A 56,392-nucleotide genomic window follows, 5' to 3' on the forward strand; every position below is an offset into this window, starting at 1 on the left:
CGGCGTACCGTTCCACAGCGTCACCACGCAGTCTTCCTCGCCCTTGATCCACTTGGCGGCGTCGCCGACGCCGGCCTTGTCGGCCTGCACCTGCTCGAAGGTTTCCTGCTGCATGAAGTGCCAGTACTCGCCGTCGCTGTACAGGTACTGCATGTCGGTGTCGACCACGTCGGCCGCTTCCACGCTGTCGGTCGCCTTCATGGTCATTTCGACCACGCGCCCGGACTTGATGAAGCGGTACTTGACGCGGGTGAACGCCTGGCCCTTGCCGGGCTTGACGTATTCGGTATCGGTGATGATCGCAGGCTCGCTGTTGACCAGGATCTTCATCCCGTTCTTGACGTCGTTCATGCCGTAGCTGGCCATCTGAAACTCCTCGGGTAAGGCAAACCCGCCGCGTTCGGCGGCCGGCCGGATAGAATGGAAGCTCCGCCGCAACGGCGGGCGCTCGTGTGATGACCGCCTATGATAACCGCAGCCCCCCGCCCGATGCAGCCGTCCCCGCCCCTGCCCGCCGCCGCGCCGCCGCGCTGGCAGCAGGCCTGGCGCGATGCCGTGCGCGATCCGCGCGAGCTGCTGGCCTTGCTGGGCCTGGATCCGCAGGCGCTGGGCGTCTCCGAACAGGCTGCGACGCAATTCGCGCTGCGCGTGCCGCGCAGCTTCGTCGCGCGCATGCGCCCGGGCGACCCGCACGATCCGCTGCTGCGCCAGGTGCTGCCGATCGACGACGAGCAACGCCTGGTCGCCGGCTTCGCCCTGGATGCGGTCGGCGACACCGCGGCCAAGAAGGCCGACGGGGTGATCCACAAATACCGCGGCCGCGCCTTGCTGGTGGCCACCGGCAGTTGCGCCGTGCACTGCCGCTACTGCTTCCGCCGGCATTTCCCGTATGCCGACGAGACCGCCGCGCGCGATGGCTGGCGCACGGCGGTGGCGGCGATCGCGGCCGACCCCAGCATAGAGGAAGTGATCCTGTCCGGCGGCGATCCGCTGTCGCTGGCCACGCCGAAACTGGTCGAACTCACCGAGGCGCTTGCGGCGCTGCCGCAGCTCAAGCGCCTGCGCATCCACAGCCGCCTGCCGGTGGTGCTGCCCGAACGCGTCGACGCGCCGCTGCTGGCCTGGCTGCGCGCACTGCCGTGGCCGCTGGCGTTCGTGATCCACGCCAACCACGCCAACGAATTCGATGCCGGCGTCGATGCCGCGCTGGCGCGCCTGCGCGAGGCCGGCGCGCACCTGCTCAACCAGGCGGTGCTGCTGCGAGGGGTCAACGACAGCGTCGAGGCGCTGGCCGCGCTGAGCGAGCGCAGCTTCGCCGCCGGCGTGCTGCCCTACTACCTGCACCAGTTGGACCGGGTGCAGGGCGTGGCCCATTTCGAAGTGGACGATGCCACCGCGCTGGCGCTGCACCAGGCGCTGGCTGCGCGCCTGTCCGGTTACCTGGTGCCGAAGCTGGTGCGCGAGATCGCCGGCGATACCGGCAAGCGCCCGTTGATGCCCTGACCCGCGCGACGGCGACCACCACGCGAGCAGCTGCCGCAGGCCGCAGCGCCGCGGCAACCCTCAGGCATCGGCCGGTGGCGCATCCTCGCTGGCCAGCAACTGGCGGAATTCCTCGGCGCTGAGCGGGCGGCTGAGCCAGAAGCCCTGCCCCAGTTCGCAGCCGCGCTCGCGCAACAGTTCGAACTGCGCCTCCTGCTCGATGCCCTCGGCGACCACGGTGATGTCCAGCGAATGCGCCATGGCGATGATCGCGGTGGTCAGCGCCAGGTCGTCCGGATCGCGCTGCAGGTCGGCGACGAAGCTCTTGTCGATCTTGACCCCGTCCACCGGCACCTGGCGCAGGTGGCTCAGGCCGGAGAAGCCGGTGCCGAAGTCGTCCAGCCAGACCTTGACCCCGGTACGGTGCAGCCGCGCCAGCATGCTCGCCGCCTGCAGTTCGTCGCCGATCACCGCGGTCTCGGTCAGCTCCAGATGCAGCTGCGCCGCCGGCAGCCCGGACTCGCGCAGGCAGTCGGCCACCACTTCGGGCAGATCGCCGCTGCGCAACTGCCGCGGCGAGACGTTGACCGAGACGAACAGGTCGGCGCTGCCGTCGGCGCGCCGCCACTGGGTGGCCTCGCTGCAGGCCGCGCGCAGCACCTTCGGGCCGATGCTTTCGATCAAGCCGCTCTGTTCGGCCACGTCGATAAACACCGTCGGCGAGATCGTGCCCATCGCCGGGTGCTGCCAGCGCAGCAGCACTTCCACGCCGACCATGCGCCGGTCCTGGGTGCGGAAGATCGGCTGGTAGGCCAGCTTGAGTTCGTCGCGCTCCCAGGCGCCGCGCAGCTCGTGCTCCATGTGCACGCGCCGCTCCACTGCATAGTCCATCGCGCGGCTGTAGAAGCGGTGGCAGTTCTTGCCGGCCAGCTTGGCCTGGTACATGGCGATATCGCCGTTCTTCAGCAGTGCCGACGCATCCTCGGCATCGCCCGGATAGACGGTGATGCCGATCGAGGTGCCCATGAACACCTCGCGGCCCTGGATCCGCAGTGGCTCGCGCAGTTCCTGCACCAGCCGCTGCGCCAGCGCGGTGGCGACCTTGGCCGCCTGCGCGTCCTCCACCAGGATCACGAACTCGTCGCCACCGAAGCGCGCCAGCAGCGCGTCGTCGCCGCCCAGCTGTTCCACCGCCAGCTGGATGCGCCGCGCGAACTGCAGCAGGGCTTCGTCGCCGGCCTCGTGACCGAGCGTGTCGTTGATCCGCTTGAAATCGTCGATGTCGGCGAACAGCAGCGCCAGCCGGCGTTGCGAGGCGCGTGCCGACAGCATGCGATGGTCCAGCGCCTCGCGGAACGCGAGCCGGTTGGTCAGCCCGGTCAACGCATCGGTGTAGGCCATGTGGCGCACATCGCGGTCGTGGCGGGCGATCGCCTCGCTCATCCGCCCGAACGCGCGCAGCAATTCGCTGACCTCGTCGTGGCGGCCGCTGTCGCGGCGCTCCACCGCATAGTTGCCGGCCTCGATCTGGCGCGCGGCCGCCGCCATCCAGCGCAACGGTGCCACCAGGGTGCGCTGCACGTAGACCGTCACCATCGCCGCGGTCAGGCCCAGCGCGGCCAGCAACAGCAGCAACCAGCCGAGATGGCGCTTGCCCAATGCGCCCAGGCGCTGGTCGAGGTTCTGCCCGGCCTTGCGCTCGTATTCCTGCGCACGCGCCCAGGACATGCCCACCCGCACCCCGCCCACACGCTGATCGCCGATCATGATCGGCATCGACACGTCGAGGAACTCCGGCGACTCCTGGGCCAGCAGCCCCTTTGCGCGGATTGCGGCCTCGGCCATCGGCCCGCGCATGCGCTGTCCGTACCCCGCCAGGCTCTCGCTGCCGTCGTGGATCAACCGTCCATCGGCGTCGTAGACCAGCACATAGGCCACCGCGACATAGCCCAGCGCGCCGCGCACCTGCGTGCCGATCGCGTCCAGGTCGGAGTAGTACACCGGATTGGCGAGCGAATCGGCCAGCTGCCGCGCCAGCGACTCGCCGCGGGTGCGCATGCTGCTGTCGAACAGGCTGTGGATGGCGTTGCCGCTGAGCGTGCGCACCTCGCGCTGCATCGCCGCCTGGCGCTCCAGCAGCAGTGCCAGGATCGCCATCACCAGCAGGGCAGCCACGCCCATGGCCAACAGGAACCTGGCCTGCAACCCGAAACGCATGCTCTTCATTCCACTTCCAGCCTCACCCGCGCCACGCCGGCGCGCAGGCTGTCCAGGCGCTTCTGCGACGCCGGATCGATCGGATAGAACCCGGAGGTCCCGAAGAACTGGCGCAGCGCCGCGCGCCCCTGCGGGTCGTCGGCGGCGTGCAGCAGGACCTCGCGCAAGCGCGTCTCCACCTCGGTCGGCAGGTCGCTGCGCACCATCTCCACCGCGCGCGGATACGGCTCGCTGCGGTAGATCACCCGGAAATCGCGCAGGAACGCCGGCGGAATGCGGCGCTCGTCGTCCCAGTCGAGGTTGCTGAACGCCCCCGCATCCACCAGATGCTTGTGCACGAAGGCGGCGATGTTCAGCTCCGAGCGCGCGAACACATAGCCGACCGTGTCCGCCGAGGGCTGGTCCTTGGTCGAGAGCAGGATCTCCGGATGCAGATCGTGCTCGAACAGCGTCATCATCGGCACCAGGTAGGCGCTGGTGGACAGCGCGCTCTGCAGGGCCAGGGTATGTCCCTTCAGGTCCGACAGGTCATGCACGGGCCCGTCGCGGCGCACGAAGAACACGGTGTGGTACTGGCGCACGCCGTTGCGCTCGGTCAGCAGCAGCGGCTTGGCACCGCCGCGCTGTTCCAGCGCCATGGCGGTGGCGGCGGTCTCGGTGACCCAGTCGACCCGGCCACGTCGCAGGTAACTGCTCATCTGCTGGCTGTCGCGGGCCATCAGGATCTGCCCGGAGGTGATGCCGACCTCGCGCATGCGCGGCACCACGTAGTCCAGCAGCGGCTTGAGTTGCTCGTAATGGGCCTTGGGGTTGTCGCTGATGCGCCCCAGCACCAGGACCGAGGGCCGCGCGTGCACGGACGCGGACCAGCAGATCGCCAGCGCCAGCCACACCACGACCACCCGCCAACGCGAACTGGACAAACCACGATCCCCAAATAGACCTTGCAAAGCCTAGCCGAAAGCGCATGCCGGTGACAGCGTCACAGAATGGCGCCGGCCGCGCCCGCGTCCCTGGCCCGGCCAGTGCCTCGCGACAGGTGCCGCGCTCGTCGCCTTCGCGCCTTGACGGGCCTCAGTTTCCGGCCTGCCCGGCCAGCCGCGCCATGCGCTGCGCATCGGACAGCACGCCACGCAGCAGGCGCACCTCCTGTTCGGTCAGCTCGGTGCGCAGAAACAGGCGGCGCAGCTTGCGCATCGCCGAGTCCGGGGCGCGCCCCTTGTGGAAGTCGATGTCGTCCAGGGTCTCGGCCAACTGCCCGAACAGGCCTTCCACCTGCGCATGACTGGCCGGCGCCTCGCGGAAGCCCGGTGCCGGCGCAGGCGCCGGGGCGACGCCGCGCAGGTGCGCCAGGCGCAGCTCGTAGGCCAGCACCTGCACCGCCGCGGCCAGATTGAGCGAGCTGAACGCCGGATCGGAGGGAATGTGCACGGCCGCGTGGCACAGCTGCAGCTCCTCGTTGGTCAGGCCGGTGCGCTCGCGGCCGAACACCAGCGCCACTTCCGCCGGCTCGGCGCTGGTCGCGGTCAGGCGCTGCGCGGCATCGGCCGGCAGCAGTTCCTCCAGCGACACGCGGCGGCTGCGCGCGGTGCAGCCCAGCACCAGCCGGCAATCGGCCACCGCGTCGCTCAGCGCGGGCAACACCGGCGCCTGCTGCAGCAGGTCCTCGGCCCCGGCCGAACGCCGGTATGCCTCGGTATCCAGCTCGCATTCCGGCGCCACCAGCACCAGCCGCGACAGCCCCATGGTCTTCATCGCGCGCGCAGCCGCACCGATATTGCCGGGATGCTGGGTCCCGACCAGGACGAAGCGGATACGGGTGGAATCGGTCATGGCAGCACGGCAGGCGAAGCGAACGGGGGCGTAGATGGTAAACTGTGCGGCCGGCCTTGGCGCCGGACTGCTCTTTTCCTCCTCCAGACCCACCTCCGCCTTCTCGGGAGCGCTTGCCATGCAAAAACCCGCCGTCACCGTCATGGTCAAGGCCGCCCGCCTCGCCGGCAACGTCCTGTTGCGCCACATCAACCGCCTGGAAGCGCTGAACGTGGTGCAGAAGGACCGCATGGACTACGCCAGCGAAGTCGATGCCGATGCGGAAAAGGTGATCGTCAAGGAGCTGCGCCGCGCCTATCCCGACTACGGCGTGATGGGCGAGGAAAGCGGCGTGCAGGGCGGCGGCCGCTACATGTGGGTGATCGACCCGCTCGACGGCACCAGCAACTACCTGCGCGGCTTCCCGCACTACTGCGTGTCGATCGCCCTGGTCGAGAACGGCGAGCCGGTCGACGCGGTGATCTTCGATCCGCTGCGCAACGAACTGTTCACCGCCAGCCGCGGCAACGGCGCGGTGCTCAACGACCGCCGCATCCGCGTCAGCGAGCGCAAGGAACTCAACGGCGCCATGGTCCACACCGGCTTCGCCCCGCGCGAGCGCAAGCGTGCCAGCCCGCAGCTCAAGTGCGTGGATGCGCTGCTGGTGCAGGCCGAGGACATCCGCCGCACCGGCTCGGCGGCACTGGATCTGGCCTATGTCGCCTGCGGCCGCAGCGACGCCTACTTCGAAGCCGGGGTGAAGGCCTGGGACATCGCCGCCGGCGTGCTGCTGGTGCGCGAGGCCGGCGGCCGCGTCACCGATTTCAAGGGCGGCACCCTGGGCCGCATCGACGACCGCGGCCCACAGCAGTTCCAGGTGGTGGCCGGCAACCTGAAGGTCGGCGACGCGCTGCAGAAGCTGATCGTCAACACCGGCTTCGCCGGCGAGTTCGACGCGAAGTTCTGAGCGAGGCGACCGGCGCTGCGCCGGCACAGCGACATCGACACAGCAGAAAGCCGCGCACTTGCGCGGCTTTTTTTGTGCCCGGCATTCGCAGATCCCGCACTCGGGGATCCCGACGATCGCCGCGCGCGGTGCAGGCCGCGTCCTGCGAGAAAGACATCTCCGCCCGAGGCGGCACGCGGCGTGGCAGACGCGTCACGCCGTGCTCACGCACTGCACGCCGTGCGCTTCACCGCTGCTTGATTGGCGCTTGCGTAGAAGAACGCGTTACGACGTGCGCCATGCAGGCGCCGCGGCCTGGGGCGATGCGCACGCTGAGATCGGCGAAAAAAACCCCTAAAGATCCCGAAAACGCGGCCGATACAGATGCGGGCTTTTGCCCGAAATTCCCCCGCTGATCCGTGCCTGCGTTGCCGTCCCCGCGGCAATGGAGCCGGTGGCGCCGCTCTCTCGCATCTATCGGAGATCTCGCGTGTCCTTCCATCATCTCACCGTCACCAAGCGCCTGGCAATCGGCTTCTGCGGCGTGATCGCCATGTTGTTGCTGGTGGGCATCACCAGCCTGATCGGCTTCCGCAAATTCACCAGCGCCGCCGCGCTGGACGCGCATACCTACAAGGTCATCACCCTCGGCGACCGCATGCTGGTGAGCCTGCTCAACATCGAGAGCGGCGCGCGCGGCTTCGCCCTGACCCGCGATCCGTCCTACCTGGCGCCGCTCGAACTCGGCGAACGCGAGTTCAGCGCACAGTGGCAGGAGTCCAAGCAGTTGACCGCGGACAACCCGGCGCAGCAGGCGCGCCTGCAGACCCTGATGCAGGACTACACGCAGTTCATGGCGACCAAGCGCAAGGCGGTGGAGCACATGCGCGCCACCGCCGCCGACAGCGACGACGCCCAGCTGGATGCATTCCGGACCGTCGGCAAGCAGCAGATGGACGGGCTGCGCGCCACGATCGGCCAGTACGAGAACGCCGAACGCGCACTGCTGCAGGTGCGCAAGGCCGAGAGCGAGGCGCGCGCGCAGTCCGGCGAATGGACCAGCCTGGGCGGCATGCTGGTCGGCATCGTCGCCGCGATCCTGCTCGGCCTGCTGGTCCGCAACAGCCTGATGCGCCAGCTCGGCGGCGAGCCGGCCTACGCGGCCGACGTGGTCCGCCGCATCGCCAGCGGCGACCTGTCGCAGGAGGTGCGGCTGCGCTCGCAGGCGCCGTCGCTGCTCAACGACATGCGGCAGATGCAGGAGGAACTGCGCACGGTGATCCAGGCGCAGACCGAGATGGCCCGGCAGCATGCCGCCGGCCAGATCAGCTTCCGCATGGACGAGGCGCGCTTCCCGGGCGATTACGGGCGCATGGTGCGCGACACCAATGCGTTGGTGCAGAGCCATATTTCGGTCAAGCAGCGGCTGATCACGCTGATGGGCGAATACGCCGAAGGCGACCTCAGCCGCGACCTGGAACAGTTCCCGGGCGAGATGGCGATCCTGACCGAGACCATGGCCAAGGTGAAGCGCAACCTCGTCGCGATCAACCAGGAGATCGACCTGCTGGTGCGCGCCGCCGCGCAAGGCGACTTCTCGCGCCGCGGCGAAGCGCAGCGCTTCCGCCACGCCTTCCACGACATGGTGGCCAATCTCAACACGATGATGACCGGCACCGAGACCAACCTGGCGGCGCTGTCGCAGTTGCTGCGCGCCATCGCCGCCGGCGACCTGACCCAGACCATGCAGGGCGAGTTCCACGGCGTGTTCGCACGGATGCGCGACGATGCCAACACCACCGTCGCGCAGCTGACCGACATGGTCGGCCGCATCCAGCAGGCCGCGGCCAGCATCGACACCGCCGCCGGCGAGATCGCCAGCGGCAACGACGACCTGTCGCGCCGCACCGAGCAGCAGGCCGCCAGCCTGGAGGAAACCGCCGCCTCGATGGAGGAACTGACCGCCACGGTGAAGCAGAACGCGGAACACGCACGCCAGGCCAACCAACTCGCCGCCGGCGCCGCCGCGGTGGCCTCGCAGGGCGGCAGCGTGGTCGGCCAGGTGGTCACCACCATGAACGGCATCGAGGTCGCCTCGAAGAAGATCGCCGACATCATCGGGGTCATCGACGGCATCGCCTTCCAGACCAACATCCTGGCGCTCAACGCCGCGGTCGAAGCCGCCCGTGCCGGCGAACAGGGCCGCGGCTTCGCGGTGGTCGCCAGCGAGGTCCGCACCCTCGCCCAGCGCTCGGCCAGCGCGGCCAAGGAGATCAAGACGCTGATCGACGACTCGGTCCAGCGCGTGAGCGCGGGTTCGACCCTGGTCGCCCAGGCCGGCACGACGATGCAGGACATCGTGGCCTCGGTGCAGCGCGTCACCGACATCATGGGCGAGATCGCCGCCGCCTCGCAGGAGCAGTCGGCCGGCATCGAGCAGGTCAACCAGACCGTCACCCAGATGGACGAGACCACCCAGCAGAACGCCGCTCTGGTTGAGGAAGCCACCGCCGCCGCACGCGCGATGGAGCAGCAGGCAGGCGACCTGGTGGAGATCGTCGGCCAGTTCCAGGTACGCAGCGAGACCTACCCGATGGTGGCGCAACTGGTCGCCCGTGCGACCGCCAATGCGGCCTAGTCGGAACGCCCTACGCGGTACGGACGCTGTAGAGGGACTGGGCCGTCCTCGACGGCCCCGTCCCACGCGCTGAACCGGCAGACGTTGCTGTAGGAGCGGCTTCAGCCGCGACGCTTTACCGGCAAGGCGTCGCGGCTGAAGCCGCTCCTACGGCAGGGGAACCCCGGCATCCACACAAAGAAAAAGCCGCGCATCCGCGCGGCTTTTTCGTTCGCTGGAGGAAGTGTTTCAGGCCCAGGAAATCACGCTTTTACAAATCCCCAATCCCGAATCCCCACTCCCAGCCCCATCAGGGCCGACGCGCCAGCGCCTCCACATCCTTGGCCTTCGGCAGCAGGTCCTGCTTGGTGACCTGGAACGGCCCGATCGACAGCAGCGGCACCGCCACGATCACCGAGGAGACCACCACGATCACCGCGCCGATCATGTGGGTCAGCGCCAGGCCTTCCATCGACTCGCCGCCATACAGGTACAGCGCCAGCGCCGACAGGAAGAACATCACCGCGGTGATCACCGTACGCGACAGGGTCTGGTTGATCGAGCGGTTCAGCACCTCGATCGGGTCCACGCGCAGGCTGCGGAAGTTCTCGCGCACGCGGTCGAACACCACGATGATGTCGTTGATCGCAAAGCCCATCACCGACAGCAGGCCGGCCAGCACGGTGAGATCGAACTCGCGGCCGGTGACCGACATGTAGGCCACCGTCACCAGCAGATCGAACAGCGCGGTCAGGCTGGCCACCACCGCGAACTTCCACTCGAAGCGGAAGCCGATGTAGATCAGGAAGCCGACCAGCATGAACACCGTGGCGTAGACGCCGTTCAGCGCCAAGTCCTTGCCGACCTGCGGGCCGACGAACTCGCCCGGCTTGACCGTGGCCGGGTTCTGCGGCGTGCTCACCGCCTTGCGCACCTGCTCGGCGAGGTTCTTGGTGATGTCCTCGTTGTTGTGCTCGCCCTGCGGCTGCAGGCGGATCACCACCTCGTTGCCGCTGCCGACGTTCTGCACCTGCGCGTTCTCGAAGCCGGCCTTGGCCAGTTGCTCGCGCACCTGGTCCACGTCGACCGGCTTCTGGAAGCTGGTCTGCACCAGCGCGCCACCGGTGAACTCCAGCGCGTAGTTGAAGCCCTTGGCGAAGATCACCGCGAACGAGGCCAGCGCCAGCACCAGCATCAGCACCAGGGTCGGGTGCCGCCAGCGCATGAAGTCGATCTTGGTGTCGTTGGGGATCAGGTGAAGCGGGAAGATTTTCATTGGAGACCGCTCTGCGTTTTTTGGAGCCCGCGCCTGCCGGCGCGGGGTCGTGCGGAAGATGGCGTGCGCGGCTCAGATCGCCACGGACTTGAGCTTCTTGCGACGGCCGTAGATCAGCACCGCCAGCGCGCGCGACACGGTGATCGCGGTGAACATCGAGGCGAAGATGCCGATGATCATGGTCAGCGCGAAGCCCTTCAGCGGGCCGGTACCGAACGCGTACAGCGCCACGCCGACGATGATGCCGGTGAGGTTGGCGTCGAGGATGGTGCCGCCGGCCTTCTCGTAGCCGGCGGCGATCGCCGACTTGGGCGGCACGCCCAGGCGCAACTCTTCGCGGATACGTTCGTTGATCAGCACGTTGGCGTCCACCGACAGGCCCACCGACAACGCCAGGCCAGCGAAGCCCGGCAGGGTCATGGTGGCGCCGAACAGCGACATCACCGAGACCACGATCAGCAGGTTCATCAGCAGCGCGACCGAGGTGATCAGGCCGAACATGCGGTAGTACACGCTGAAGAACACCAGGGTGAACAGGAACGCATAGACCACCGCGGTGATGCCGCGCTCCACGTTCTCCGCGCCCAGGCTGGGGCCGATCACGTATTCCTCGACGAAGTCCATCGGCGCGGCCAGCGAACCGGCGCGCAGCAGCTTGGCCAGGTTCTCGGCCTCGGTCTTCTCCAGGCCGGTGGTCTGGAAGTTCTTGCCGAACACGCCGGCGATGCGGGTCGGCGCCAGCGCCTCCTCGTTGACGCGCACGCTGCGCACTTCCTTGCCGTCGACCATGGTCACGGTGGGGATGCGCTCGATGTAGACCACCGACATCAGCTTGCCGGTATTGGCGCTGGTGTAGTCGAACATGCGCTGGCCGGCGGCGTTGTTGAGCGTCACCGCCACGGCCGGCATGCCGTTCTGGTCGGTGCTGACGGTGGCGTTGACCATCTGGTCGCCGGACACCAGCACGCGCTTGCTCAGCAGCACCGGGGCGCCGCTGTCGCGCAGGCGGTAGACCTTGGCGTCGGGCGGGATGTTGCCGCTGCGCACCGCGTCCTCGGCATTGCCGTCGACCACGCCGCGAAACTCCAGGGTGGCGGTGGCGCCGATCATGCGCTTGGCCTCGGCAGTGTCCTGCACGCCCGGCAGCTCGACCACGATGCGGTCGTCGCCCTGGCGCTGGATGATCGGCTCGGCCACGCCCAACTGGTTGACGCGGTTACGCAGCGTGGTGAGGTTCTGCTCGATGGCGCCGGCGGCGATCTGCTTCAGCTCCGCCTCCGGCACGGTGACGGTGATGGTCTGCCCGGACACCGCGTAGCTCAGGGTCGGCTGCGCCTTGGCGATGGCGGCGCGCGCGGCGCTGGCGTCCACGCCCTCGCCCAGGCTGACCTGGATGCTGTTGTCCGGACGGCGCTCGACCGAACGGTAGGCCAGACGGCCGTCGCGCAAGGTGGTGCGGATGTCTTCGGCGAAGGCGTCCAGGCGCTTTTCCAGCGCCGCCTTCTGGTCCACCTGCAGCGCGAAGTGCACGCCGCCGACCAGGTCGAGGCCCAGCACCATCGGCTTGCCGCCCAGCCGCGACAGCCAGTCCGGCACGGTCGAGGCCAGGTTCAGCGCCACCGTGTAGTTCTCGCCCACCTGCTGGCGCAGCACGTCGTTGGCACGGGTCTGCGCCTGCAGGTTCGGCAGGCGCACCATCAGGCTGTCGCCTTCCTTGTCGACCCGCTTCGGGGTGATCCCGGCCGTCTTCAGGTCGGCGAGGACCCGCTCGCGCAGGGCGTCGTCGATCTTGCCGCCACGGCTGGCGGTGATCTGGACCGACGGATCCTTCTGGTACACGTTGGGCAGCGCGTACAACGCGCTCAACGCCAGCACGATCAGGATGAGGACATACTTCCAGCGCGGAAACTCGAGCATTGCGGGACCCCGCACGACGCCACGCCGGCGTCGCGCCTAGCATTAGGAGAAATGGATCAGGCGGACTTCAGCGTGCCCTTCGGCAGGACATTGCCGACGGCGCCCTTCTGCACGCGGATGCGCACGTTGTCGGCCACTTCGATGGTGATGAAGTTGTCGCCGATGTCGGTGACCACGCCGGCCACGCCGCCGGAGGTGATGACCTCGTCGCCACGGCCGAGCTTGTCCAGCATCGACTTGTGTTCCTTCTGGCGCTTCATCTGCGGCCGGATCATCACGAAATACATCACCGCGATCAGGATGATGGGCAGCAGGAACATCTGCAGGCCGCCACCGGCCGGGGCGGTGCCGCCGGCGGTCTGGGCCTGGGCGACGGGGATCAGGAAATCGAGCGGATTCATCGGGTGCGTCCTATGGTTTGGGCAGCCCGGCGCCCTGGGGGCACGGACCGCTGGTTTGCCTTGAGGCGGCAAGCAGCCGCCGATTATGCCACGATCTTCCTTCACCCTCCGGAACCGCCGCGACGCCCCTCCCTTCTCCCGTCGGGACCCACGGCCCCCTTCTCGGGGGAAGGTGCCGCGTAGCGGCGGATGAGGGTCCGGGCGAAGCCACGTGTCATCTCGACTGCACGAGGCTGCGCCCGGACCCTCGTGTCACTTGGACTGCACGAGGCTGCGCCCGGACCCTCACCCCAACCCCTCTCCCGGTGGGAGAGGGGCTTCAGCCCTGCTCCGACGGGAGTGGTGTGGCTTCGACCCCGCGCGCCGCATAGAAGGACCGCCGGAACTGGGCAAAGGTTCCCGCCGCGATCGCCGCGCGCATGTCGGCCATCAGCTTCTGGTAGTACCAGAGGTTGTGCAGGGTGCCGAGCATCGGCGCCAGCATCTCGTTGCAGCGGTCCAGGTGGCGCAGGTAGGCGCGGGTGTAACCGCTGCTGCAGGCGTGGCAGCCGCAGCCCGGCTCGATCGGGTCGAGGTCGCGCTCGTACTTGGCGTTGCGGATGCGCACCGTGCCGAACGAGGTGAAATAGTGGCCGTTGCGCGCGTTGCGGGTCGGCATCACGCAGTCGAACATGTCCACGCCGCGGGCCACGCCCTCGACCAGGTCCTCCGGCCGGCCCACGCCCATCAGGTAGCGCGGGCGGTCGCCGGGCAGGCGCGGATGCAGGTGCTCGAGCATGGCGTTGCGCTCGTGCTCCGGCTCGCCCACCGCTAGGCCGCCGATCGCATAGCCGTCGAAGCCGATCGCCTGCAGTCCCTCGATCGAGCGGCTGCGCAGGTCCGCATGCACGCCGCCCTGGACGATGCCGAACAGCGCCGCATCGTTGCCCAGCGCGTCGTGCGCGTCGCGCGAGCGCTGCGCCCAGCGCAGGCTCAGTTCCATCGAGCGCCGCGCCACGTCCTCGGTGGCCGGGTACGGAGTGCATTCGTCGAAGATCATCACGATGTCCGAATCGAGCACCCGCTGGATCTTCATGCTCTCCTCCGGCCCCAGGAACACCTTGGCGCCGTCGGTCGGCGAGGCGAAGGTGACACCCTGCTCGCTGATCTTGCGCCGGTGCGCCAGCGAGAACACCTGGAAACCGCCGGAATCGGTGAGGATCGGCCCGTCCCAGCGGGCAAAGCCGTGCAGGCCGCCGTGGTCGCCGATCACGTCCAGGCCCGGGCGCAGGTACAGGTGGAAGGTGTTGCCGAGGATGATCTGCGCGCCCAGCGCCTTGATCTGCTCGGGCAGCACGCCCTTGACCGAGCCGTAGGTGCCCACCGGCATGAACGCGGGGGTCTCGACCGTCCCGCGCGGGAAGGTCAGGCGGCCGCGACGGGCGGCGCCGTCGGTGGTGTGGAGCTGGAACTGCAATCGGGACATGGTCTGGCGAACGTCGGTAAGCCGGGCATTGTCGCATTGCCGGGCGGCGGGCGCCGCCCCTGGGCGAGGCACGGCGTCCCGCCGCCCGCCGGCAGCGCCGCCAGGCGTGCCCTGCCCCGCTGCGCCGCAGCCGCCTGGTGCGGCGCCGTTTTCAGTCCGCCGCGACGAAGCCGCCGGTCTGGCGCGCCCACAGCCGCGCGTACAGGCCGCCGCGGGCGACCAGCTCGGCGTGGGTGCCGGTCTCGACGATGGCGCCGCGGTCCATCACCACCAGCCGGTCCATCCGCGCGATGGTCGAGAGCCGGTGGGCGATCGCGATCACCGTCTTGCCCGCCATCAGCTCGTCCAGGCTGTCCTGGATCGCCGCCTCCACTTCCGAATCCAGCGCCGAGGTGGCCTCGTCCAGGATCAGGATCGGCGCGTCCTTGAGCAGCACGCGGGCGATGGCGATGCGCTGGCGCTGGCCGCCGGACAGCTTGACCCCGCGCTCGCCCACCTGGGCGTCGTAGCCGCGCTGGCCCTCGCCGTCCTGCAGTTGTTCGATGAACTCGTCGGCGCGCGCCTTGGCCACCGCCGCGCGCAGTTGCGCCTCGCTGGCGTCGGGACGGCCGTACAACAGGTTGTCGCGGATCGAGCGGTGCAGCAGCGAGGTGTCCTGGGTGACCAGGCCGATCTGCTGACGCAGGCTCTCCTGGGTGACGCCGGCGATGTCCTGGCCGTCGATCAGGATGCGGCCCTGCTCCAGGTCGTACAGCCGCAGCAGCACGTTGACCAGGGTCGACTTGCCGGCACCGGACGCCCCGACCAGGCCGATCTTCTCGCCCGCGCGCACCTGCAGGTCGAGCCCGGCGATGACCCCGCCGCGCTTGCCGTAGTGGAAGTGGATGTGCTCGAAGCGCACCTCGCCGCGCTCCACGCGCAGCGGCACCGCGTCGGCGCGGTCCTGCACCTGCGCCGGCTGCGCGATGGTCTCCATGCCGTCCTGCACCGCGCCGATGTCCTCGAAGATGCCGTTGACGGTCCACATGATCCAGCCGGACATGTTGTGGATGCGGATCACCAGGCCGGTGGCCAGGGTGATCGCGCCGACGCTGATCTGGCCACGGCTCCACAGCCACAGCGCCAGCCCGCAGGTCACCGCGATCAGGAAGCCGTTGACGATGGCGATGGCGCTGTCCATCGCCGTGGTCATGCGGGTCTGCCCACGGTGCTTGACCGCCAGCTCGTCGATCGCCTCGCGCACGTAGGCCTGCTCGCGCCCGGCATGCGAGAACAGCTTGAGCGTGGCGATGTTGGTGTAGCCGTCGACGATGCGGCCCATCGCCTTGGAGCGCGCGTCCGAGGCGATCCAGGCACGCTGCTTCATCCGCGGCACGAAGTAGACCATCAGCGCCACGTAGGCCAGCACCCACACCAGCAGCGGCGCCATCAGCCAGGGATCGGCCTGCGCGAACAGGTACAGCGCGCTGCCGGTATAGACCACGATGTACCAGAGCGCATCGACCATCTGCACCGCCGACTCGCGCAGCGAAGTGCCGGTCTGCATCACCCGATTGGCGATGCGCCCGGCGAAGTCGTTCTGGAAGAAGCCCAGGCTCTGCCGCACCACGTAGTTGTGCATCAGCCAGCGCGCGCGGTTGCTCAGGCCCGGCACGATGGCCTGGTTCACCAGCAGGTTGTGCAGGGCCACGAACAGCGGCCGCGCCACCAGCACGATGAAGGCCATCCACAGCAGTTCGCCCGCGTGGCGCTGGAAGAAGTCTGGCCCCGGCTGCTCGGCGACCATGTCGACGATGCGGCCGAGGAAGTCGAACATCGCCACTTCCACCAGCGCCAGCGCGAGACCGGCCAGCAGCGTGGCCAGCAGCAACGGCCACAGCGGGCGCAGATAGTGCAGATAGAAGCGCACCACCCCACGCGGCGGCATCTGCGTCTCGATCTTCGGAAAGACCTCGATCAGGGACTCGAACCAGCGGAACATCGCCACGTCACGCCTGAAAAGGGGCGTCAGGGTAGCGTATTCGGCGTCACGGACCGTGACGCCGGGATTGGGGATTCGGGATTGGGGATTCGCAAAAGCGGCTCCCTGCGCGCTTCATCCACCTGTAGGAGCGGCTTCAGCCGCGACCGGGCCTTCTCGGTAAAGCCCGGTCGCGGCTGAAGCCGCTCCTACGAATCCCGAATCCCCACTCCCCAATCCCGGCCTTCACTCCGGCGTCAGCACCAGATCCTGGAAATCGAAGCTGAAATCGGTCAGCGGCGAGATCGCCTGCATGCGTGCCTCGCGCACCTTGCCGTCGGGCGTGAGCGCGAAGTTGATGAAGGCGTCGGCGTTGAGCGAGCGGTCGCGCCAGCGCACGATGAAGGTGTCGTGCTGCCAGTGCTCCAGGCTGCCGACCAGTTGCGCGGTCTTGCTGAACTGCAGTTCCAGGCGCTTGCCCTGCTGGCGCACCACCACGTCGCCGTACCACGGGTCGCGGTAGGTGCCGGCGTAGCCGGACAGCGGCAGCGACGGGGTGGACTTGGCGTCACGCGCCGCGACGTGCTTGGCCCAGTCCTCGTCGGCATTGGCGTCGGCCTTGGCCACGGCCTTGGCGTAGGCGGCGGTCCAGTCGGTCGCCGGCGCGCCCAGGTAGGCGTCGAGCACGCGCAGGGTGATCGCGTTGAAGGCGGCGCCGACCTCCTGGTTGGTCAGCACGATCACGCCCAGCTTGCGCTCCGGCACCAGGGTCAGCCGCGAGACCATGCCCGGCCAGCCGCCGGTGTGCCAGACCAGCTTGGCGCCACGGTAGTCGCTCAGGCTCCAGCCCTCGCCGTAGCCGGCGAAGTTGGGCTTGGCCGGCAGCAGTTCCGGCACGCTCGGCTCGGAGATCGCGATCGGCGTGATCATCTGCCACATCTCCTGCTGGCGCTGCGCGCTGAACAGCTGCCGCGCCTGGCCGTCGGCCGACGGCAGGCGCCCGCCGTCGAGCTGCACCTGCATCCACTTGGCCATGTCGTGCACGTTGGCGTAGATGCCGCCGGCGCCGGAATTGTTGGACCAGGTCAGCGGCGCCACCGTGCGCAGCTCGCGGAAATCGAACTTCGCATGGCCGACCGCGGCTGCATCGCCCGGCTGCAGATGATCGCTGTTGATGCGCGCGCCGGTCATGCCCACCGGCACGAAGATGCGCTGGCGTACGAAGTCGGCGTAGCTCTGCCCGGACACCTGCTCGATCAGCTTCTGCGCCACCGCATACAGGATGTTGTCGTAGGCGTAGCGGTCGCGGAAACCGCCCTTCAGCGGCACGTGCGCCAGCCGCCGCACCACCTCTTCGTTGCTGTAGCTGGTGGCCGGCCAGAACAGCAGGTCGCCGGCGCCGAGGCTCAGGCCGCTGCGATGGCTGAGCAGGTCGCGCACGCGCATCTCGCGGGTGACGTAGGCATCGGACATCTGGAACCACGGCAGGTGGTCCACCACCCGGTCCTCCAGCTTGAGCTTGCCCTCGTCGGCCAGGATCGACAGCGCCGCGGCGGTGAAGGCCTTGGTGTTGGAGGCGATGGCGAACAGGGTCTGCGCGTCCACAGGTTCCGGCTTGCCGAGTTCGCGCACGCCATAGCCGCGCTCCAGCACCACCTGCCCATCCTTGACGATGGCGATGGCGATGCCCGGCACGTCGAACTGCTTGCGCACGCGCTCCACCTGCGCGTCCAGATCCTGCAGCCCCGGCGGCAATGCGGCCGGCGCCGGTGCGGGAACCGCGGTGGGGGCCGGCGCCTGCGCCTGCACGGTGGCGCTCATCGCCAGCAACAGGCCGCAGCCCATCGAGATGCTCTTCAACTGCGTCGCTCCTGAAGAAGGGAAACCGAAGCCGCACGCCACCGCGCGCGCACCTGGCGAGTGTAGAGCCTGCCAGGCCCTTTGCGGCAGGCCCTCAGCGGCGGCGAGCGCCATTGTGGCGACTGCCGCTCCGACCGGTACCTGCGCTGACGGCCCACGTCGACAAGCCAGGCAGCCCGACGCCACAACCACGTTCCATCTTTGTCCCCGCAAGTGCTCGCCGGCACGCCATACGACCTCGCGCACGCCCCCCCCCCCACGCAGGCCACGGCCGCCACCGCCACGACACGTCCAGCCCCTGCGTCCCGCGACGACACCCCGCAACGCCACGCTGCGGCACAATCGCACCCCGCCCGCAGCCGGACCCGCCCGCATGAACGACCTCTTCGACTCCGCCCCGGCCGCGCCGGACGGCATCCGCGTCGGCATCGGCGGCTGGACCTACGCACCATGGCGCGGCGGCATGTTCTATCCGCAGGGCCTGGTGCAGCGCCGCGAGCTGGAGTACGCCAGCCGCCACGTCACCAGCATCGAGATCAACGGCACCTACTACGGCGCGCAGAAGCCGGACACCTATGTGCGCTGGCGCGACGAGACGCCGCCGGGCTTCCTGTTCTCGGCCAAGGCGCCCAAGCGCATCACCACGCTGCGGAGGCTGGCCGGTGCCGGCACGCAGGTCGAGGACTTCGTCGGCGGCATCGCCAGCCTCGGCGACCGCCTCGGCCCGCTGCTGTGGCAGTTCGAGCACGGCCATCGCCTGGACCTGGACGACCTGGCCGCATTCCTGGAGCTGCTGCCGCGCAAGGTCGGCGGACACCGGCTGCGCCACGTGCTGGAAGTGCGCGATCCGGCCTGCGTCGGCCCGGAACTGCTGCACCTGACCCGCCGGCACGGCGTGGCCACGGTGTTCACCGATTCGCCCGAATTCCCCTCCTTCGCCGACCTGAGCACCGACTTCGTCTATGCGCGGCTGATGCGCAGCCGCGCCGACCTCGCCCATGGCTACCCGCCCAAGGAACTGCAGGCCTGGGCCGCGCACGCACAGGCCTGGCGCCGCGGCGAAGATCCGCAAACGCTGCCGCACGCGGACGCGACGGTGGCCAAGACCACGCCGCGCGAGGTGTTCGTCTACTTCATCAGCGCCGCCAAGGAACGCAATCCCGCCGCGGCGATGGCCTTGCTGAAGCTGCTGGGGTCCGCCGCACAGGCGTGACGCGTTCGGCCACGCACATGCGATGTGGCACACGGCGTAGGCGCGACCGGCGACGCCACGGCCGCAACACGACTGAACCGAGCCTCGCGCGCGCACACCCGGCGACACCCGCCGGTCGCCCCGCTGCGGTACAACACCGTCCGTCCGGCGCCGTCGCCGGGCCGCGGCCCCGCGCCGCGCCTCCACACGCGGAGCCCTCGATGCGGATCAAGCACACGCTCGAACGTCTTCCCGGCGGCATGATGCTGGCACCACTGCTGCTCGGCGCCCTCTGCCACACGCTGTGGCCGCAGGCCGGCGCCTGGTTCGGCTCGTTCACCCAGGGCCTGATCGGCGGGCTGGTGCCGATCCTGGCGGTGTGGTGCTTCTGCCTGGGCGCCTCGATCCGGCTGCGCAGCGGCGGCCGCGTGCTGCGCGCCTCCGGCGTGCTGGTGCTGACCAAGATCGCGGTGGCGTGGCTGACCGCGGTGATCGCCGCGCGCCTGTTGCCGCCAGGCGGCATCGTCGCCGGCCTGTGGAGTGGCATGTCGGTGCTGGCGCTGGTCGCGGCGATGGACATGACCAACGCCGGCCTGTTCGCCGCGCTCATGCAGCAGTACGGCCGCCGCGGCGAGGCCGGGGCGATGGCGCTGATGTCGCTGGAATCCGGTCCGCTGGTGACCATGCTGATCCTCGGCACTGCCGGCGTCGCCAGCTTCGAACCGCGGTTGCTACTGGGCGCGGTGCTGCCACTGCTGATCGGTTTCGCGCTCGGCAATCTAGACCCGGCGCTGCGGGCCTTGTTCGCGCGGGCGGTGCCGGCGCTGATCCCGTTCTTCGCCTTCGCCCTGGGCAACACCCTGGACCTGCGCATGGTCGCCCATGCCGGCTTGGCTGGGATCGCACTCGGCCTGCTGGTGATCGTGGCGACCGGGATCCCGCTGCTGCTGGCCGATCGCTGGCTGGCCGGCGGCAACGGCAGCGCCGGCCTCGCCGCCTCCAGTACCGCCGGCGCGGCGGTCGCCACGCCGGCGCTGGTGGCGGCCGTAGCGCCGCAGTTCCGGGCCACCGCGCCGGCCGCGACCGCGCTGGTGGCGACCTCGGTGGTGGTGACGGCGCTGCTGGTGCCGCCGCTCACCGCCGCCTATGCGCGCAGGATGGCGCGGGCCGGATCGCCGCCGGCGCCAGACGCCTGACCCGCGTGCCGATCTGCGACCGTCGCGGCGCGCTTTGCGCGACAATACGCGGATGCCGATGCACCCCACCACCAAAGCCCAGCTGCAAATCCATTTCTGCGTCCTGCTGTGGGGGATCACCGCGATTCTCGGCAAGCTGATCACCCTGCCCGCGCTGCCGCTGGTGTGGTGGCGCATGCTGATGGTGGTGGCGGCGCTGGCGCTGCTGCCGCGGGTGTGGCGCGGACTGGCGGCGCTGACGCCGAAACTGGCGCTGGGCTATGCCGTCGTCGGCGCCCTGGTCGGCCTGCACTGGCTCACGTTCTACGGCGCGATCAAGCTGGCCAATGCCTCGGTGGCGGCGACCTGCATCGCGCTGGCGCCGGTGTTCACCGCAGTGATCGAACCGTGGGTGGCGAAGCGGCCGTTCCGCCCCAGCGAACTGGCCTTCGGCCTGGCGGTGCTGCCCGGCGTGGCGCTGGTGGTCGGCGGGGTGCCGCACGGCATGCGCGCCGGCGTGGCGGTCGGCGCGGTGTCGGCGTTGCTGGTGGCGGCATTCGGCTCGCTCAACAAGCGCCTGGTCGACCATGCCGATCCGCTGACCGTGACCGCGCTGGAACTGGGCGCCGGCACCCTGACCCTGACCGCGCTGGCGCCGTTGCTGCCGTTGGTGCTGCCGGCGCTGAGCGGACCGTTGCTGGTGCTGCCCAGCCTGCACGACACCGCACTGCTGCTGGCGCTGGCGCTGCTGTGCACGCTGCTGCCGTTCGCCCTGGCCCTGGTCGCGCTGCGCCGGCTCAGCGCCTATGCGGTGCAACTGGTCACCAACCTGGAACCGGTCTACGCAATCGTGTTCGCGATCGTGCTGCTGGACGAGCAACGCCAGCTCACCGGGCTGTTCTACCTCGGCGTGGCGGTGATCCTGGGCGCGGTGTTCCTGCATCCGCTGTTGACCCGCGCGCGTCCGGTCCAGCACCCGGAACTGCTGGCGACCTGCGAGGCGAAGAACGTGGTGGAGTGAGCGCTGGGGCGTTCACTCCGGCATTGGGGATTGGGGAGTCGGGATTGGCCCCGTTCCGTGCAGTTGCGGCATCACCGCAGGCCAACGCGAAGGGTGCGGCATGCTGGGGAAGTAGCCCCTCTCCCCCTGGGAGAGGGGTTGGGGTGAGGGTACGGCGCGAAGGCGTCCGGCGCGATTTGAGTTCGCGAGGTGGCGTGCCTACGCCGCCAGCGACACGCAATCGCGGCCGGCACGCTTGGCCTGGAACAGGCCCTGGTCGGCACGCTTGAGCAGGTCCTCGGCGCTCTCGTGGTCCTGCAGCGTGGCCACGCCGATGCTCGCGGTCAGCGGGATGCCGAGTTGCAGCAGGCTGGTGTCCTGGCGCAGGCGCTCGCAGGTACGCATGGCCTGCACCGCATCCATGCCGGGCAGCAACAGCGCGAACTCGCCGCCGCCGTAACGGGCCACCACGCTGTCCGGCGGCAGGCGCGCGCGCAGCATGTCGGCCAGCGCCAACAGCGCCTCGTCGCCCTTGTCATGGCCGTGCAGGTCGTTGACGCTCTTGAAGTAGTCCAGATCCAGGATCGCCACGCTGAGCGGCGCCGAACCCGGCTGCGCCGCCTCGGCGTGGATCATCAACGCGGTGGCGAAGGCACGGCGATTGAGCAGGCCGGTCAGCGGATCGGTGCGGGCCTGCTCCAGCAACTCGGCGTTGAGCGATTCCAGCGACTCCTGGTACTGCAGCAACTGTTGCTCGTACCAGGCGCGTTCGCGCAGTTGCAGCGCCAGCGCATGGCTGCTGCGGCGCAGTTCGATCAGTTGCATCACCTGCCGCGACAGCGCCTGCAGCGCCGCCAGTTGTTCCGGCTCCAGGGTGCGCGGGCGATTGTCGAGCACGCACACCGTGCCGACCGGCAGGCCCTCGCGGGTCAGCAGCGGCGCGCCGGCATAGAACCGCACCCCGCCCTCGGTGACCAGCGGATTGTGCTGGAAGCGCGCATCGGCGGTGGCGTCGGCGACCACCATGACCTGCTCCGGGGTCAGGATGGTGTGCCCGCAGAACGACTCGTCGCGCGCATTGCTCAACAGGCACACGTTGCGCTGCGCCTTCAGCCATTGGCGTTCGGCGTCCACCAGCGAGATCAGCGCCGAGGGCGTGTCGCACAGCTTGGCGGCGATGTCGACCAGATCGTCGTAGGACGCTTCCGGTTCGGTATCGAGGATCTGCAACGCATGCAGCGCCTGCAGGCGTGCGGCTTCGTTGGCGGGCTTGCGAGGCTTGATCACGGAGTACCCGGTGGAAGCGACGGTTGGCGTTGCGCAGTATGGCCAAATCCGTGGCGGACGCCAGCCCCGGCACGGCCGGCGCCGGCGGCGGCCGGCCGCCGGCACTGAGACGCGGTTACCACTCCTGCCGCTGCGGCAGCAGGCCGCGCAGTTCCTGCTCGGTGAGATTGCGCCACTGGCCCGGCTTCAGCGCGCCGAGCTTGATGTTGTCGATGCGCACGCGGCGCAACTGGGTGACCCGGCAGTCGAAGGCCGCGGCCATCAGCCGGATCTGCCGGTTGAGCCCCTGTTCCAGCACGATGCGGAAGCCGAACTTGGCGATCCGCGCAGTGCGGCACGGCAGGGTCATCTGGTCGTGCACGCGCACCCCGCGCGCCATGCCGCGCAGGAATTCGTCGGTGACCGGCTTGTTCACCGCCACCAGGTATTCCTTCTGATGGCGGTTCTCGGCGCGCAGGATCTCGTTGACGATGTCGCCGTTGCTGGTCATCAGGATCAAGCCCTCGGACTCCTTGTCCAGGCGCCCGATCGGGAAGATGCGCTGCTCGTGGCCGACGAAGTCGACGATGTTGCCCTTGACCGCGCTCTCGGTGGTACAGGTCACCCCGACCGGCTTGTTCAGCGCGATATAGACGTGGCGGCGCCCGCTCTTGGCCTTGGCGCGTGCGCGCAGCGGCTGCCCGTCGACCTTGACCTCGTCGCCCTCGCCCACCACCGAACCGACCCCACCCGGCTGGCCATTGACGGTCACACGGCGCGCGGCGATCAGCCGATCGGCCTCGCGGCGCGAGCAAAACCCGGTCTCGGCGATGTGCTTGTTGAGGCGGACTGGCATGGGGCGGGGATTCGGGATTCGGGATTGGGGATTCGTCAAAGCACGTGATCGCGTGCGGCGACGATACGGGTAACCAGGCAATGAACAAGGTCGGGCGGCAGGCGGACGGCGGCCGGGGCGCGACTCGCATGCCCGAGTCACCGCACGGAAGCGACCTGCCCGACGGCACGGGAGACATCGGGATCAGGGAACGCGACAACCAATCCCCAATCCCGACTCCCCAATCCCCGCCTCTCAGCGCTTCGGCGGCCCCTTGCGCGGCGGGCGGTCGGCGGCGAAGCGGCCGGCCGGGCGCGGGCCGGCGGCGTTGGGCTTGCCGCCGGGCTTGCCGGTACGGGCGAACTTCGGCTTGAACGGCGCGCCGCCGGCATCGTCGCCGTCGAGCTTGCGCATCTGCAGTTGCTGGCCGGACACCCAGACTTTCTTCAGGTGCGTCAGCAACTCGCGCGGCATGTCCGCCGGCAGGTCCAGCACCGAATGGTCGTCGTGGATGTCGATGCGGCCGATGTACTTGCTCTCCAGCCCGGCCTCGTTGGCGATCGCGCCGACGATGTTGGCCGGCTTGACCCCATGCTGGTGGCCGACCTCGATGCGGTAGGTCTCCATGCCCACTTCCGGCGCGCCGCGCGGCGCTTTCGGCGCCTTGTCGCGGCGCGGCGCCTCGAAGCTGCCGACGTCGCGGTGGTAATCGAAATCCTCGCCGCGCGCGGCCGGGGCCGGACGCGCCGGACGCTCGCCGTCGTCGCGACGCGGCGCACGCGGCTCGCGCTCGAACTTCGGCTCGAAGCGGGGGCGCTCGGGGCGCTCGCCACGCTCAGGCCGCTCGCGCCGCTCGAAGCGCTCGCCCTGCGGCGGGCGCGGACGGTCCGGGGCCAGCAGCAGCGGCGTCTCGCCCTGCAGCAGGCGCGCCAGCGCCGCGGCCACTTCCACCATCGGCACGTTCTTCTCGGCCTCGAACTTCTGCAGCAGGTCGCGGTACATGTCGATGCCGCCAGCGGCGATGGTCTCGCTGATCTTCTCCATGAAGCGGCTCACCCGCTGGTCGTTGACCGCGTCGACGCTCGGCAGTTGCATTTCCTCGATCGGCTGGCGGGTGGCGCGCTCGATCGCGCGCAGCATGCCGCGCTCGCGCGGGCTGACGAACAGGATCGCCTCGCCGCTGCGCCCGGCCCGGCCGGTGCGGCCGATGCGGTGCACGTAGCTTTCGGTGTCGTAGGGGATGTCGTAGTTCAGCACATGGCTGATCCGCTCCACGTCCAGGCCGCGCGCGGCCACGTCGGTGGCGACCAGGATGTCGAGCTTGCCGTCCTTGAGCTGCTGGATCACCCGCTCGCGCTGCGCCTGCTGGATGTCGCCGTTGATCGCCGCCGCGGCCAGGCCGCGCGCCTGCAGCTTCTGCGCCAGCTCGTCGGTGCCGGCCTTGGTGCGGGCGAAGATGATCATCGCGTCGAACGGCTCGACCTCCAGGATCCGGGTCAGTGCGTCGAGCTTGTGCAGCCCGCTCACCGCCCAGTAACGCTGGCGGATGTTGGCCGAGGTGGTGGTCTTGGAGGCGATGATCACCTCGGCCGGATCGTTCAGATAGGTCTGCGCGATGCGCTTGATCGCCGGCGGCATGGTCGCCGAGAACAGCGCCACCTGGCGCGAGTCCGGCAGCTTTTTCAGCACCGCCTCGACGTCATCGATGAAGCCCATGCGCAGCATTTCGTCGGCTTCGTCGAGCACCAGCGTCTTCAGTTCGGACAGGTCCAGGGTGCCACGGTCCAGGTGATCGATCACCCGTCCCGGGGTCCCCACCACCACGTGCACGCCGCGCTTGAGCGCCGACAACTGCTGCACGTACGGCTGGCCGCCGTACACGGGCAGCACCTGGAAGCCGGGGATCGCGGCGGCATAGCGATGGAACGCCTCGGCCACCTGGATCGCCAGTTCGCGGGTGGGCGCCAGCACCAGCGCCTGCGGCTTGCGCTGGGCGAAATCCAGCCGCGACAGGATCGGCAGCGCGAACGCGGCGGTCTTGCCGGTGCCGGTCTGCGCCTGGCCGAGCAGGTCGCGGCCGGTCAGCAGCGCCGGGATGGTGGCGGCCTGGATCGGCGACGGCGACTCGTAGCCGACGTCGGCCACCGCCTTCATCACAGCAGGGGAGAGGCCGAGATCTGCGAACAGCAGCGGCGCGGGGGTATCTTGGGACATGGGAGACTCCGGGGGCGCCGCAGAGAACCGGCAGGCGCAAAGAAGCCCCTATTGTGCGCCCTGACGGGCCGCATGTCGAAAGCAGGTGAAAGGCACCGTTCAGGCGTGACCCGCTCCGCACTGCCGGACGACGGCCTTGGCGCGGGGTCCGCAAGGCCAGCGCAACGGTCCGCCGCGGCGGCAACAGCCCGCAGCCAGCGACACGCTGGGCGTTTTGTTCGCGAATGACCGACAATGGGCGCCGATTTCCGAGCAAGCCCCCAATGCAGACCATCGATCTCCAGCTAGAAAGCGACTACGTGGAACTCAAGCACCTGTTGAAACTGACCGGCCTGTGCGACAGCGGCGGCGCGGCCAAGGCCGTGATCAGCGAAGGCCAGGTGCGCGTGGACGGCGAGGTCGAACTGCGCAAGGCCTGCAAGGTGCGCGCGGGCCAGGTGGTGCAACTGGGCGACGTGCAGGTGCAGGTGCTCGGCAAGCAATGATCGCCATCGGCGCGCCCGGCCCGTCGTGCGCCGACCGGCTGCGCCTGCCAACGCGGCGTGCCGCGCGATGCTGATCGAACTCGGCACCCGCAACATCGCGCCGTCCGCGGAGGATCCGCACCACGACGTATACATCGTGCAGCTCGATCCGGACGCGGCAAAGCCGTTCTGCCTGGGCCAATCCATCCGCGGCGGCCATGCCGAACGCGGTGGCTGCATCTTCCTGGCCCTGGACGAACTGGAGGCCTGGCCCGGCGACTGGCGCCGGCACCTGCGCCACGCCGGCTGCGCCTGGGCCATCGCCCCGATCGAAGCGGCGCAGCGCTCCGGCGACCTGCAAGCCGCCCTCGCCGAGCTCGTCGCCGGTGCGGCGCAACCGCGTTCACCCTGAGGTTGCCGGCCCGCAGATGCATGCCCTCCGCCCCTCGTAGGAGCGGCTTCAGCCGCGACCACGCCTTACCAGGAAAGCCCGGTCGCGGCTGAAGCCGCTCCTACGAGGGAGCGCACAACAGGCTCGGCCGCCGCGACAACCACCACAGCGCACGCGCCGACCCGTCGCTCTACTCGCCGCGTGCCTGACCCTAGCGCCCCATCGCCGCCACGCGCTGGGTCAGGTGCGCGGCGATGGCGCGCTTGAACGGCGCGACCCGGTCGGCCACGCGCAGCGCGGCGCTGCGCAGCGCGCGCGCCGGCAGGCGGTCGTCGGTGTACAGCGCGGCAATCGCATTGGTCGCCTCGTACAGCGGACGGGTGGCCAGGCGGTGTCCGCGCTGGTAGCCGGCCAGCAAGGCCGGCGCGGCGATGTCGCCGCCGCGCGCGACCGCGTCGTGCAGCGCGCGCGCCAGCCGCGCCTGGCTCTGCAGGCCGAAGTTGAAGCCGTGCGCGGTCACCGGATGCATGCCCACCGCGGCGTCGCCGATCAAGGCATAGCGCTCGGCGACGAAGCGCTGCGCGTACACCGCCACCAGCGGATACGCCTGCGGCCGTACCAGCGGCGTCATCGCCCCGAGGCGATGCTCGAAGCACGCGCCGATCTCCGCCCCCAACGCCGCCTCGTCCATCTGCAGCAGCGCCTGCGCGCGCTCCGGCGGCAGGGTCAGCACCGCCGAGGCCTGGTTGCCGTGCAGCGGCAGCAGCGCCATGGTGCGGCCGTAGCCGAACCACTCCCAGGCCGTTTGATGGTGCGGACGCTCATGGCGCACCCGGCACACCAGCATGGTGCGACCGAAATCGCGCAGCTGCGCGCCGATCCCGCTCATGCGCCGCGTGCTGGAAAAACGGCTATCGGCCGCCACCACGAGCCGCGCGGCCACAGTGCGCCCGTCGGAGAGCTGCACCTGCGCCTGCCGCGCGTCGCGGCGCAGCGCCTGCACCGACACGCCGTCGAGCAGGCTCAGACCGGCCTGGCCCTGCACCGCGGCGAACGCGGCGCGGCGGATCAGGTGATTGGGCACCAGCCAGCCCAGGTCGCCACGATCGCCCTCGCCCGCAGCGAAGGTCAGCGCGAACGGCGAGGAACCGTTCATCACCCGCGCATCGCGCAGCGGCGCGATCGCCTGCGGATCGATCCGCGCCCACAGGTCCAGCTGTTCCAGCAACGCCCGCGAGGCATGGGTCAGGGCGATTTCGCGGCCATCGAAGGCGGCCCCGGCCAACGCCGCGCGCGGCTGCGGCTCGATCAGCGCCAGCGACAGGCCGCTGCCGGCCAGCGAGCGGGCGAAGCACAGGCCGGCAGGGCCGGCCCCGACGATGGCGATATCCACTTGCATGCGGCGACTCCGTGATCGGACCCGGCCAGGATACGACCGCCGCGCGCCGCGTCCTTGATCTGGATCAGCGCTGCGACGATCGGTCGCAGCACGGCGCGCTCAGAACAGCGCCCACACCAGTTGCAGGATCGCCCACAGCGACACCACCCACACCAGGCTGCGCACGTACGGCACGCCGGCCGCGTACAGCGGCACATAGGCCACCCGCGCCCACAAATAGATTTGCGCCGACAGCGCGGTGTGCGCATCGCCCCTGCCCAACGCGGCCACCGCCACCGCGGCGGCGGCGAAGAACGGGAAGGTCTCCAGGAAATTGCGCAGCGCGCGATCCAGGCGCCCGGCCACGCCGGCCGGCGGCGGTTGCGGCGCATCGCGTGCTCCCGCGTTCCACTTCAAGCCGCGTTGTGCGGTGACGAAGGCGGAGGCGAGCAGCAGTTGCGCGATCCCGAGCAGGATCGCCCAGGCCAGCATGCGGATTTCGGTGGGCATCGGAGCCTCGTCGGGAACAGGAAGATGGCGCGCAGCATGCCGTTCAATCGGGCATGGCGACGTGATAGCCCACCAGGCGCCAGGTCTTGTCCTCGTCCAGCCGCAACGACACCAGCTCGCGCACCGGCTGCGGCGCATTGGCGAAGCGGCTGGGGAAACTGATGTTGACGTAGGTGCCAGGCGGCACCTGCGAGCCGGCGGCATACTGCACCCGCGCCACGCTGGCGACGCCGCGGCCGACCAGCGTACCCAACCGCGCACGCGCGGCGTCGATTTCGCGCACGAACACCGCGCGCGTCACCGCCTTCTTCGCCACCGCCGAGGCGCCGTCCCACAACTCGCCGGTGCGCCCGGCATCGACCAGTTGCGCAGCGCGCAGGCCGGCCTGCGCCATCTGTGCGTCCTGCTTGGCCAGCGGTCCAGGCGCGGGCGCGGCAGGGCCGGCATGGCGCGGCGCCGGTTTGGGAGCCGCCGCGGGCGCGGCAGCAGGTGTGGTGGGCGCCGCTGGCGGGGCAGTCGTCGGCGCGGGCGCGGACGATGCCGGCGGCGCGGTCTGCGCGGAAGCGACGCCAGCGACGAGCGCCAGCAGGACGAGCGTGAGGCGGAACGGGACGGAGATGGACAAGGACATCGCTCGGCAGCGGCGGTGGCAGGGGCCGCAGTCTACGCGGCCTGTGCGGACCAGCGCAGCGGCCTACGGCGTCTCTTCGCCCGCCACGACCGCAGTCTCGCTCGCCACTGCCGCAGCCGCGGTCGGGGCGGCGTAGCGCTGCCGGTGCCAGGCGCGCCAGCTGGCCCACAGCGCCCAGGCGGTCGCCGCGAGCAGGGCAAGCAGACTCAGCAGCGAGCCGGTCCGCGCCAGCCAGGGCGCGTGCAGGCCGTTGGCGAGGTGCAGCAGCACTTCGGCGATCACGAAGCCGCCCAACGCCAGCAACGCCGGGGGCAGATACAGCCGCAGCATCAAGCGGGTTCCGGCGGCCATGCGCATGCTCCGGGATGGAATGTGGCGACGCTAGCCCCGCGTCCATGCCCGCCACGTGAATGGGCGGGATGCGCCGCAGCGGCCGTTCAGGCGCCGGGCGAGGCCAGCGGCAGTGTCGCCACGTCGATCTCCGACAGCGGACTTTCCGCCGGGCAGGCCTGGTCCGGGAATCCGAAGCGCTGCTTCAGCGCCTGGCCGCAGGCGGTCAGGCTCTCCAGGTCCACGTCTTTTTTGGTCTTGCACTCCTGGTCGAAGGCGACCAGGAACGCATCCTTGCGCCGCACGAAATCGTCGCCGCACTTGCGCAACTGCTTGATCCGCTCCAGGTCGTCCTGCACCGCGTTGGTGCCGTCGAGCCCGTACTGCTTGAGTTCGTCGCTGCTGAGCAGGCGCAGGCTGCGGTTGGGCACGGTCATCATCAGGTCGGCCACCGCCACCGCCACGCCGTTGCGCTCCAGGTAGTCCTTGACGTTGCCGTAGACCTCCTGCAACTCGCGGTTGAGTTCAGCGCGCGAGGTCGCGGTGGAGCTGATCCGCATCATCCGGTGGATGCCGACCTTGCCGGAGATCAGCCGGTTGTCGCCGGCGGCCAGCACGAACACGCAGGCGCTGTGGCAGACCGAACCTTCGCGCACCCACACGGTCCAGCCGGATTCGCCGATCGCATCGCCGGCGCGGATCGCCGCCTCGACCTGGCCGCCGCTGGAATCGAGGTCGAGCACGCGCTTGCCGATGCCGGTCTGCCTGGCCACCTCGGCCAGGCGCCGCACCATTTCGGCGAAGCCGGCGTTGATCTTGCCGACATAGCGCACCCGCATCAGCCCACGCTCGCGGCACGGCGCCAGCGCCGCTTCCACGGCGGGCCGGTCCAGTCCGGCCAGCGGCTGGCCGTCGCCGGCCTCGGCGGCATAGTCGGTGTCGCAGCTGATGAAGGCCTCACCGTTCTCCAGGGTGGCCTCGTCCCAGGCCTGCGGATCGCGCTTGGGTGCGACCGCATGCGGCGGCGGTGCCGGCGGTGAGCCGATCGAGACCATGTGCTCGCCATCGGCGGAGGGGCTGTCGGCGACGGTCCGCGGTGCCGACGCCGGCTGCTGCCCGCAGGCCAACAGGCCCAGGCAACACAGCGACAACCAGCAGAGTCTGAAAGGAGCAGCCAAATGGAGGTCCACGGCGATCACGGAAAAGCCAGGCGCCGGGCGCCTGTGGACCTAGTCTAGTGCCGCAGGGCGGAACCTCCCCAACTGCGCCTAAACCGCGGGCGCTACCGCCACGCGAGCGCGACGGCATTGCTGTCCGAAAACGGCCAGTGCACCGCGCCGGGGCCGACTAGACTGGCGCCATGCCTGCCCTCGCCGCCACCGATCACGCCCTCTACGACCGCGCCCGCCAGTCGCGCGATGCGCGCTTCGACGGTGTGTTCTTCACTGCGGTGCGCAGCACCGGCATCTACTGCAGGCCGGTCTGCCCGGCACCGCCGCCCAAGCGCAGCAATGTGCGCTACTACCCCAGCGCCGCGGCCGCCGCGGCCGCCGGCTACCGACCGTGCCTGCGCTGCCGTCCCGAACTGTCGCCGGAAGCACAGCAGCAAGTAGGCGAAGAGGTCGTGCGGCGCGCACTGGCGCTGATCGCCGAGGGCGCGCTGCAGGACGCCAGCGTCGCCGCGCTGGCCGCCGAACTGGGGATCAGCGCGCGCCAGTTGCAGCGCCTGTTCGTGGCCCAACTCGGCGCCACCCCGGTCGCGGTGCACGCCACCCGGCGTCTGTTGCTGGCCAAGCAACTGCTCACCGAGACCGCGCTGCCGATCACCCAGGTGGCGCTGGCGGCCGGCTTCAACAGCCTGCGCCGCTTCAACGCCGCGTTCCTAGACGGCTGCGGCATGCCGCCCTCGGCGATCCGCAAGCAGCGCGCCGAGAGTCCCGGCGGCGACCTGGTGCTGCGCCTGGGCTACCGGCCGCCGCTGGACTTCCCGGCGATGCTGGCGTTCCTGCGCAAACGCGCGATCCCCGGCATCGAACGCATCGGCGAGGCCAGCTACGAGCGCGTGCTCGGCCCCTGCGAGGCCTCCACCCGCATCCGCGTCGAGGCCGATCCGCAACGCCACGAATTGCGCCTGCACATCGCCGCGGCCGATCCGCGCGCCATTCCCGACATCGTGCGGCGGGTGCGCCGGGTGTTCGACCTGGATGCCGACCTGCGCGCGGTACACGCCACGCTCGGCGAGGATCCGCTACTGGGGCGCGCCATCGCGCGGCGCCCCGGATTGCGTGTGCCAGGCGGTTGGGACGGGTTCGAAGTGGCGGTACGCGCGGTGCTCGGCCAGCAGGTCAGCGTCGCTGGCGCCGCGACCCTGGCCGCGCGTCTGGTCGATCGCCATGGCGCCGTGCGGCCCGGCCAGCCACCGGGGCTGGACCGCGCCTTCCCGACGCCGCAGGCGCTGCGCGACGCGCCGCTGGAAGCGATCGGCCTGCCGCGCTCGCGGGCGGCGACGATCCGTGCGCTGGCGCAGGCGGTGCTGGACGGCCGCCTGTCCTTCCGCGCCGGCCAGCGCCTGGACGACTTCGTCGCCCACGCCATCACCTTGCCCGGCATCGGCGCCTGGACCGCGCAGTACATCGCCCTGCGTGCGCTCGGCCAGCCCGACGCCTTTCCCGCCGGCGACCTGGTGCTGCAACGCATGCTCGGCGAAGGCGGCGCACGCCTGAGCGAACGCGCCACCGAGGCGCGCGCGCAGGCCTGGCGCCCCTGGCGCGCCTACGCGGTGCTGCACCTGTGGCACCTGGCCAACGACCCTCCTGAGGAGACCCGCGCATGACCGCGTCCCCGCTGTCCTACGACCGTTTCGACACTCCGATCGGCATGCTCACCGTCGCGGTCGGCGCCGATGGCGTCCGCCACATCCTGTTCCCCGAGAACCGCTACGACGCTCGCGGCCGCGCCGACTGGGTGCACGATCCGGCGCCGGTGCGCGCCGCGCGCGAGCAACTGCTGGCCTACTTCGCCGGCGAGCGCGACCATTTCGACCTGCCGCTGGCGCCGCACGGCACCGACTTCCAGAAGCGGGTGTGGCTGGCGCTGGCCGAGATCCCGTTCGGCGCGACCTGGAGCTACGCGCAGCTGGCGCAGCATCTAGGCCAGCCGCGCGCGGTGCGTGCGGTCGGCGCCGCCAACGGCCGCAACCCGCTGCCGATCGTGCTGCCCTGCCATCGGGTGATCGGCGCCAACGGCGCGCTCACCGGCTTCGGTGGCGGCCTGCCGACCAAGGCGGCGCTGCTGGCGCTGGAGCGGCGCGAGGGTGGCGCGGCCGCCGGCACCGTGGCGCCGCTGTTCGGCTGAGCGTGTCGGCCACGTGGCGGCGCAGATCGACGTCCATCCCTCGCTTGAACCACCTGCTCGGTCTCCCTGCCGCGCCCGACGACGGCGATCCGCCGGCGCGGCGCTGAGCGCCAAGGCAACGGCCGCGGCGCGCCGGCGTCCGCCCAGGGCGACGCGTGCGACAATAGGCCGATGCACTCGCCCGATTCCGCGCAACCGCCGCGCCTGCGCCAACTGATCTCGCAGGAGAGCTGGAAGCAGCGCGCCGTGCTGTGGGGCGGCGCGGTGGCGGTGGCGCTGGTCTCCATCGTCTTCGCCAAGGCCAGCGACGCCGCCTTCCATCTGTTCCAGCGGATCATCGGGCATTCGCCATGGTGGGCGCTGCTGCTGACTCCGAGCGTGTTCGCCCTGCTCGCCTGGCTGACCAACGGCGCACTGCGCCCCACCCGTGGCAGCGGCATCCCGCAGGTGATCGCCGCGCTGGAACGTCCCGACGACGGCTTCCGCCAGGCCAATCTGTCGCTGCGCGTGTCCGCGGGCAAGCTGATGCTGACCACCATGGCCCTGTTCGGCGGCGCCTCGATCGGCCGCGAAGGCCCGACCGTGCACGTCGGCGCCAGCCTGATGTACGTGTTCGGGCGTTGGTTCGGCTTTCGCGATGCGCGCCAGGCCAGCCACTTCCTGCTGGCCGGCGGCGCCGCCGGCATCGCCGCGGCGTTCAACACGCCGCTGGCCGGCGTGGTGTTCGCCATCGAGGAACTGAGCGGGCGCTTCGAGCACCACTTCTCCGGCACCCTGCTGACCGCGGTGATCGTCGGCGGCGTGATCTCGCTGGGCCTGCTCGGCGACTACACCTACTTCGGCCGGGTCGCCACCGCCGGCCTGCCGCTGGGCAAGGCGTGGCTGGCGATCCTGCTGTGCGGCGTGGTCGCCGGCCTGCTCGGCGGCGCCTTCGCACGCATGGTGCTGCTCACCGTCGCCGGCAAGCCGCGCTGGCTGGGCGAGCTGCGCCGGCGCCAGCCGGTGCTGCTGGCCGCGCTGTGCGGCCTGGCGCTGGTGCTGCTGGGCCTGGTCTTCGGCACCGGCGCGTTCGGCACCGGCTACGAGCAGGCGCGCAGCCTGGTGCAGGGGCACGCCAGCGTCGGCCACGAATTCGGCCTGATGAAACTGCTGGCGAACCTGGTGTCCTACGTGGCCGGCATCCCTGGCGGCCTGTTCTCGCCGGCCCTGGCGGTCGGCGCCGGGCTGGGCCACAACCTGGCCGTGCTGATGCCGGGCGTGGACCCGCGCATCTTCGTGCTGCTGGGCATGTGCGCCTATCTCACCGGCGTGACCCAGGCGCCACTGACCTCGGCGGTGATCTCGCTGGAACTCACCGACAGCAGCGACATGCTGCTGCCGATCCTGGCCACGGTGCTGATCGCCCGCGGCGCTTCGGCGCTGGTCTGCCGCACGCCGATCTACCGCGGCCTGGCCGAGCTGTTGCTGGTGGCGCCGCCGCCGGCGCCCACGCCGCCCGCGGAAGAGGAAACGCCGACCTCGCTGGTGGCCGACCTGGCCGGCAGCGACCACGACGACCGCGACGACCACCCCACCGCGCCACGCCCGCACTGACTGGCGGCGCGCGTGCCGGCGCTGGTGCGATCGGGAAGCGCGCTGCCACTGCCGCTCCCGCCGCAAGACCGCCACCGGCCGCCTGGCGGCGACGGCCAGGGATGACACAGACATAAAAAAACGCGGCGCAAGCGCCGCGTTCTTCGTCGCACCCGGTGGCTGGCTCAGCCGGCCTTGGCGACCGTCTTCTTGGCCACGGCCTTCTTCACCGCCGGCGCCTTGACCACCGACTTCTTCGCGGCCGGCGCGGCAGCGCCCACGGCCACCTTGCTCACGCTGTGCGAGCGCGAATTGCCGTAGCTGGCGTTGTAGCGCTTGCCCTTGGCGGTCTTGCGGTCACCCTTACCCATGCTCATCGACTCCTGAATGTATGTGCGAAAACCCCCGCGCGATGCACGGGGTTTGGCGAGGCCAACGCGGTCGGCGCCCTCGCGCAAGGGCGGCAAGCCTACCACGTGCGCTCAATGGGCGCAGCTTGCGTCGTGCACGTGGCCGTGGTTCAGGCGCAGGTTGAGCAGGTGGGCCAGGCCCACCAGGGTGCCGCCGAAGGTCATGATCGCCGCATGCGGCGCCACTGCATGATGCAGCGCCGGCACCAGCAGGCCGGCCCACAGTGCCAGCAAGCCGAGGATGAGCAATCCCAGCGCCTGCCACACGCGGTGCCGGCGATAGCCGAGTACCAAGCTGAACAGGCCCAGGCAGGTCACGAACAGCACCAGCGTGCGCTCCACGCCGTCGCCCAGCCACATCGACAGGCCCAGCGAAGGCAGCACCGCCAAAGCCAGCGGCAGCACCGCGCAATGCACCGCGCACAGCAACGAACCGGTGGCGCCAAGGCGGTCGAGCGCGGCGCGCAGATCGAACGGTGAGGACATGACGGTCGGCACGGGTTGAAAGTGTTACGGAATAATATAACATTCGGCCGCCGGCGACCAGCGCGTCCCGTGCCTCTTCCTCGACCGTCCGCCGCCATTGCGCGGCGCCGGTGGTGCGCGCGTCGCCCCGAATGTCCCTCCTGATGGAATGCCCATGCCCGCTCCCCGTCCTGCCCTGCTCCGCCGTTCCGCCCTGTCCCTGGCTCTGCTTGGCCTGCTGAGCCCGTCGCTGGCCCTGGCCGCCGACCCTGCCGCCACGACGACCGCGGCCGATGCCACGCCGCCGGCCAGCGACAGCCGCCACGGCGCCGGCCACAGCCAGGACCGGCACGTGAAGGACATGGACCAGGTGGTGGTGACCGCCAGCCCGCTGCGCGATGCCGCCGGCGCGCTGAGCCAGCCGGTGGACGTGCTCGCCGGCGAGCGCCTGGACGAGAACCGCGGCGCCAGCATCGGCGAGACCGTGGCCAGCCTGCCGGGCGTGCAGAGCTCCAATTTCGGCCCCGGCGTGGGCCGGCCGATCATCCGCGGCCTCGACGGCCCGCGCGTGGCGGTGCTCAACGACGGCCTGTCCTCGCAGGACGTGTCCACGGTCAGCCAGGACCATTCGCCGGCGGTGGAGTCGTTCCTGGCCGATCAGATCGAAGTGCTGAAAGGTCCGTCCACCCTGCTGTACGGCTCCGGCGCCATCGGCGGGGTGGTCAACGTGGTCGACGGGCGCATCGCCGAGACCCCGGTCGACGGTGTGCACGGCCGTGCCGAAGCGCGCTGGGAAGGCGGCGACAAGAGCGGCAACACCGACATGTTCCGCGTCGATGCCGGCAACGGCAGCGGCCTGTCGATCCATGCCGACGGCGTGTACCGCAACCTGAAGGACTACGACACGCCGGAAGGCCCGCAGCTCAACTCGTTCGTCAAGTCCAAGGTCGGCTCGATCGGCAGTTCGCTGGCCGGCGACTGGGGCTTCGTCGGCGTGTCGGTCTCGCGCTTCCGCGACGACTACGGCAACCCGGGCGAACCCGGTGACCCGGCTGCCGGCGAGCGCGGCGTGTCGCTGCAGCTGCACCAGGACCGCTTCGAGCTCAAGGGCGCGCTGAACGATCCGTGGGGCGACGGCAGCGCGCTGCGCTACAGCTTCGGCCACACCGCCTACAGCCATACCGAATTCGAAGGCGCGGAAGTCGGCACCAAGTTCGACAAGCGCGCCAACGAAGGCCGCGTGGAGGCCTCCTTCGGCCTGGGCGGCGGCTGGCAGACCGCTGTCGGCGTGCAGGGCAGCGACTCGACCTTCCAGGCCATCGGCGAAGAAGCCTTCGTGCCGAAGACCGATACCCGCGCCATCGGCGTGTTCGCGCTGGCGCGCAACAGCTGGGACCGCGTGCAGGCCGAAGTCGGCGCGCGCGTGGACAAGACCAAGTATGAGACCGACACCGGCGTGGACCGCGACTTCACCCCGAAGAGCCTGTCGCTGAGCGGCGGTTTCCGCTTCAACGAGCAGTGGCGCCTGACCGCCAACCTCGACCACGCCGAGCGCGCCCCGGCCGAGGAAGAACTGTTCGCCAACGGCCCGCACATCGCCACCCTCGCCTACGAGATCGGCAACCCCGACCTGAAGACCGAGAAGGCCAACCAGGCCGAGCTGGGGCTGATCTTCAAGAACGACTGGGTGGATGCGAAGGTCTCCGGCTACTACAACCGCTACGACGACTTCATCTACATCGTCGACACCGGCGGCCAGTGGTACCACGAGGAAGACAACGATTTCCTGCCGATCCGCCAGTGGACCCAGGCCGATGCGATCTTCCATGGCTTCGAAGGCGAGGCCACCTTCCACCTGGCCGACAACGACAGCGGCGCCTGGGACCTGCGCGTGTTCGGCGATACCGTGCGTGCTCGCCTGAAGGATGGCGGCAACCTGCCGCGCATCGCGCCGGCGCGCTACGGCGCGCAGCTGCGCTGGGACGCCAGCCACTGGCGCGCCGCGCTGGGCGCCACCCGCTACCAGAAGCAGGACAAGGTGGCGGTCAATGAGACCCCGACCGCCGGCTATACCCTGGTCGATGCGCACCTGGCCTATCACATGGACAGCGGCAGCACGGCCTGGGAAGTGTTCCTGGACGGCAACAACCTGACCAACCAGGACGCGCGCGTGCACACCTCGTTCCTCAAGGACGAGGTCATGCTGCCCGGCCGCAGCGCCTCGTTCGGTGTGCGCCTGTTCTTCTGATCGGGCACGCTCGCCGCAGCGTGAGGAGGCCGCCTTCGGGCGGCCTTTTCTTTGGCTAATGCGGCGCGCTGCGCGAGAACACGTTGATCACCACCACGCCGGCGACGATCAGCGCCATGCCGACGATCGCCGGCGGATCCAGCGCCTGGCCGAACCGCCACCACGCCAGCAGCGAGATCAACACGATGCCGATGCCCGACCAGAGCGCATAGGCCACGCCCACCGGCACGCTGCGCAGGGTGAGAGACAGCAGATAGAAGGCGATGCCATAGCCGCACAGTGCCAGCAGCGTCGGCCACAGCCGGGTGAAGCCCGCGCTGGCCTTCAGCGCCGAGGTCGCGACCACCTCGGCGAGGATGGCCACCAGCAGGAACAGCCAGTTCTTCATTGCAACACGCTCTTGCATACACGCGCGCCACGATAGCAAGTGGCGCGTGGTGACGATGGCGACGGCGTTCTCCCGATTGCCCACGTGCAACCGTGCATGCACAGGCGACGCCACGCTGCGCAGCGCACGCCGTGCGTGGCGGTGCGATGGCAGCCTGCGTGGGCAACCTGTCACGCAAACCTCGTCCTTACCGCGCTGCACAACAGCCCAAGCGCTGGACGGCGTTACAAAGGGCGCCGCGCGTCGCCCCCTGCTTCGCGCCGTACCGGCCGATACGACGCGGCCGCGCGCTGCACGCGCGTGCCGCATCCCGGCCGATCGTTCCGAATGAAGAAAGGAGAGATTCTTCATGCATCTTGCGCCGCTTCGCCATCTGCTGCCCCTGTCCATCGCCGCCGCCGTGCTCGCGTCCCCCGCGCTGGCGCAGACCGCCGACGCACCCGCTGCGCCGGCCACGCAACCCGACGCCACCACCCTGGATACCGTGGTCGTCAGCGGCACTGCGCGCTTCAGCGGCTTGCGCAAGCGCGATGCGAGCTTCTCGATCACCACCGCCACACCCGAACAGATCCAGCAGGCGGTGCCGCAGAGCAGCGCCGACCTGCTGAAGATCGTGCCGGGCGTGTGGGCCGAACCCAGCGGCGGCGGCACCGGCGCCAACATCTTCGTGCGCGGCATGCCGTCGGAAGGCGATGCGCCGTTCGTCACCTTCCAGCTCGATGGCGCGCCGCTGTTCCCGCCGCCGACCCTGTCGTTCCTGGAAAACTCCACGCTGTTCCGCACCGACGACACCATCGAACGCATGGAAGTGCTGCGCGGCGGTTCCAGCCCGATCTTCTCCAACGGCCAGGCCGGCATCACCGTCAACTTCATCCAGAAGAAGGGCCAGGACGAGCCGGAGGGCAGTGTGCGCCTCACCGGCGGCAGCGACGCCCTGCGCCGCATCGACCTGTTCAACAGCGGGCCGATGGGCAACGGCTGGTACTACAGCATCGGCGGCTTCTTCCGCGAGACCGACGGCGTGCGCGATCCGCAGTTCCCCGCCGACAAGGGCGGCCAGTTCAGCGCCACCCTGAGCAAGCGCTGGGACAGCGGCGAGCTGTCGTTCTATGCGCGCCATACCGACGACAACAACGCCTTCTACACCGCGATCCCGCTGCTCTCGCGCAACAACGGCAGCGACCTGTCCAGCTTTCCCGGCCTAGACGCACAGCACGGCACGCTGCTGAGCAACGACTTCCGCAACGTCACCCTGCCGGTCGGCCCCAACGGCCAGACCATCCGGCGCGATCTCGGCGACGGCCGCGGCGTCAACATCGACGTGTTCGGCGGCGAGCTGAACTGGCAGCTGGGCGACTGGACCCTGGCCGACCGTTTCAACGTGATGGGCGGCACCGCGCCGACCTATGCGTTGTTCACCGGCGACGCGCCGCAGCGGCTGGGCGACTTCATCGCCGGCTACGGCAGCAGCGGCAGCGCGCGCTACACCAATGGCGGCGGCGCGATCGATCCGGACCAGCAGGTGCTGGAAGCCGGCTGGTGGTCGGTGGACAAGCGCCTGAACTCCTTCACCAACGACCTGCGCCTGAGCCGCACGCTGTTCGCCGGCAACACGCTCACCGTGGGCAGCTACTACGCCAGGTACACCTCCAACGACACCTGGTACCTCGGCAACACCATGCTGCTGACCGCGCAGAACCATGCGCGGCGCATCGACGTGACGCTGGACGATGGCCGCCAGCCGACGCGCGACGGCTTCACCAGCACCGCCTTCCTGGCGCTGCGCGCGCATTACGAGGGCGAGAACGCCGCGGTGTTCGTCGCCGACGAATGGGAACTGGACGAACGCCTGCGCCTGGACCTGGGCGTGCGCTACGAGCGCCAACGCGTCACCGGCACCGTGCACGACACCGCCACCGTGGACCTGGACGGCAATCCGGCCACGCTCTACGACAATGCCACCTCGATCTCGCTGCCGAGCGCGCGGCGCATCGACCAGGACGACAATGCGCTGTCGTGGACGGCCGGATTGAACGTCAAGCTCGACACGCACAACAGCGTGTTCGCGCGGGTCAATTCCGGGGTCAAGTTTCCCGGCTTCGACAACCTGCGCGACGGGCAGACCAAGGTGCAAGACATCCGGCAATACGAACTGGGGTTGAAGTCGGGTGCGGCCAACTACGATCTGTACCTCACGGCGTTCTACAACACCTTCAAGAATTCGCCGTTCCAGGCCTTCCTGGCCAACGGCAGCAACTTCACCACGGTCGGCGATTCGCGCGCCTACGGCCTGGAGGTGGAAGGCGCGATCCGCCCGTTCGGCGGTTTCGAACTGGCCGGCACCGGGGTGTGGCTGGACGCCAAGTACCGCAACTACCGCGAGTACACCGGCAACCAGGTCATGCGCCAGCCCAAGCGCCAGTTCCGGCTGACGCCGAGCTACTACTGGATGCTGCCGTTCGGCGACCTGCGCGTGTTCGCGACCTATTCCTACATCGGCGAACGCTACGCCGACCTGGCCAACAGCCAGCGCCTGCCGTCCTACGACATGCTCGACGTCGGTGCCAGCCTGCACAGCGGCGAGCACTGGGAGTTCACCGTCAGCGGCAGCAACGTGACCGACACGCTGGGCCTGACCGAAGGCAATGTGCGCGTACCCGGCGCGGCCACCGGCGGCGTGTTCATGGGCCGCCCGATCGCCGGCCGCCAGTATCAGCTGTCGGTGGCGTATCGCTGGTAGCGCCTGCCGCATCGCAGACGCACGCGACGCCACCGCGACACTGGCGTCGCGTGGCGCCAGCCATGACAGGCGCAATCGGGCGCCTGTCGTGGCGGAAATCGCATCTGCAGAAGCGCATGCACGCGCATCCCGATCCGGCACGTCCATCCGTCCGCATCACTGCGCTGACACCCTCCCTTCGCGTTCTCTTCGCAGTCCCTTCGCGGTCCCGCCGCGATGCTCGCGATTGGGTACCGATGCGTGCCCGCACGTCGGCGTCGCGATGGCGGCGCCGCTACCCAGGTCGATTCGCTCCATGCTGCGCCACGGCGCGCGCGGTGGCGGTCCCCCAGGCAGGAGAGACCGATGCAGCATGACCCCCACCATTCCGAGGCCGCGTCCGGCACTGCCGACAGCTCGCGCGATACCCCATTGAGCGAGGACGAAGCCGCGCTGGCGCGCCGGCTCGGCATCAGCGGCCTCTCGCGCCGCGAATTCCTCGCCCTGCTCTCGGCCGCCGGCCTCAGCAGCGCGGGTGGGCAGATCCTCTTCAGCGAGGCCGCGTTTGCCGCCCCCGTCGCCAAGGCCGCGCCGCCGCAGAACGCGCTGCCGGTCGTCCTCGAGGTCAATGGCCAGCGCCACGCGCTGCAGCTGGATCCACGGACCACCTTGCTGGATGCGCTGCGCGAACACCTGGCGCTGACCGGCACCAAGAAGGGCTGCGACCACGGCCAGTGCGGCGCCTGCACGGTGATCGTCGACGGCGAGCGCCGGCTGTCCTGCCTGACACTGGCCGCGCAGGCCGAAGACACGCAGATCACCACCATCGAGGGCCTGGCCGACGGCGAGCGACTGCATCCGATGCAGGCCGCGTTCGTGCAGCACGACGGGTTCCAGTGCGGCTACTGCACCCCTGGACAGATCTGCTCGGCGGTGGCGTTGTTGAACGAGATCAAGCGCGGGGATGCCAGCCACGTCAGCACCGACGTCAGCCGACCGGTCACCGAACTCAGCGACGCCGAGGTGCGCGAGCGCATGAGCGGCAACATTTGCCGCTGCGGCGCCTACCCCAAGATCGTCGCCGCCATCCAGGACGTGCACAGCGGCGGCGCGCCGCGGCCGCTGACCTGGCGCTATGTCGACCAGTCCGAACTGACCGCCCTGAAGATGGCGAAGGAGGTGGCCGATGACGCCGTTTAAGTACCAGCGCGCGACCTCGGCGGAGGACGCGGTGCGCCGCGTCGCCGCCAACCCGAACGCACGCTTCCTCGGCGGTGGTACCAACCTGCTCGACCTGATGAAGGAAGGGGTGACCGGTGCCGACGAGATCGTCGACCTGACCCGGCTCAAGGGCCTGGCCGAGATCGCCGAGACCGCCGACGGCGGCCTGCGCCTGGGCGCGCTCGCCAACAACACGCAGACCGCCAACCATCCGCTGGTGCGCCAGCGCTATCCGCTGCTAAGCCAGGCGATCCTGGCCGGGGCCACGATGCAGCTGCGCAACATGGCCAGCAACGGCGGCAACCTGCTGCAGCGCACGCGCTGCGGCTATTTCTACGACACAGCCCTGCCCTGCAACAAGCGCGAACCAGGCAGCGGTTGCGGCGCCCGCGAGGGGCTCAACCGCACCCACGCGATCTTCGGTCACAGCCCGCACTGCGTGGCCGTGCACCCGTCGGACATGTGCGTGGCGCTGGCCGCACTGGATGCGACGGTGCAGGTGCGTACGCCGGCCGGCACCCAGCGCGAGATCCCGTTCGCCGAATTCCACCTGCTGCCCGAGACGCGCGCCGATATCGACAATCAGCTCGCGCACGGCGAACTGATCGAGTCGATCACCTTGCCGGCGCCGGGGTTCGCCGCGCACAGCCATTACCTGAAGGTGCGCGACCGGGCCAGCTACGCATTCGCATTGATTTCGGTAGCCGCGGCGCTGGCGCTGGAACCGGACGGGCGCATCCGCGAAGCGCGCATCGCCATGGGCGGGGTGGCGCACAAACCCTGGCGCGCGCGCGCCGCCGAACGTGCGCTGGCGGGCCAACACGTCGGCGAGGCCGCCTTCGCCGCCGCCGCGCAGGCCGAGATGGCCGCGGCACGGCCGCTGGCGCACAACGCCTACAAGATCCCGATGGGCACGCACGCGATGATCCGCGCCCTGCACCGCGCCAGCGGCAGCGATGCCGCGTGAGCGGCCAACCGGAGAACCGGCAATGAATTACATCGGCAAGGAAATGCGCCGCGTCGACGGCTTCGCCAAGGTCACCGGCAAGGCGCGCTATGCGGCGGAGTTCCAGATCCCGCATCTGGTCCACGGCTACATCCTCACCAGCACCATCGCCAAGGGCCGCATCGTGCGCATCGACACCCGCGCCGCCGAGGCCGCGCCAGGCGTGATCAAGGTGCTGACCCACCTCAATGCGATCAAGCCGGTCTCCGACGCGGTCAAGAAGAAGGGCGAAGACCTGTCGTTCCGTGCCCTGGTCGACGACCGCATCCACTTCAATGCGCAACCGATCGCGGTGGTGGTGGCCGCCACCTTCGAGCAGGCGCGGCATGCGTCGCGGCTGATCCAGGTGGAGTACGCCACCGAGGCCGCGCACACCGATTTCGACGCACTGCTCGGCCAGGCGCACGATCCGACCCCGGAAGAGTCGCCGAAGCCGCGCGGCAACCCGACTGCCGCGTTCGCCGCCGCGCCGGTGAAGCTGGAGGCCGCGTACACGATGCCGGTCGAGCACCACAACCCGATGGAACCGCACGGCGGCATCGGCTACTGGATCGGCGACACCCTGACCGTGGTCAACAAGAGCCAGAACGTCTACCAGGACCGCGAACAGCTGGCCGGCTATTTCGGCATTCCGGTGGACAAGGTCAACGTGGTCTCGCTGTTCGTCGGCGGCGCGTTCGGCTCCTGCCTGCGTCCCAACTACTACACCTTCCTACTCGGCGCGGTCTCCAAGGCGGTCGGCCTGCCGGTGAAGATCGTCTACACCCGGCGGCAGATGTTCAGCGGCCATGGCTACCGCCCCTACTACCGCGTGGAACTGGGGCTGGGCGCCGACGCCGCCGGCACGCTGCAGGCGATCCGCTACCGGCACGTGCTCAACACCTCGCGCATCGAGGCGTTCAACGAGGCCTTCTTCCGCAATGCGCGCTCGCTGTACGCCTGCCCCAATGTAGAGGATCGCTTCGAGGTGGTGGAGACCGACCTGCCGACGCCGCAGGCGATGCGCGCGCCCGGCACCATCAGCCAGATGTTCGGCATCGAGTGCGCGATGGACGAACTGGCCTATGCGCTGAAGATGGATCCGCTGCAACTGCGCCTGGCCAACTACGCCGAGACCGATCCGGAAACCGGCAAGCCGTTTTCGAGCAAGGCGCTGCGCGAGTGCTACGCGCTCGCCGCAGAGACCTTCGGCTGGAGCAAGCGCACGCCCGAGCCGCGTTCCATGCGCGACGGCCGCCTGCTGGTCGGCTGGGGCATGGCCACCGGCACCTGGGCGTCGATGCAGATGCCGGCGCTGGCACGGGTGGTACTGAAGGCCGACGGCAGCGCCCGCGTCGGCAGTGCCACGTCCGACATCGGCCCCGGCACCTACACGGTGATGACCCTGATCGCCGCCGAGTATCTGGGCATCGACGCCAAGCGCGTGCAGTTCGAACTGGGCGACACGCGCCTGCCCAAGGCACCGGCGCAGGGCGGCTCGTGGACCACCGCCAGCGTCGGCAGCGCGATCCACGGCGCGGCGCGCGAGATCCGCGGCAAGCTGCTGGAACTGGCCAGGCAGGATGGGCAGGCTGCATTCAGTGGGCTGGACGTGGATGCGGTGGAACTGGTCGACGGCCAGCTGCGCCCGACCGGCAAGCCCGAGGCCGGCCTGGAAGTTGCAAAGTTGATGCGCCAGCACGGCCTGCAGGAACTGGAGGTGGTGCACGAGTCCAAGCCCTCGGCCGAGCGCAAGCAGTACGCCACCGCCGCGCACGGCGCGCAGTTCATCGAGGTCAAGGTCGATCCGGATACCGGCATGGTGCAGGTGACGCGGGTCATCGAAGCCACCGCCTGCGGCAAGATCATGAATCCGCTGACCTCGCACAGCCAGGAAATCGGCGGCGTGGTGATGGGCATCGGCATGGCGCTCAGCGAAGGCACCGAGATCGACCATCGCTACGGGCGCATGCTCAACGCCTCGCTGGCCGACTATCACGTGCCGGTCAACGCCGACGTGCACGAGATCCAGACCATGTTCGTCGAAGAGAACGACACCATCGTCAACCCGCTCGGCGTCAAGGGCATGGGCGAGCTGGGCATGGTCGGCATTCCCGCGGCCATCGCCAATGCCGTGTTCCACGCCACCGGCAAGCGCATCCGCGACCTGCCGATCACTCCGGACAAGTTGATCGGCTGAGTGCGATCGCCGCGTGCTGCGCCGCGTTCTTGCGCGCAGTTTGTTCTTGTAGGAGCGGCTTCAGCCGCGACAGGCGTTACCGGGAATGCCTGTCGCGGCTGAAGCCGCTCCTACAAGGGGGGCGTCTGTCGCCGCAACGCCGCGGCCGACGCAACCGCTACGGATCCAGCCACCCCTTCGCCACCGCCGCCTGCACGTCCTCCGGCGTGTCCAGGTCCAGCGCCAACGCCGGCGCGACGATGCAGCCGAGGCTGTCCGGCGCCAGCGTCGCGAACAGCGTGCGCAAGCCCTGGTCGCCGCCCAACGGCAGCGTGCGCCAGCGCTGCTGCGCCACCACCGCCGGCATCCCGCGCACGCCTGCGTAGGCGCTGACCGCACAACCGGAGGTCGCCCGCGCGGCCGCGGCCAGCAGGTCCTGCAGATGCACTGATGTCAGGGCCGGCTGGTCGCAGCCGAGCACCAGGCTGCGGGCGATCGACGCATCGTCGCGTACCACCGCGCGCAGGCAGTCGAGACTGCCGCCCATGCCGGTGTCCCACTGCGGATTGCGCACGCACTCCACCGCAAGCCCCTCCAGCAGCGGGCGCATCGCTTCGGCCTGTGCGCCCAGCACCACCACGCAGCGCGCCGGCGCCGTGGACAGCGCCAGACGCACGACCCGACGCAGCAGCGGCTCGCCGTCGCTGGTCAGCGTCTGCTTGGCGCGGCCCAGGCGGCGGCTGGCGCCGGCGGCCAGGATCAACGCCGCGTGCGCCTGCGCCATCAGCCGCTGCCTTCGGCCAGCAATGGCCGCACCACCGCCACCGCATCGCGCGGCGATCGCCGCGACCTGTCGCCTGCCTGCGCGACCGCGCTCAGCCGCGGCGGCGCCGCCCGGCTGGCCTGCAACTGCGCGGCGATGCTCAACGCGATCGCCTCCGCACCGTTCCCTCCGAGGCGCAGCCCGATCGGCGAATGCAGGCGCGGCAAGAGCTGCGCACGTTGCGTCGGACTCAGCAGGCGGAACAGGTCCTCGCGCCGCCGCACCGGTCCCAGCAGGCCGAGGAACGGGATGGCGCTGCCGGCCAGCGCATCCAGCGCTTCGCGATCCAGTTCGAAATGGTGGTGCATCACCAGCGCCGCATCGCTGTCGGCGCAGTCAGCCAGCCCGCGCGTCGGCGTGCAGGCGAGCGCGCGGTCGGCCAGCGCCGCCAGTGCGACCCAGCGCGGCCGCTGCTCGACGAGGGTGGTCATCCAGCCCAACTGTCGCAGCAAGGGCAGCAACATGGCGGTTTCCGGGCCGGCGCCGAAGACGCTGACCCGCGGCGGCGGCGGCACGTGCACCTCGCCAAAGCGCGGCGACGTCGCAGACACCATGCGCCACGGCAGGCGCCACCGCGACGTCTGCCCGGCCACACTGGCGACAAAATCGCCATCGGCCTGCAGCGCCAGGGTCAAGCCACCGCGCCCCTGCAGCCAGGCCTGGGCCAATGCGTCGAAACCGGGCAAGGCGTGCAGCGGCAACAAGGCCAGGTGCAAGCGCCCCCGGCAACCGGCTGCCGAGCCGGACAGCAGGTCTTCGTCCTCGCGCGTATCGATCTCCATCCACGCCGGCGTCGCGGCGTCGGCGGCCTCCGCGGCGCAGCGCGCGATCTCCGGCTCCAGGCAACCGCCGCTCAGCCAGCCCTGCTGCGCACCATCGGCACCGAACAAGGCCATCGCGCCGGCGTGCGCGTAGGTGGAGCCTTCGCGGGCCATCGCCACGGCCAACACCGCGGGCGCACCACGGCGGCAGGCGTCGAGCGCATCTTGCAGACAGTGGCGGGCAGCGGACATGCGGCGGCCAGGCGAAGGGGGAATCCGGAGCCTAAGCGGCTGCCTGTGGTGGCGAGGTGACCCCGACGGCTGTTCGCGGCGCCGGCAACGCAAGGAAATCGGGGATGCCCAACACAATGCCTGCAACCGACGCTGTGTGGCGGATGCAGGTGCCGCCAGCGCTCGCCGCCAGCAGGCGATACCTCCGCGGCGACGGCCCGCTACGCCAGATGGAAGCGCTCGAAGCGCTGCAAGGCCGCGTCGATCGTGGCCTGCAGTGCCGCGCGACGCGGCACCAGCCAGGTCCATTGCTGGATCAGCAGGCGGCCGGCGCGCCGGTCCATCTTCAGGTCCAGCGCCGCGACGATGCGGTCGCCGACCAGGACCGGCAACGCGAAGTAGCCCAGCACCCGCTGCGGCGCCGGCACATAGGCCTCGAAGCGGTGGGTATAGTCGAAGAACTGCTGCAGCCGCTTGCGCTGGATCACCAGCGGATCGAACGGCGACAGCAGCAGCGCCCGCGTCGGATCCGGCGGCGGCGGTGTACTGTCCAGCAGCTCCGGCTCGGCCCACAGGGCCACGCCCTCCTGGCCCTGCAGATGCACCGGGACCAGGCGCTTGCGTGCCACTTCCGCGGCGATCAACGCCCGCACCGCCGGCTTGGCGGCGGTCTCGCCATAGCAGATCGACTCCACGCCGACGATGCCCTGCGCGCGCAGCGCACGCTGCAGCAGGTAACGCGCGTACTGCGCGTCGCTGACCGCACGCGGTCGCTGCCGCCAGCCGAAATGCCGCGCCGCCAGCTCGTAGGTCTTGAGCATGCCGCTGCGCTGGCTGATCACCAGGTCGCCACTGAAGAAACCGTACTGCAACGCGGCCCGCGAGGGCTTGCGGCTGCCCCAGGGGTGGGTCTTCTCGACCAGCACCTCGTCGTCGATGTCGCGGATCGACAACGGCCCCTCGTTGCGGATGCGCCGCAACAGCCGCGCATAGTCCTGCGCATCCACCGTGCCCCTGGCGTCGGCCTGTGCACGTCGGCGCGCCATCTGCGCCACGTACATGCGGTAGTCGGCGACCGGCACGTAGGCCAAGGCATGGGTCCAGTACTCGAACAGCGACTTGTCCTGCGACTGCGCCTGTTCCAGATCCCGTTCGCGGTACTCGGGAATGCGCGTGTACAGCACGTGGTGGTGGCTGCGCGCGATCACGTGGATGGTGTCGATCTGCACATAGCCCAGGTGCGCGGTCGCCTGCCGCACCGCTTCGGCACCGCTGCCGAACGGCGCCGGCGTGGTCAGGCGCTGCGCATGTAGCCACAGCGCACGCGCCCGGTCGGGCGCGATCGGGACGGAAGCGACGGGAGTGCGCATCGGAACGACCTTCCTGGCAATACGGTAGCGCCCATGAGGATAGCAACCCGGATTGCGCAATGCGGACCGCACTGCATCCGTCGCGGTGCGTTTCGTCGGCGCATGCCGCACTTCGTCCGCCGCGGCCGCCACCGGTCCGATCACGCAGGCGCGGCAGCGCCGCACTGTCGACACTGCGTGTCACCGCCACCGCCGCGCACGCCGCCATGTCCTCGATCGCCTCCACCCCGCACCACCCCGCTCCCGCCGCGCCGCACCTGGCGGGGCCGGCGCAGCCGCACGCCGGGCAAGGCTGGGCGACACGCCTGCTGCGTGGTGCCGCAGCGCTGTGGATGAGCATCGCCATCGGCGGTCAGCTCGCCTTTGCCGCCTATGTCGCCGGCTTCTACGGACGCACTGCGCTGGCCGGCACCCCCGAGCGCTGGAACCAGGTGATGGCGCGCGGCCATGTCGCCGGCGACACCGTGTTCAATGCGGTACTGGCGCTGCACCTGGGCCTGGCCGTGGCGATCGTACTCGGCGGCGCAGCGCAGTTGCTGCCGGCGTTGCGGCGCAGGCGTCCCGCCCTGCATCGCTGGAACGGACGCATCTACCTGGTCTGCGCCGTCGTACTCAGCCTGGGCGGACTGGCGATGATCTGGATCCGCGGCGGCGTCGCTGGCGACCTGGGGCAGCATCTGGGCACCAGCGCCAATGCGGTGCTGATCCTGCTGTGCGTGGCCATGGCCTGGCGCCACGCCCGCCGCGGCCAGTGGCCGGCGCACCGGCGCTGGGCGCTGCGCCTGTTCCTGGCCGTCAGCGGCGTGTGGTTCTTCCGGATCGGGCTGATGGGCTGGCTGGCCCTCAACCAGGCGCCGGTCGGTTTCGATCCTGACCGTTTCGTCGGCCCGACGCTGACCGCCCTGGCGTTCGCGCAGACCTTGCTGCCGCTGGCGGTGCTGGAACTGTATCTGCGCGCACTCGACAGCCGCCGCAGCGGCCCGCAGTGGTTGGCGACGGCGGTACTCGCCGCCATGAGCGCGGCCACCCTGGTCGGCACCCTCGCCGCGGTGGGGGGGATGTGGTGGCCGGTGCTGCGGCACGCCTGAGCGCAGCCACCGCGGCGAACGCCCGCGCTCCGGTATGCTCGCGGCCATGTCGCCTCCGTCCCCGCTCTCCGCACCGCCGCGCATGCCTGCGCTGCTGACCTGGGCGCGCATCGTGCCGGTGTTCCTGGTCTCCGGCACGCTCGGCCTGCTGATGAGCCTGAGTTGGGACAGTCCCCTGCCGGTCCTGGTCCGCAGCCTCATGCTGGGAGCGGCTGCGCTGGGTGCCTACACGCTGTTGGAGCGCCGGCCACAACGGCTGCCGCCCTGGCTGGCGCGCTGGGCGCTGCAGGTGGCCGGCGTCGCACTGGCGATCCCGACGACGACCCTGCTGATCTACCTGGGCTCCACCCACGCCGGTGCGCCGCCGTTCTGGCAGGACCCGGATCGGCTGGCCGGCTTCGCCACGCTGACCATCGTCGGCGTGCTGATCGCGCCATGGATGGCGCTGGCCGCCCTGGTGCGGCAGAAGGATGCGTTGGCCCGGCACCAGGCATTGGCGTTCGCGTTGGAACGCAGCGAACTGGAACGCGAGGCGCTCGATGCGCGCCTGCAGCTGTTGCAACGCCAGGTCGCCCCGCATTTTCTGTTCAATACTCTGGCCAACGTGCAGGCGCTGATCGATGTCGGGTCGCCGCGGGCCGCAGACCTGATGCGCAGCCTGACCGCGTACCTGCACGCCGCGGTGCCGCGCCTGCACGAGGCCACTAGCACGGTGGGCGACGAACTGGCGCTGGCGCGCGCCTACCTGGAACTGATGCACATGCGCATGCCCGACCGGCTGCACTACACGATCGACGCCGAGGACGCCGTGCAGGCAGTGCGCTGCCCGACTCTCGCCGTGCTGACCCTGGTCGAGAACGCGGTCAAGCATGGCATCGATCCGTCCGAGGAAGGCGGCAGCATCGCCATTCGTGCCTGGCGCAGCGGCGAGCGCTGCCATCTGCGTGTGGAAGACAGCGGCGCCGGCGAGGGCGACGGCCGCGGCGGGCTGGGCACCGGCCTGAGCACCTTGCGCGACCGCCTCGCGCTCGGCTTCGGCGATACGGCGCAGTTGCAGTTGCGTCCGCGCCTGCCGCACGGCACCTGCGCCGATCTCAGCCTGCCGATGACGGTACCGCCCCGATGATCCCGCCCACCGCGCTGATCGCCGACGACGAACCGCTGCTGCGCGAAGCCCTGCGGTGTCAGTTGGCGCGCCTGTGGCCCGACTTGCGGATCGTCGCCGAGGCGCGCAACGGCCGCGAGGCGGTGCGCCTGTTCGAGGAACATGCGCCGCAGATCTGCCTGCTCGACATCCAGATGCCAGGCCTGTCCGGCGTGCAGGCCGCGCAGCAGATCGGCCGCCGCGCGCATCTGGTGTTCGTCACCGCCTACACCGACTATGCGGTGCAGGCCTTTGCCGAAGGCGCGCTCGACTATCTGGTCAAGCCGGTGCAGGACGCGCGTCTGGCCGATACCGTCGCGCGGCTGCAACAGCGCCTGCAGGCGGCGCAACCGGCGGCCGACCTCAGCGAACAACTGTTGCGCCTGGCGCAGCGGCTGCGCCCACCCGAGCGCCCCGCCCCACTGCGCTGGCTGCAGGCACAGAGCGGCAGCAGCGTGCGCCTGATCGCCGTGGAAGCCATCGACTACCTGCGCTCGGACAGCAAGTACACCAGCGTGGCCTGGCGCGATCCGGACGGACAGGCGTGCACCTCAATCGTGTCCACGCCGCTCAGGGACCTGGCCGCGCAACTCGATCCGGATGACTTCCAGCAGGTGCACCGCTCGGTGGTGGTCAATCGCCGCGCGATCCTGCACGTGGTGCGTGGCGACAACGAGACCGCACAGATCCACCTGCGCGGCCGCGCGGAGACGCTGCCGGTCAGCCGCAGCTACCTGCCGCTGTTCCGGGCGATGTAGCGGCCTCTTCCGCGCGGACCTCACCACGCCGCGTGCCCGGGTGATGGCGTGCATGCCCGCATTCCGCTTTGCGCAGCCGTGGCGGCGCATCCGTTGCACGGGCCGCGCGGCCGTCGATGTGCTGGCGCAATTCGTAAACGCTTCGCACGCGCCGGCAGTGCGTTTCGACCGAAATCGTGCGCCATCGCGCGGCGATCGGCACAGTACCGGAACACATGCGAACTGCGTCATTTTCGCGGCGTGCGTTGCGCTTGCGACGGAAATCCAGATCCGGGTAGCTTGCGCCGCGCCTGGCGATCGACCGCAACCCGATTCGATCGCGAACGCCACCCTGCAACGCCTCGATCGGCGCTGCGCAGGCGATGCCTGGCATGCACGTGGCAAGCGCCATCGACCGTCCCCCACCTCTCCTGGATCCGCCACATGACACCATTCCGCACACGACCGGTCACTGTCCTGCTGTCGGCACTCGCGCTCGGCATGGCCGCAGGCACTGCCGCGGCCGCCACAAGCGCCGCCGACGATCCGCTGTTCCGCTATCAGTGGTACCTGCACAACCAGGGCCAGGCGGTCATCGGCGACACGCTTCCCACGCCCGGCGTCGACCTGGATGTGGATGTCCTGCACGAACTGCACATCCGCGGCGCAGGCGCCAAGATCGGCGTGATCGACGGCGGGTTGGACATCCGCCACGAAGACCTTGCCGCCAACATGCTGCCCAACGGCTCGCACAACTTCCTGGACGGTTCGCATGACCCCAAGCCCAGCGACGTCGACGACGCGCACGGCACGGCGGTGGCCGGCATCGCTGCCGCGGTGGGCTGGAACGGCAAAGGCGGACGCGGCGTCGCCCCGGAAGCGTCGCTGGCAGGCTTCAACTTCCTGCAGTCGGACCAGAGCGACGACAAGCTCCGCAATGCATGGGGAAATGGTGCCGAGGCCAGAAACCTGGACATCTTCAACAACAGCTGGGGCATCGTCTCCAATTTCTATCCGAACGTCTCGGTCGAAGATCAATACGCCTGGGAGAAACTCATGCGCGCCGGGCGCAACGGCAAGGGCGCCATCTACGTCAAGGCAGCCGGCAACGACTTCAACAGCTTCATTTACGCGGACGCGCAAGGCGCCCTGGCCGATCATTGCCCGGATCTGCCAAAGCGCTACAACGTCGCCTGCAGCCTGGCCAACGTCGATCCGAAGAACGATCTGATCACCACCATCGTGGTCGGTGCGGTGAATGCGCGAGGCGTGCGCAGCTCCTACTCGTCGCCCGGCTCGGCGGTCTGGGTCAGCGGCTTCGGCGGCGAATACGGGCAGCAGAAGCGCTACCAGCAGTCCCGGTCGGCGGCGACCGCCAGCGACCCCCACTACGACCCGGCGATCGTGACCACCGACCTCAGCGGCTGCGCCGCCGGCTACAACCGCGACGGGGTGCCGGTGGAGAACGCGCTGGACGGCAGCAAGTCCTCGATCGACGCATCGTGCAACTACACCGGACTCATGAACGGCACGTCCTCGGCCACGCCGACGGTGTCAGGGGTGACGGCGCTGATGCTCGGCGTGAATCCGCAACTGACCTGGCGCGACGTGAAATACATCCTGGCCACGACCGCGCGGCCGATCGACAGCGGGCAGCCGAAGGCGCTCTACAACGGCAGCGTGATCGATCCCGGCTGGATCACCAACGCCGCCGGCCATCGCTTCAGCAATTGGTACGGCTTCGGGCTGGTGGATGCCGCGGCGGCCGTCGAGGCGGCCACGCACTTCAACACCCTGCCGCCGCTGCAGGACACCGACTACCAGGTCACCACCGACGCGGCCAGCACCATCGGCGGCGTCGCCTCGCCGGCCAGGCTGACCGTGGCCATCAAGCAGCACTTCAAGGTCGAGGCGGTGCAACTGTACTTCGACGGCACCCACAAGGATCCCAGCCGTCTGCGCGTGGTGCTGATCTCCCCGCATGGCACCCGCAGCTACGTGATGACCCCGTTCTCGGCCTTGAACAAGGACGTCTATACCCAGGGCATGTCGATCCCGCTGACCGCCAGCAATGCCTTCCTGGACGAAGATGCGGCCGGGCCCTGGACGCTGGAGGTGGCCGACATGCTCGACGCGCACGGCAAGGAACAACTGCAGGACTTCGAACTCCGCGTGGTGGGCCACTGACATGAAGACCATTACGCTCTTTCTTTTCGCCGTGCTTGCACTGACCGCGGCCACACCCGCCTCGGCCCAATACGCCGATGCCCAGGCACTGCACCAGGCAGCCAACGGCGCGCGCTTCCAGATCGGTCGCAGCACCTACCGTCTGCTGCCCGATGCCACGGTGCGCACAGGACCGCAGATGGCAGGCACCAGCGCGCAGCGCGCCCAGGTCGCTGCCGCCGATGGCGGCGGCACCGTCGTAGCGCGCATCGGACCGTATGCCATCGTGCTCGGCGGCAACGCCCGCGCCGGCACCGCAGCGGCTGCCCAGTCCCGCGCAGCGGACGCGACCGCGCTGCGCGCCGCGATCGACGAACGCAGCGGTCAGCCGGTGGTGGTCACCGGCAAGCTCAAGCTGTTCGGCACCACGCCGGACGTGGCCCGGGCACTGGCCCGCCGCAGTGGCGGCAGCCTGGTGTATGCCTCGGACCTCGATGGCAGCGCCATGATCGACTACGGCTCGGTCGACGCGGCAATGGCAGCGTCCAGGCAACTCCAGGGAGCGCCGGGCACGCGCGAGGTCTCCATGGAGATCGTGCAGGGCTTCAACCGCGCACTGTGATGCGCAGGCGGGCCGCCCAGCGATGCTGGGCGGTCGCGTGCAGCAGGCGGCTGCGCTTCTGCACCATCGGGCCTTCGTTCGACCCGCTGGCCGGGAGGCGCGGCGCATCTTGGCTAGCGAGCGCTTCGGGTGCGCCTCACCCGCCCCGCGACCGTGCACCGCAGCGACACCTCACTACGGGCAGGAAGTACCCGCGTTGCGGTGATAGCAGGCATTGCCGACAGCGACCCATCCCGCGCCAAGCTGGGTCGCATCCTGCGCGCTCATGTTGCAGGTGTATTGGGTCAGCGTGCCCGCCGCACTGCAGAAGGTGCCACCCGGCCAGGTCCTGACGCTGGGGTCGTACCAGATCGTGGTGCTGATGGTCTTGCCCTGGGTGATATGGCCCATGTACACCGACGTCAGCGTCCAGTGGCTCGGATCGCGATCCAGGCTGATGGGATTGCCCTGCTTGTCGCGCACCGGCTTGGTGTGGCCCTTGCCGATGACCTGCAGCAGCCTGGGCAGGAAATCCACGTCGTTGGACGTCGCCGTGCCGGCGAGATTCCACTGCCCGCCCATGTTGCGGATGTCGTCGTCCAGGCAGAAGTCCAGACTCTGCGTGTCTTCGTACCCATGCGGGCACCAAGGCGTGGACGGATCCTGCGCGGGAGTCGCGCCGGTATGACCCAGGTCGATCTGGTAGAACAAGGTCTGCCCCTGCGTATTGCCGAGGATGAAACTGAAGGCATAGCCGGTGCCGCTGGGCGCCGTCCCGCCGCAGCGGACATCGTCTTCGTAGGTCCTGCTCAACCCGACGCGCACGCGAATGGCGCCAAGACTGGACAGCGGCGCGCTGGGCGTGAAACCAAGCAGTGCGTTACTGCCCCAGAACCTCGAATCGGCGGTCACCAGGAACAGATCCTTCTCGCCGTCGTATGGATTTGGATTGCCCGGATCCGAACCGGCGCACTTGTTGTCGGCCTGCGCCAGTTCGTAGGCGTTGGCGTGACCAGCGTAGACCGGATAGTACTTCACCCGCGCACGCACGCTCTCGGCCTGCCAGCCCTGCGCCGAACCGCCAATCACCGGCTGCAAGGTATCCGAACTATTCGGATTGGCGCCCCACTGCGCCAGGGCATACGCGGTGGGCTGCTGCGGCCCGGACGTCCCAAGGATCTTGCCGTTGTCGTCGTTGAAGATCAACGACGCCGGCAGCGGTTGCATGAGTTCGGTGGGGGGATCGGCCATTGCCTGCGCGATCGGCAGCAGCGTCGATGACAATATCCAGCACAGCACGCGCACGTTCTTGTCCATGTGCATCCTCCATTGCGCCTGATCCTGCGGCAGGAAGCCGGCACACCGCCGGCACCGCGCGAGACTGCGCCCGCGCCGCGTCATTATGGTCCTGCATCCGGCATCAAACGGCGCCTAGCGTAGACAGCACCGCTGTGGGCATCTCACATCCTGCAGCCTGCAGGCGCCGGCACGGCGGCACCACCCGCCGGTGGCTGCCATCAACTGGACACGACCACCCGCCACTGCCGCGCATCCACCTGCTCCCAGGCGATCTCCACCGGCAGGAACTTCTCGATCAGGCGGGCATTGCTGGACAGGTGCGCGCTGACCGTATCCGTGGTGAAGGCGCCGCCACCGGCCAGTGCCATTGGCAGCAGCAACTGGTCGGCGAGGTGCTCGCCGACGCAGGCGCCGCTGTCGAGGTAGCGGCGCACCTGCGCCGCCAGGCGTTCGCCGACCTGCTCGGCGGAGACGCCGCGCTCGCCGTGACCGGCGAACACCTCCACGTGCGCCGCATGCCGCACCCGCACTAGCGCGGTGTTGCCCGGTCCCTGCGCCGGGCGCACGCTGTGCACGTGGCGCGGATTGGCGTCCACGCCAAGTCGCTCGGCCAGCACCGCCAGTTCGCGCCTGCCGATCTTGCCGGACAGGCCCGAGACCAGCACCTGCGCCTCGATCGCCTGCAGTTCGCCTCGCGCATCGAAGCAGACCTGCTGCAACTGCGCACAGGGCGCGATGCTGGCCCGCAGCGCGCCGCCGCCGGCCGGATAGAAGCCATGCCGGTCCAGCGTCAACGTCGCAGCCACGCCCAGGCGCTGCAGCGCCGGCAGCCAGGTCTCGACCAGGAAATCGGCGCAGGGCGCCAGCGGATTGTGGGTGCCACCCTCCAGGGTAAGGCGCGACGGCGCAGCGGCGCGCCACAGCGCCGGCAGCACCGTCTGCAGTACCAGCGTGATCGAGCCGGCACTGCCGGTGGCGAAGTGATAGTCGCCGGGCACCACCGCTCCCGGCTCGAAGCGCAGCGTGGTCGCGCCGATCTGCGCCCCGTGCGTGCGCGCCTGGCCGATCGTGGCGGCCGCCACGACCGCGGTCAGGTGCTGGCGCATCAGGCCCGGACGCGGACGCGCGCCACGGATGTTGCTGAAGGTGAAGCCGGTCCCGGTGCACAGGCTCAGCGTCAGCGCGGTGCGCAGCAGTTGCCCGCCGCCCGCCGCACCATCGAGTTCGATCATGTCCATTGCAACGCAATCCATCGTTGAAAAACGCCCGTGCCGGCCAACCCGCGCGGACGA

General features: G+C 69.8%; 47 protein-coding genes (1 of these 47 running past the window's edge). 21 read left to right on the top strand and 26 right to left on the bottom strand.

The features are described from left to right. Nucleotides 1–366: the 5' portion of an elongation factor P gene (efp, locus tag AC1PK7_RS13570; protein WP_043095640.1), read on the bottom strand. 201 nt of this gene lie to the left of the window's left edge; the window shows 366 of its 567 coding nt (coding positions 1–366); the start codon lies at nt 364–366; its stop codon lies beyond the left edge, outside the window. A 99-nt stretch (nt 367–465) separates the two neighbouring features. Between efp and epmB the strand changes: the two genes are divergently transcribed. Then, a complete protein-coding gene (epmB, locus tag AC1PK7_RS13575) occupies nt 466–1,503 on the top strand; it encodes an EF-P beta-lysylation protein EpmB (protein ID WP_420007298.1) in 1,038 nt (345 codons plus the stop codon). A gap of 60 nt (nt 1,504–1,563) precedes the next feature. On the opposite strand, the gene AC1PK7_RS13580 is transcribed toward epmB, so the two are convergent. From AC1PK7_RS13580 to AC1PK7_RS13590, 3 genes are all read right to left on the bottom strand, one after another. Further along, on the bottom strand, nt 1,564–3,708 hold the full coding sequence (locus tag AC1PK7_RS13580) for a putative bifunctional diguanylate cyclase/phosphodiesterase (protein ID WP_420007299.1): 2,145 nt from the start codon (nt 3,706–3,708) through the stop codon (nt 1,564–1,566). After that, the gene (locus AC1PK7_RS13585) at nt 3,705–4,622 is read right to left on the bottom strand and encodes a phosphate/phosphite/phosphonate ABC transporter substrate-binding protein (RefSeq protein ID WP_481098474.1); all 918 of its coding nucleotides are present in this window, start codon (nt 4,620–4,622) and stop codon (nt 3,705–3,707) included. The genes AC1PK7_RS13580 and AC1PK7_RS13585 overlap by 4 nt, the downstream gene beginning before the upstream one ends. A gap of 151 nt (nt 4,623–4,773) precedes the next feature. Continuing rightward, complete coding sequence (locus AC1PK7_RS13590) at nt 4,774–5,532, bottom strand: RNA methyltransferase (RefSeq protein WP_420007300.1); 759 nt, start codon at nt 5,530–5,532, stop codon at nt 4,774–4,776. Nucleotides 5,533–5,650: 118 nt separating this feature from the next. On the opposite strand from AC1PK7_RS13590, the gene AC1PK7_RS13595 reads away from it, so the two are divergent. Both AC1PK7_RS13595 and AC1PK7_RS13600 read left to right on the top strand, forming a co-directional pair. After that, a complete protein-coding gene (locus AC1PK7_RS13595) occupies nt 5,651–6,478 on the top strand; it encodes an inositol monophosphatase family protein (protein WP_048492516.1) in 828 nt (275 codons plus the stop codon). 469 nt (nt 6,479–6,947) lie between these two features. Then, on the top strand, nt 6,948–9,095 hold the full coding sequence (locus AC1PK7_RS13600; protein ID WP_481098475.1) for a methyl-accepting chemotaxis protein: 2,148 nt from the start codon (nt 6,948–6,950) through the stop codon (nt 9,093–9,095). A gap of 289 nt (nt 9,096–9,384) precedes the next feature. Here the strand turns inward: AC1PK7_RS13600 and secF are convergent, their stop codons facing one another. The 6 genes from secF to AC1PK7_RS13630 form a co-directional block, all read right to left on the bottom strand. Continuing rightward, nucleotides 9,385–10,350 carry a protein translocase subunit SecF gene (gene secF, locus AC1PK7_RS13605; protein ID WP_420007302.1) on the bottom strand — a complete coding sequence of 322 codons (966 nt, stop codon included), beginning with the start codon at nt 10,348–10,350 and terminating at the stop codon, nt 9,385–9,387. Nucleotides 10,351–10,422: 72 nt separating this feature from the next. Beyond that, on the bottom strand, nt 10,423–12,267 hold the full coding sequence (secD, locus tag AC1PK7_RS13610) for a protein translocase subunit SecD (protein ID WP_420007303.1): 1,845 nt from the start codon (nt 12,265–12,267) through the stop codon (nt 10,423–10,425). A 56-nt stretch (nt 12,268–12,323) separates the two neighbouring features. Next, complete coding sequence (gene yajC / locus AC1PK7_RS13615) at nt 12,324–12,668, bottom strand: preprotein translocase subunit YajC (protein WP_010343515.1); 345 nt, start codon at nt 12,666–12,668, stop codon at nt 12,324–12,326. A 319-nt stretch (nt 12,669–12,987) separates the two neighbouring features. Further along, nucleotides 12,988–14,133 (bottom strand): tRNA guanosine(34) transglycosylase Tgt, encoded by a 1,146-nt coding sequence (tgt, locus tag AC1PK7_RS13620; protein ID WP_043095645.1) that lies wholly within the window; start codon nt 14,131–14,133, stop codon nt 12,988–12,990. A 151-nt stretch (nt 14,134–14,284) separates the two neighbouring features. Next, nucleotides 14,285–16,114, bottom strand: coding sequence for an ABC transporter ATP-binding protein (locus AC1PK7_RS13625; RefSeq protein WP_481098476.1), 1,830 nt, complete (start codon nt 16,112–16,114; stop codon nt 14,285–14,287). Nucleotides 16,115–16,339: 225 nt separating this feature from the next. Then, the gene (locus tag AC1PK7_RS13630; protein ID WP_481100898.1) at nt 16,340–17,914 is read right to left on the bottom strand and encodes a serine hydrolase; all 1,575 of its coding nucleotides are present in this window, start codon (nt 17,912–17,914) and stop codon (nt 16,340–16,342) included. 412 nt (nt 17,915–18,326) lie between these two features. Between AC1PK7_RS13630 and AC1PK7_RS13635 the strand changes: the two genes are divergently transcribed. From AC1PK7_RS13635 to AC1PK7_RS13645, 3 genes are all read left to right on the top strand, one after another. Further along, complete coding sequence (locus AC1PK7_RS13635) at nt 18,327–19,166, top strand: DUF72 domain-containing protein (RefSeq protein ID WP_481098477.1); 840 nt, start codon at nt 18,327–18,329, stop codon at nt 19,164–19,166. Nucleotides 19,167–19,366: 200 nt separating this feature from the next. Continuing rightward, nucleotides 19,367–20,341, top strand: a complete 975-nt coding sequence (locus tag AC1PK7_RS13640; RefSeq protein ID WP_481098478.1) for a 2-keto-3-deoxygluconate permease — start codon at nt 19,367–19,369, stop codon at nt 20,339–20,341. A gap of 52 nt (nt 20,342–20,393) precedes the next feature. Next, complete coding sequence (locus AC1PK7_RS13645; RefSeq protein WP_481098479.1) at nt 20,394–21,341, top strand: DMT family transporter; 948 nt, start codon at nt 20,394–20,396, stop codon at nt 21,339–21,341. 198 nt (nt 21,342–21,539) lie between these two features. Here AC1PK7_RS13645 and AC1PK7_RS13650 read toward each other — a convergent pair whose 3' ends face one another. The 3 genes from AC1PK7_RS13650 to AC1PK7_RS13660 form a co-directional block, all read right to left on the bottom strand. Then, nucleotides 21,540–22,607, bottom strand: a complete 1,068-nt coding sequence (locus AC1PK7_RS13650) for a sensor domain-containing diguanylate cyclase (RefSeq protein ID WP_481098480.1) — start codon at nt 22,605–22,607, stop codon at nt 21,540–21,542. 115 nt (nt 22,608–22,722) lie between these two features. Beyond that, nucleotides 22,723–23,442, bottom strand: a complete 720-nt coding sequence (locus AC1PK7_RS13655; RefSeq protein WP_481098481.1) for a pseudouridine synthase — start codon at nt 23,440–23,442, stop codon at nt 22,723–22,725. A gap of 234 nt (nt 23,443–23,676) precedes the next feature. Further along, nucleotides 23,677–25,635 carry a DEAD/DEAH box helicase gene (locus tag AC1PK7_RS13660; protein ID WP_481098482.1) on the bottom strand — a complete coding sequence of 653 codons (1,959 nt, stop codon included), beginning with the start codon at nt 25,633–25,635 and terminating at the stop codon, nt 23,677–23,679. A gap of 263 nt (nt 25,636–25,898) precedes the next feature. On the opposite strand from AC1PK7_RS13660, the gene AC1PK7_RS13665 reads away from it, so the two are divergent. Both AC1PK7_RS13665 and AC1PK7_RS13670 read left to right on the top strand, forming a co-directional pair. Then, complete coding sequence (locus tag AC1PK7_RS13665) at nt 25,899–26,120, top strand: RNA-binding S4 domain-containing protein (RefSeq protein WP_209029390.1); 222 nt, start codon at nt 25,899–25,901, stop codon at nt 26,118–26,120. Nucleotides 26,121–26,187: 67 nt separating this feature from the next. Next, entirely contained in the window at nt 26,188–26,511 is a 324-nt protein-coding gene (locus AC1PK7_RS13670; protein WP_420007311.1) for a hypothetical protein, read from the top strand. Nucleotides 26,512–26,701: 190 nt separating this feature from the next. Here AC1PK7_RS13670 and ubiM read toward each other — a convergent pair whose 3' ends face one another. From ubiM to AC1PK7_RS13695, 5 genes are all read right to left on the bottom strand, one after another. Further along, a complete protein-coding gene (gene ubiM / locus AC1PK7_RS13675; RefSeq protein WP_481098483.1) occupies nt 26,702–27,889 on the bottom strand; it encodes a 5-demethoxyubiquinol-8 5-hydroxylase UbiM in 1,188 nt (395 codons plus the stop codon). 99 nt (nt 27,890–27,988) lie between these two features. Continuing rightward, nucleotides 27,989–28,378, bottom strand: a complete 390-nt coding sequence (locus AC1PK7_RS13680) for an MAPEG family protein (RefSeq protein WP_010343499.1) — start codon at nt 28,376–28,378, stop codon at nt 27,989–27,991. Between the two features lie 43 nt (nt 28,379–28,421). Beyond that, the gene (locus AC1PK7_RS13685; RefSeq protein WP_481098484.1) at nt 28,422–29,009 is read right to left on the bottom strand and encodes a DUF4019 domain-containing protein; all 588 of its coding nucleotides are present in this window, start codon (nt 29,007–29,009) and stop codon (nt 28,422–28,424) included. A gap of 63 nt (nt 29,010–29,072) precedes the next feature. Then, complete coding sequence (locus tag AC1PK7_RS13690) at nt 29,073–29,360, bottom strand: hypothetical protein (RefSeq protein ID WP_010343497.1); 288 nt, start codon at nt 29,358–29,360, stop codon at nt 29,073–29,075. Nucleotides 29,361–29,446: 86 nt separating this feature from the next. Next, nucleotides 29,447–30,490 (bottom strand): COG3904 family protein, encoded by a 1,044-nt coding sequence (locus AC1PK7_RS13695; RefSeq protein WP_420007315.1) that lies wholly within the window; start codon nt 30,488–30,490, stop codon nt 29,447–29,449. 209 nt (nt 30,491–30,699) lie between these two features. On the opposite strand from AC1PK7_RS13695, the gene AC1PK7_RS13700 reads away from it, so the two are divergent. The 3 genes from AC1PK7_RS13700 to AC1PK7_RS13710 all read left to right on the top strand — a co-directional run bounded on the left by AC1PK7_RS13700 (nt 30,700) and on the right by AC1PK7_RS13710 (nt 34,286). Beyond that, on the top strand, nt 30,700–32,172 hold the full coding sequence (locus AC1PK7_RS13700) for a DNA-3-methyladenine glycosylase 2 family protein (RefSeq protein ID WP_481098485.1): 1,473 nt from the start codon (nt 30,700–30,702) through the stop codon (nt 32,170–32,172). Continuing rightward, nucleotides 32,169–32,693 (top strand): methylated-DNA--[protein]-cysteine S-methyltransferase, encoded by a 525-nt coding sequence (locus AC1PK7_RS13705; RefSeq protein ID WP_481098486.1) that lies wholly within the window; start codon nt 32,169–32,171, stop codon nt 32,691–32,693. The genes AC1PK7_RS13700 and AC1PK7_RS13705 overlap by 4 nt, the downstream gene beginning before the upstream one ends. 171 nt (nt 32,694–32,864) lie before the next feature. Beyond that, nucleotides 32,865–34,286, top strand: coding sequence for a chloride channel protein (locus tag AC1PK7_RS13710; protein WP_481098487.1), 1,422 nt, complete (start codon nt 32,865–32,867; stop codon nt 34,284–34,286). A gap of 164 nt (nt 34,287–34,450) precedes the next feature. Here the strand turns inward: AC1PK7_RS13710 and AC1PK7_RS13715 are convergent, their stop codons facing one another. Together AC1PK7_RS13715 and AC1PK7_RS13720 are read right to left on the bottom strand one after the other, a co-directional pair. After that, nucleotides 34,451–34,636 carry a 30S ribosomal protein THX gene (locus AC1PK7_RS13715; RefSeq protein ID WP_010343492.1) on the bottom strand — a complete coding sequence of 62 codons (186 nt, stop codon included), beginning with the start codon at nt 34,634–34,636 and terminating at the stop codon, nt 34,451–34,453. Between the two features lie 111 nt (nt 34,637–34,747). Then, complete coding sequence (locus AC1PK7_RS13720) at nt 34,748–35,161, bottom strand: MerC domain-containing protein (protein WP_481098488.1); 414 nt, start codon at nt 35,159–35,161, stop codon at nt 34,748–34,750. Nucleotides 35,162–35,315: 154 nt separating this feature from the next. On the opposite strand from AC1PK7_RS13720, the gene AC1PK7_RS13725 reads away from it, so the two are divergent. After that, entirely contained in the window at nt 35,316–37,388 is a 2,073-nt protein-coding gene (locus tag AC1PK7_RS13725; RefSeq protein ID WP_481098489.1) for a TonB-dependent receptor, read from the top strand. 55 nt (nt 37,389–37,443) lie between these two features. On the opposite strand, the gene AC1PK7_RS13730 is transcribed toward AC1PK7_RS13725, so the two are convergent. Continuing rightward, nucleotides 37,444–37,776, bottom strand: coding sequence for a DMT family transporter (locus tag AC1PK7_RS13730; RefSeq protein WP_267099590.1), 333 nt, complete (start codon nt 37,774–37,776; stop codon nt 37,444–37,446). 349 nt (nt 37,777–38,125) lie between these two features. Between AC1PK7_RS13730 and AC1PK7_RS13735 the strand changes: the two genes are divergently transcribed. The 4 genes from AC1PK7_RS13735 to AC1PK7_RS13750 all read left to right on the top strand — a co-directional run bounded on the left by AC1PK7_RS13735 (nt 38,126) and on the right by AC1PK7_RS13750 (nt 44,901). Beyond that, the gene (locus tag AC1PK7_RS13735) at nt 38,126–40,516 is read left to right on the top strand and encodes a TonB-dependent receptor (RefSeq protein ID WP_481098490.1); all 2,391 of its coding nucleotides are present in this window, start codon (nt 38,126–38,128) and stop codon (nt 40,514–40,516) included. A gap of 345 nt (nt 40,517–40,861) precedes the next feature. After that, on the top strand, nt 40,862–41,695 hold the full coding sequence (locus AC1PK7_RS13740; protein ID WP_481098491.1) for a 2Fe-2S iron-sulfur cluster-binding protein: 834 nt from the start codon (nt 40,862–40,864) through the stop codon (nt 41,693–41,695). After that, the gene (locus tag AC1PK7_RS13745; protein WP_481098492.1) at nt 41,682–42,683 is read left to right on the top strand and encodes an FAD binding domain-containing protein; all 1,002 of its coding nucleotides are present in this window, start codon (nt 41,682–41,684) and stop codon (nt 42,681–42,683) included. The genes AC1PK7_RS13740 and AC1PK7_RS13745 overlap by 14 nt, the downstream gene beginning before the upstream one ends. Nucleotides 42,684–42,705: 22 nt before the next feature. Next, the gene (locus tag AC1PK7_RS13750) at nt 42,706–44,901 is read left to right on the top strand and encodes a xanthine dehydrogenase family protein molybdopterin-binding subunit (protein WP_481098493.1); all 2,196 of its coding nucleotides are present in this window, start codon (nt 42,706–42,708) and stop codon (nt 44,899–44,901) included. A 157-nt stretch (nt 44,902–45,058) separates the two neighbouring features. Here the strand turns inward: AC1PK7_RS13750 and AC1PK7_RS13755 are convergent, their stop codons facing one another. From AC1PK7_RS13755 to AC1PK7_RS13765, 3 genes are all read right to left on the bottom strand, one after another. Then, nucleotides 45,059–45,664 carry a nucleotidyltransferase family protein gene (locus AC1PK7_RS13755; RefSeq protein WP_481098494.1) on the bottom strand — a complete coding sequence of 202 codons (606 nt, stop codon included), beginning with the start codon at nt 45,662–45,664 and terminating at the stop codon, nt 45,059–45,061. Then, nucleotides 45,664–46,638, bottom strand: a complete 975-nt coding sequence (locus AC1PK7_RS13760; protein ID WP_481100899.1) for an XdhC family protein — start codon at nt 46,636–46,638, stop codon at nt 45,664–45,666. The genes AC1PK7_RS13755 and AC1PK7_RS13760 overlap by 1 nt, the downstream gene beginning before the upstream one ends. A 278-nt stretch (nt 46,639–46,916) precedes the next feature. After that, nucleotides 46,917–48,065, bottom strand: a complete 1,149-nt coding sequence (locus tag AC1PK7_RS13765; protein ID WP_481098495.1) for a winged helix-turn-helix domain-containing protein — start codon at nt 48,063–48,065, stop codon at nt 46,917–46,919. A 206-nt stretch (nt 48,066–48,271) separates the two neighbouring features. Here AC1PK7_RS13765 and AC1PK7_RS13770 point away from each other — a divergent pair, with 206 nt between their 5' ends. The 5 genes from AC1PK7_RS13770 (at nt 48,272) to AC1PK7_RS13790 (ending at nt 53,822) form a co-directional block, all read left to right on the top strand. Beyond that, nucleotides 48,272–49,153 carry a DUF2306 domain-containing protein gene (locus AC1PK7_RS13770; protein ID WP_481098496.1) on the top strand — a complete coding sequence of 294 codons (882 nt, stop codon included), beginning with the start codon at nt 48,272–48,274 and terminating at the stop codon, nt 49,151–49,153. A gap of 46 nt (nt 49,154–49,199) precedes the next feature. After that, a complete protein-coding gene (locus AC1PK7_RS13775; RefSeq protein ID WP_226977998.1) occupies nt 49,200–50,279 on the top strand; it encodes a sensor histidine kinase in 1,080 nt (359 codons plus the stop codon). Beyond that, complete coding sequence (locus AC1PK7_RS13780) at nt 50,276–51,055, top strand: LytR/AlgR family response regulator transcription factor (protein ID WP_481098497.1); 780 nt, start codon at nt 50,276–50,278, stop codon at nt 51,053–51,055. The genes AC1PK7_RS13775 and AC1PK7_RS13780 overlap by 4 nt, the downstream gene beginning before the upstream one ends. Before the next feature lie 423 nt (nt 51,056–51,478). Beyond that, the gene (locus AC1PK7_RS13785) at nt 51,479–53,221 is read left to right on the top strand and encodes a S8 family serine peptidase (RefSeq protein ID WP_481098498.1); all 1,743 of its coding nucleotides are present in this window, start codon (nt 51,479–51,481) and stop codon (nt 53,219–53,221) included. Between the two features lies 1 nt (nt 53,222). After that, a complete protein-coding gene (locus tag AC1PK7_RS13790; RefSeq protein WP_481098499.1) occupies nt 53,223–53,822 on the top strand; it encodes a hypothetical protein in 600 nt (199 codons plus the stop codon). Nucleotides 53,823–53,996: 174 nt separating this feature from the next. On the opposite strand, the gene AC1PK7_RS13795 is transcribed toward AC1PK7_RS13790, so the two are convergent. Both AC1PK7_RS13795 and rtcA read right to left on the bottom strand, forming a co-directional pair. Beyond that, nucleotides 53,997–55,118, bottom strand: a complete 1,122-nt coding sequence (locus AC1PK7_RS13795; RefSeq protein WP_481098500.1) for a hypothetical protein — start codon at nt 55,116–55,118, stop codon at nt 53,997–53,999. Nucleotides 55,119–55,318: 200 nt separating this feature from the next. Then, entirely contained in the window at nt 55,319–56,338 is a 1,020-nt protein-coding gene (gene rtcA / locus AC1PK7_RS13800) for an RNA 3'-terminal phosphate cyclase (RefSeq protein ID WP_481098501.1), read from the bottom strand. Between the last annotated feature and the right edge of the window lie 54 nt (nt 56,339–56,392).

This window comes from Xanthomonas sp. NCPPB 3174, from assembly GCF_056725205.1.

What these genes read in the sequence shown, in the direction of transcription:
- AC1PK7_RS13700 (WP_481098485.1), top strand. Translation starts at nt 30,700, where the DNA reads ATGCCTGCCCTCGCCGCCACCGATCACGCCCTCTACGACCGCGCCCGC.
- AC1PK7_RS13595 (WP_048492516.1), top strand. Translation starts at nt 5,651, where the DNA reads ATGCAAAAACCCGCCGTCACCGTCATGGTCAAGGCCGCCCGCCTCGCC.
- AC1PK7_RS13740 (WP_481098491.1), top strand. Translation starts at nt 40,862, where the DNA reads ATGCAGCATGACCCCCACCATTCCGAGGCCGCGTCCGGCACTGCCGAC.
- AC1PK7_RS13730 (WP_267099590.1), bottom strand. Translation starts at nt 37,776, where the DNA reads ATGAAGAACTGGCTGTTCCTGCTGGTGGCCATCCTCGCCGAGGTGGTC.
- secD (WP_420007303.1), bottom strand. Translation starts at nt 12,267, where the DNA reads ATGCTCGAGTTTCCGCGCTGGAAGTATGTCCTCATCCTGATCGTGCTG.
- AC1PK7_RS13760 (WP_481100899.1), bottom strand. Translation starts at nt 46,638, where the DNA reads ATGGCCCGCGAAGGCTCCACCTACGCGCACGCCGGCGCGATGGCCTTG.
- AC1PK7_RS13645 (WP_481098479.1), top strand. Translation starts at nt 20,394, where the DNA reads ATGCCGATGCACCCCACCACCAAAGCCCAGCTGCAAATCCATTTCTGC.
- AC1PK7_RS13580 (WP_420007299.1), bottom strand. Translation starts at nt 3,708, where the DNA reads ATGAAGAGCATGCGTTTCGGGTTGCAGGCCAGGTTCCTGTTGGCCATG.
- AC1PK7_RS13660 (WP_481098482.1), bottom strand. Translation starts at nt 25,635, where the DNA reads ATGTCCCAAGATACCCCCGCGCCGCTGCTGTTCGCAGATCTCGGCCTC.
- AC1PK7_RS13780 (WP_481098497.1), top strand. Translation starts at nt 50,276, where the DNA reads ATGATCCCGCCCACCGCGCTGATCGCCGACGACGAACCGCTGCTGCGC.
- AC1PK7_RS13590 (WP_420007300.1), bottom strand. Translation starts at nt 5,532, where the DNA reads ATGACCGATTCCACCCGTATCCGCTTCGTCCTGGTCGGGACCCAGCAT.
- yajC (WP_010343515.1), bottom strand. Translation starts at nt 12,668, where the DNA reads ATGAATCCGCTCGATTTCCTGATCCCCGTCGCCCAGGCCCAGACCGCC.
- AC1PK7_RS13750 (WP_481098493.1), top strand. Translation starts at nt 42,706, where the DNA reads ATGAATTACATCGGCAAGGAAATGCGCCGCGTCGACGGCTTCGCCAAG.
- AC1PK7_RS13655 (WP_481098481.1), bottom strand. Translation starts at nt 23,442, where the DNA reads ATGCCAGTCCGCCTCAACAAGCACATCGCCGAGACCGGGTTTTGCTCG.
- AC1PK7_RS13795 (WP_481098500.1), bottom strand. Translation starts at nt 55,118, where the DNA reads ATGGACAAGAACGTGCGCGTGCTGTGCTGGATATTGTCATCGACGCTG.
- AC1PK7_RS13705 (WP_481098486.1), top strand. Translation starts at nt 32,169, where the DNA reads ATGACCGCGTCCCCGCTGTCCTACGACCGTTTCGACACTCCGATCGGC.
- AC1PK7_RS13670 (WP_420007311.1), top strand. Translation starts at nt 26,188, where the DNA reads ATGCTGATCGAACTCGGCACCCGCAACATCGCGCCGTCCGCGGAGGAT.
- AC1PK7_RS13790 (WP_481098499.1), top strand. Translation starts at nt 53,223, where the DNA reads ATGAAGACCATTACGCTCTTTCTTTTCGCCGTGCTTGCACTGACCGCG.
- AC1PK7_RS13630 (WP_481100898.1), bottom strand. Translation starts at nt 17,914, where the DNA reads ATGAGCGCCACCGTGCAGGCGCAGGCGCCGGCCCCCACCGCGGTTCCC.
- AC1PK7_RS13775 (WP_226977998.1), top strand. Translation starts at nt 49,200, where the DNA reads ATGTCGCCTCCGTCCCCGCTCTCCGCACCGCCGCGCATGCCTGCGCTG.
- AC1PK7_RS13640 (WP_481098478.1), top strand. Translation starts at nt 19,367, where the DNA reads ATGCGGATCAAGCACACGCTCGAACGTCTTCCCGGCGGCATGATGCTG.
- AC1PK7_RS13720 (WP_481098488.1), bottom strand. Translation starts at nt 35,161, where the DNA reads ATGTCCTCACCGTTCGATCTGCGCGCCGCGCTCGACCGCCTTGGCGCC.
- secF (WP_420007302.1), bottom strand. Translation starts at nt 10,350, where the DNA reads ATGAAAATCTTCCCGCTTCACCTGATCCCCAACGACACCAAGATCGAC.
- tgt (WP_043095645.1), bottom strand. Translation starts at nt 14,133, where the DNA reads ATGTCCCGATTGCAGTTCCAGCTCCACACCACCGACGGCGCCGCCCGT.
- AC1PK7_RS13785 (WP_481098498.1), top strand. Translation starts at nt 51,479, where the DNA reads ATGACACCATTCCGCACACGACCGGTCACTGTCCTGCTGTCGGCACTC.
- AC1PK7_RS13690 (WP_010343497.1), bottom strand. Translation starts at nt 29,360, where the DNA reads ATGGCCGCCGGAACCCGCTTGATGCTGCGGCTGTATCTGCCCCCGGCG.
- AC1PK7_RS13745 (WP_481098492.1), top strand. Translation starts at nt 41,682, where the DNA reads ATGACGCCGTTTAAGTACCAGCGCGCGACCTCGGCGGAGGACGCGGTG.
- epmB (WP_420007298.1), top strand. Translation starts at nt 466, where the DNA reads ATGATAACCGCAGCCCCCCGCCCGATGCAGCCGTCCCCGCCCCTGCCC.
- AC1PK7_RS13755 (WP_481098494.1), bottom strand. Translation starts at nt 45,664, where the DNA reads ATGGCGCAGGCGCACGCGGCGTTGATCCTGGCCGCCGGCGCCAGCCGC.
- AC1PK7_RS13685 (WP_481098484.1), bottom strand. Translation starts at nt 29,009, where the DNA reads ATGTCCTTGTCCATCTCCGTCCCGTTCCGCCTCACGCTCGTCCTGCTG.
- AC1PK7_RS13635 (WP_481098477.1), top strand. Translation starts at nt 18,327, where the DNA reads ATGAACGACCTCTTCGACTCCGCCCCGGCCGCGCCGGACGGCATCCGC.
- AC1PK7_RS13725 (WP_481098489.1), top strand. Translation starts at nt 35,316, where the DNA reads ATGCCCGCTCCCCGTCCTGCCCTGCTCCGCCGTTCCGCCCTGTCCCTG.
- rtcA (WP_481098501.1), bottom strand. Translation starts at nt 56,338, where the DNA reads ATGGACATGATCGAACTCGATGGTGCGGCGGGCGGCGGGCAACTGCTG.
- AC1PK7_RS13765 (WP_481098495.1), bottom strand. Translation starts at nt 48,065, where the DNA reads ATGCGCACTCCCGTCGCTTCCGTCCCGATCGCGCCCGACCGGGCGCGT.
- AC1PK7_RS13715 (WP_010343492.1), bottom strand. Translation starts at nt 34,636, where the DNA reads ATGGGTAAGGGTGACCGCAAGACCGCCAAGGGCAAGCGCTACAACGCC.
- AC1PK7_RS13625 (WP_481098476.1), bottom strand. Translation starts at nt 16,114, where the DNA reads ATGTTCCGCTGGTTCGAGTCCCTGATCGAGGTCTTTCCGAAGATCGAG.
- AC1PK7_RS13710 (WP_481098487.1), top strand. Translation starts at nt 32,865, where the DNA reads ATGCACTCGCCCGATTCCGCGCAACCGCCGCGCCTGCGCCAACTGATC.
- AC1PK7_RS13735 (WP_481098490.1), top strand. Translation starts at nt 38,126, where the DNA reads ATGCATCTTGCGCCGCTTCGCCATCTGCTGCCCCTGTCCATCGCCGCC.
- AC1PK7_RS13680 (WP_010343499.1), bottom strand. Translation starts at nt 28,378, where the DNA reads ATGCCCACCGAAATCCGCATGCTGGCCTGGGCGATCCTGCTCGGGATC.
- ubiM (WP_481098483.1), bottom strand. Translation starts at nt 27,889, where the DNA reads ATGCAAGTGGATATCGCCATCGTCGGGGCCGGCCCTGCCGGCCTGTGC.
- AC1PK7_RS13665 (WP_209029390.1), top strand. Translation starts at nt 25,899, where the DNA reads ATGCAGACCATCGATCTCCAGCTAGAAAGCGACTACGTGGAACTCAAG.
- AC1PK7_RS13770 (WP_481098496.1), top strand. Translation starts at nt 48,272, where the DNA reads ATGTCCTCGATCGCCTCCACCCCGCACCACCCCGCTCCCGCCGCGCCG.